The following is a 42,676-nucleotide window of genomic DNA, read 5'->3' on the forward strand; positions in this document are numbered from 1 at the left end:
GCCGAAGCGCTCCAGGAGTTCCGTTGCCACCCGGCGCCCCTCGTGCTTGGGCAGGTGGTGCAGGTCGGCCATCAGGAGCATGTTCTCCTCGCCGGTGATCAGACCGTCGACCGCGGAGAACTGGCCGGTGACCCCGATCGCCGCCCGCACCCCGTCCGGCGCCGCGGCGATGTCATGGCCCGCGACCTGGGCCTGGCCGCCGTCGGCCGAGATGAGGGTGGAGAGGATCTGGACGGTGGTGGTCTTGCCCGCACCGTTCGGACCGAGCAGGGCGAAGACCGAACCGGCCGGGATGTGCAGATCGATGCCGTCGAGGACGGTCTTGTCGCCGTACGACTTGTGCAGGCCGAGGGCGGATACGGCGGCCGGGGACGGCCGGCCGTCCCGCCGGTTGGATGTGGGCATGACAGATGAAGGCATGAGTCCTCCTGTATAGGGCTGGAGTGGGGGTGAGGCTGCGTGCGCGCGTACGGGGGGGGCGGGGAGGAGGGGATTGAGGCTGAGGGCGGGTGTTGCAGGCCGAGGGGGCGAGACCGGGCGAGATGGGGGAGGCGGAGCCTGGCGAGACGGGGACGCCGATCAGGCTTGGCGCGCGGTCGGTGGCCAGGGAAGTGCCAGTCCGGCCCTTGCCCGGCCGACCGCCAGCCCCTGACGCCCCCGCTCTGCCCGCCGACTCACCGCTGCCTGCTCCCCGCTACCTGCTCGCGGCTCCCCGCTGCCTGCTCCCCGCTACCTGCTCGCGGCTCCCCGCTGCCTGCTCCCCGCTACCTGCTCGCGGCTCCCGGCTCCCGGCTCCCGGCTCCCCCAAAGCAACCTCAGGCCTTGGCCCGCCGAATGTCGATGTTCCCGTACCGCGTACGGGCGAGGATCTTGACGGTCCCGTCCGTCTCCCCCGGAGTGTCCGACACGGTCAGCGTGTTGCGTACCTGCCCCGACCCCGAGTTGACGTCGAGCCACGCGGCCGTGCCCTCGCGGACGCCGATCTCGATCGCTCCGTAGCTGGTCTCCAACTGGGCGGTGCCGCGGGCCACTTCGCCCACCCGGAGGGCACCGTTCGCGGTGGTGGCGGTGACCGAGTCGCCGGCGCGGCGGATCTCGATGTCACCGTTGGCGCCGTTCACCCGCAGCTCGCCGGTCGCGGCGTCGACGGTGGTGGAGCCGTGGGAGTTCTTCAGGACGCCGGTGCCGTCGATGACACCGACACGCAGGCTGCCGGAGCTGGTGGTGATCTCGGCGTTGCCCTCGACCCGGTCCACCGTGATCGTGCCGTGCGACGCGGTCAGCCGCAGCGGCCCGGTCGTGTCGAAGCGGACGTCACCGGACGAGGTCTTCACCCGCACCTCGCCGAGCCGGCCCTCGCCGAGCACCTGGGTCCAGGCACCGGTCGCGTCGATGCGCGAGCCCGTGGGCAGTTCGACCGTCACATCGACGACGCCGGTCCGGCCGAGACCGAACAGATTCGGCTTGGGCGTCCTGACGTTCAGCACACCACCGGCGTACCCGACCTCGGTCTGCTCCGCCGCCCGCACGTCCAGGTCCTTCTTCGGATCGCGGGGCCGCACCTCGACGACCGTGTCGGCACGGTCCCCCGCGGTGAACTGGAGGGAACCGGCGTCCACATGCGCGGTCACGGAGATCGCTTCGGGAGTGTCGAAAGAAGGCATGGCTGTCCCGTCCTCTTGAGTCATTGGGGCGTCCCCGCTGGTGGGACGTGGTGTGGATGCTGGTGCTGATTCCGGCGCTGTGCTTGATTCCTTGTGCGGTACGGGCGGAGGCGCTGCTAGCGCACCCAGCCCGTGAAGCTCTGTCCGACGGCGCGGGACCTCTCCGTCGGCTGCGGCCGCGTACCGCCGTCGACCGCCGCCGACACGGCACGCGTCAGCCACGCGTTGACCGACAGCCCCTCACGGCTCGCGGCCTCCTCGGCACGGGCCTTGAGATGGGCCGGCAGTCGCAGATTGACCCGCGCGGTGCCCCCCTCGTCGCCGTCGACCGGGGCCGCCGGCGTCCGGAACGGCTCGACGGGCGCGTCCGGCTCCACGGGAGCGTCGCTGTAACTGGGCGGCAGCGTCACCACGAAGTCGGGGTCGAGCCCGCGCAGCCGCACATCGACCGAGCCGGGGGCGAGTTCACGGGTGATCTCGTCCATCGCGGCGGAGAGCACGTTGAGCATGGCCAGCCGGGTCGCCGACTCCAGAGGAGCGGTCAGCCGCTCGGCCAGCTCGCGGGCTTCGTCGCCACCGGCTTCGGCAGCCACCGCGAGTTCGCGGCGGAGGGTGTCGACATACGGGGTGAGGTCCATGACGTCATGATGGCACCACTATGGCGCCATACGCAAGCCCGAATGACACCTACCGACGAGCGACAGAAGCCAAAGTGGCCTTGAGCTGCAAATATACGGCGAGGAAGACCTGGCACATCATGGCGCCACGGGACTTCACCCACCCCCCCGGAGCCACCCCCTGGCACCCACTGGCACCACATGGCGCCACATGGCGCCACAGTGCGCCACGCGACACCATCCGGCGCCACCAGCTACCACCAGGCGTCGCCACGCCCCCTCACAGCCCCGGACACCCTTCATCGGTCCCCGCCACCGGCCGCCCCCCGGCCGCCGACACGGTCACCGCCGCCGAGTCGAGGTCGGGGCGGGTGAACAGGTACGCCCGGGCAGCGGTGCAGATCAGCTGGCTCTCGGCAATGGGCGTCAAGTCGGCCGCGTAGAAGGGCAGTTCAAGATGCACCGCGTCCTGCTGCGTCGTCACCCGCACAGTCTCCGTCGAGTCCTCCGGTATGGCCTCCGGAGTGGCCTCCAGCAGCGTGTCGGACGAGGTCGCAGTGGGCACGGGGGTCGGCCGAACCGCCTGCCGCGGCAGGTCGGCCAGCCGCGTACTGAACCCCTTGGCCCGCTCCTGCGCGGTCGGCCCCTGGAGCAGCGCCTCGACGGCCGTCGCCACATCACCGGCCACGGAGACCCTGCGGGCCGACGCGACCAGGGCACCGTCCTTGACCAGATAGACCGCGACGGTCGCGGGGACACCGCTCGCGGGCGCGCCCGCCTCCACCACACCGGTCGCCGGAATGTCGCAGGAGGTGAGCGCGAGCACCGCCACGCCGGTCAGCGGCACGGCACGACGCACGGCCCTCGCGAACCGTACGGACCGCATGAACCGTACAGACCTCATGACGCCACCCCCGACACAGAACCGTCCTTCGTCTCCGCCCCCGACTCACCCCGCCGCAACGGAAGTTCCACGGTGAAGACGGCACCCCCCTCAGGACGGTTCGCCGCACGGACCGTACCGCCGTGCACCCGTACGTTCTCCTCGGTGATCGCCAGACCCAGCCCACTCCCCTCGGTCCGGGTCCGCGCACTGTCGGACTTGTAGAAGCGCTCGAAGACGTACGGCAGGACGTCCTCCGCGATACCGGGCCCACTGTCCGCCACCTCGATGACCACCGAGCCGACCGACCCCGCCGAGCCCCCAGAGCCCTCCGAGCCCGCAGAGCCCCCAGCGCTTCCAGAACCCACAGAACCCACAGAACTCACAGAACCACCCAGCCCCCCGGACAACGTCACCCGCACCGGCCGCCCCCCGTGCCGCAGCGCGTTGCCCACCAGATTCGCCACCACCACATCCAGCCGCCGCGGATCCACCCGCCCCCGCAGCTCGTCCACCCCCGGCAGCACCGCCTCGACCTCCTCCGTCCACCCCCGCGAGGCGAGCGTGCGCCGGATCGACTCGGCGAGGTCGATCTCATCCAGGTGCAGTTCCGCCGCGCCCGCGTCGAAGCGGGAGATCTCCATCAAGTCCTCGACGAGACGGGCCAGTTTCACGGTCTCCTCGCTGATCAGCCGTACCGCCGTGGCCGTGTCCGGGTCGAGGCTGGCGGCCTCTTCGTCGAGGACGTCGGTGACCGCCGACATCGCGGCGAGCGGGGTGCGCAGTTCATGGGACACGTCCGCCACGAAGCGCCGGGCCCGGGCCTCCATGACGCGCAGTTCGGCGACGGAGTGCTCCAGGGCCGCGGCGGTCTCGTTGAACGTGTGGGACAGATCGGCGAGTTCGTCGGAGCCGTTGACATCGAGCCGGGTGTCGAGGCGTCCCTCGGCGATGCTGCGGGTGGCGCGACGGAGCGCACGGACCGGCCGCAGCACTCCGCGCGCGGCGAGCAGCGCGAGCAGCACGGCGACACCGAGCGCCGGTACGGTCGCCCGCTCGACGGCGGTGACCAGCGCGTCGACCGCCGCCTGCTCCCCGGTCTGGGGCACGGTGAGGAAGACCCGGACCCCGGTCAGCACCTCGGCCCGTCCGGCGGAACCGGCGAAGACGACCGACATACCGACGACCAGCGAGGTACGTCCCTCACTGCGCACCCGCTGGAACACGGTGGCCCTGCTGGAGGCGACGGCCTCGCGCACGGCGGGCGTCAACTCGCCGAAGGAGTCGCCCGGGAGTGACGTCTGCCCCGGGATCGAGGCCCCGTCGAGCCCGTCGTACGTGACCATGACCCGCCAGGACCCGGCGGCGTCGGCCCGTGCCACGTCCACCGCGAACTGCCGCAGCGCGGGCCGGCTCGGGGGATAGGCCAGCGTGGGCGCCAACCGGCTGACCTGGGCGCGCAGTTGGGCGATCACGGTGTCCTGGCTCTGCTTGAGCACACCGTTGCGGGCCTCCCGGAAGGTCAGCGCGCCGGTCGTCGTGGTGGCCAGGACGGCGACCAGCCCGAAGGCCACGACGAGCCGCATCCGCAGCCCGCGCAGCGGTATCCGCACCGGAAACCTCACCAGCGCCCCCACCCTCGCAGAACTCCCCGGTCGCTCCCCGTACGACTTCCCGAACGGCTCTCCGTACGACCCTCCGTACGGCTCTCCGAGCGACTCCCCCTACGCCTTCTCACCGCGCCGAGAACCGATACCCGAAGCCACGGACCGTCTGGATATAGCGAGGTTCCCGAGGCGGCTCGCCCATCTTCGCCCGCAGGCGCTTCACACAGGCGTCCACCAGACGGGCGTCGCCGTGATAGCTGTGCTCCCAGACCGCCTCGAGGAGTTGCTGCCGACTGAACACCTGCCCGGGCGAGGCGGAGAGCGTGAGCAGGAGGCGCAGTTCGGAGGGGGCGAGGCCGACCGGGCTGCCCGCGACGGTGACGGTCAGTCCGGCGCGGTCGATGGTCAGATCGCCGTAGGTGTCGATCCTCGGCAGCCCGGCGTCGCCCGCGGCCCCGCCCGTGCCGCCGGACGCCGCCGCCCCGCCCGCCCGGCGCAGCACCGCGCGGATCCGGGCGTTGAGCACGCTCGCCTGCACCGGCTTGACGACGTAGTCGTCGGCGCCCGCCTCCAGGCCGACAACGATGTCCACGTCATCTCCCCGCGCGGTCGCCATGATGATCGGCAGGGTCTGGTCGACGGACCGGATGCCACGGCACACGTCGAGGCCTGTCATGCCGGGCAGCATCAGATCGAGGACGACGACATCGGGGCGGAAGGACGTCAGATGCGTCATGCCGTCCTCGCCGGTCGGGGCGGCGGCGACATCATGCCCCTGACGGCGCAGCGCGAGGGCGACGCCCTCCCGGACGGCGCGGTCGTCTTCGATCAGCAGAACTCGTGGCATGGGGTCAGTATCCGGATCCCTCACCCCACCCCAGGGGTCTGTTACGGGATGATCACACATCATCTGACAGACTTGCGCCCTGCGGACCGTTATCTTTTCGTTACCTTCCGGGCCAGATTCGATCACATTGCGGTCACAACCTGGCCCACCATGACCGTGCAACAGACGACACCTTCCCGCACCAGCCACCGCCGTCGAGGCCGGCGCCGGCTCAAGCTCGCGCACACCCCTCGGCGGCGGCGTGGGACAGGACGCCTGTGGGCCGGTCTGGCGGCGCTGACCGTCCTCGGTGCCGCCGGGTTCGCGGCCGTCGGCTGGTCGCAGCAGGGCGGGAAGACGTCACCGCCCGAGGCGAGTTCGACCCAGCGGGCCAAGCCCGCCCCGGCGCCTTCCAGGACCACGCAGCGCCCCGAACCCAGCACGAGCACGTCCCCCGGCCCGACCCGGACCACCTCCACCCCGACCATCCCCGCGACCGGCCCGGGCACCTTCACCACCGCATCCGGCGGAACCGGCAAGGTGGGCAAGGGAAACACGCTCCGCTACCGCGTCGAGGTCGAGACGGGCCTCGACCTGTCCACCGCGGACGTGGCCGCACAGGTGGACGCGGTCCTGGCCGACCCCCGGGGCTGGACGGCGGACGGGACATCCGCCTTCCAGCGGGTCTCCTCCGGCACCGCCGACTTCGTCGTCAAGGTCGCCACTCCCGGCACCGTCGACAAGATCTGCGCGACACAAGGCCTGGACACCGGCGGCGAGTACAACTGCAGTGTGGGCCGGAACGTCATGGTCAACCTCAAGCGCTGGGAGCTGGCCACCCAGTACTACGCCGACGACGTCCGCGGCTACCGCGCCCTGATCGTCAACCACGAGGTGGGGCACTTCCTCCACCACGGCCATGTCACCTGCCCGGGCCCCGGCAAGCCCGCGCCGGCGATGATGCAGCAGATCAAGGGCCTGAAGGGCTGCGCCCCCAACGTCTGGCCCTACGACGCCCAGGGCCGCCTGATCACCGGCCCGGCCGTGCCGTGAACCGTCAGCCAAGCTTCTCCAGCTGTGCCTCGACGATCTCCTCCGGTACGACGGCGGGGGTCGAATCCCCGTCCGGGCCAGGCCTGTTGAACTCATAGAACGTGGCGACGGTCGCCCCCTGCCGGACGGCCACCACCGCGAAGGGCACCCGGATCTCGTCCCCGGCATCAGCCACGACCTGAGTGAGCCGCAGGGACACGGACTCGTCGCCGTATCCGGGGTCGTCCCGCAACTCGACGTCCTCGTAGGGGAATCCGGCCATGACGTCGTCGAAGGACTCGCACTCCTCGACGGCGCCGCGAAGCTCCGCGATCACCTTCGCGGCGTCCTGACCGCGGTGCGAGGACAGGATGACGGTCGCCCCGGACGCGCTGTCCTCCTTCGACACCACCATCCGCCCGACCCGCGCGACGGCTTCGAAGCCACTGCTTCCCCCCAACGCCCGGGCGACGGGGTCGCATTCGGCGGGATCGGCCGTCCGCCGCGACGCCTCCGTGGCGGTCACCACTTTGTTGATCTCATAGCCGCCGAGGTCCGCCGTGGTGACCACCGACTGCTCAAGTTCCGTCGCACTCAAGGGTTTCGCCTGTACGACGGCCACGTCCGCCGAGGATTCCTCCGCACCGGACTCGCACCCGGCGAGCGCCACGAACACCGTCGCCACCGCAAGAGTTACGCCCACCCGAGACTGCCGAACCATCGTCGCCCCCACCTGTTCCAGCCCCTGTACCGGGTAGCAGCGTAGATCGCCGACCCCGCTACGGAACCGCTGTCGCCGGATTACCGGGCCTTTGACAAAGGCGCCGGCACTGCGGAGGCTCCCGCCATGACCACCGACAGCGGCAGTTCGAGGACGAGTACGAGACCGCACTGCACCGGTACAACACGGCCCTGGACGAACTGTTCGCGGGCGAGGACGTGTTCGTGGTGACCTCGGACTGGTGGGCCGAGTCGACGCAGGACGACCTGGACCCCGGACTCCACACCCCCGCGGAACGCGACCGCCTGCGCGCCCGGCACGCCGACTGGCTCTCCGAGCACCCCGGCGGGTTCTGACACACGCGGTCGGCCGGCCCCCTCAACTCCCGCTGCCGTACGGCCTGGTCAGGATCTCCAGGTTGTGGCCGTCCGGGTCGTCGAAGTACGCTCCCCGGCCTCCGTCGTTGTGGTTGATCTCGCCCTCCTGGCGGTGCCAGGGGTCCGCCCAGTACGTCAGCCCCCGCTCCTGAACCCGGGCGAAGATCGTGTCGAAGTCGGCCTCCGACACCAGAAACGCGTAGTGCTGCGGCGTGATGGCCCCGGCGGTGTCCATGAAGTCCAGGGTCACGCCGTTGGGAATCTCCACCGGGATGAACGGGCCGTACGGGGGGCTCACCTCCAGCCCCAGGATGTCGGCGAGGAACTGCGCCGACGCCTGTTTGTCGTGTGCGGAGACGATCGTGTGGTTCAGCTCGACGGTCATCGTGGGCCTCCTCACGATCCAAGCTACTCTGACACCGGGTTAAGGTAAGGCTTGCCTTAGCAAAGGCCTCCCCTGAGTACCCCCACTGAACACCCCCACCGGAGCAGTCATGCGCGCACTGAGAATGAAGGCCGCCTTGGCCACCGTCCTGGTCGGAGGGCTGCTGGTCGGCTGCTCCTCCACGGATTCCGGGAACGGCGGGAGCGGCGGAACCACCGGCGCCGAGAAGCAGCGCAGCAACGTCCTCGGCGGTGCCTCCGAGGGCCCCTCCGCCGCCCCCAGTGCCCTCGCCGACGGCATGGGTTCCGACCAGGACACCGACGGCGCCTTCCCCCGCACGGTCACCCACTTCGAGGGCGAGACCACCCTGACGACCGAGCCGAAGAAGATCGCCGTACTCAGCACCGGCCAGCTCGACGACCTCCTCACCCTCGGCGTCGTCCCCACCGCGACCACCCGCGCGGACAACGCCGGCCTCGTCCCCGACTACCTCGCCGACGCCTTCCCCGAGGACAAGGCGAAGCTCGCCGAGATGACCGACGCGGGCACCCGTCAGGCTCCCAACCTCGAGTCGCTCGCCGCCGCCGAACCGGACCTGATCCTCGCCAACGACTCCCTCGGCGACCTCTACCCCAAGCTCTCGAAGATCGCCCCCACCGTGATCACCGCGGGCAACGGCATCAACTGGAAGCGCGACCTCCTTCTCGTCGGCGACGCGGTCGGCAAGGGCCAGGCGGCCCGGTCTCTGCTGGATGACATCGTTGCCGACGCCCGCACGAAGGGCGCCGCCCTCGACGCGGACCCCACCGTCTCCATGGTCCGCTTCACCCCCGACCGCACCCGCATGTTCGGCGTCTCCTCCTTCACCGGCTCCATAGCCGTGGACATGGGCCTGTCCCGCCCGGAGTCCCAGCGGTTCAACGCCATTTCGGAGGACATCGGCCCGGAGAGCGTCGACACCGCCGACGGCGACTGGATCTTCTACTCCGTCCAGGGCGACGCGTCGAAGACGGACGCGGCGAGCGTCCTCGCCGGCCCCCTGTGGAAGTCCATGAAGGCCGTGAAGGCCGGTCACACGGTGAAGGTCGACGACGACCCCTGGTACCTCAACGCCGGTCCCACGGCCGCGCGTCTGGTCGTACGACAACTCGCCGAGCACATCGGCAAGTGACCACCCGAACCGCCCGACTCGCCTGGCCGGCGGCCGTCCTCGCGGTGGCCGCCGCGGCGCTCCTCAGCCTCGCCGTGGGCACCCGCGCGATACCGCCCTCCACCGTCCTCGACGCCCTCCTCCACGGCGGCGGCTCCCCGGACGCCCTGGTCGTACGCTCCCTGCGCCTCCCCCGCACCGAGATCGGTCTCACGGCGGGCGCGGCGCTGGGCCTCGCGGGCGCCACCCTCCAGGGCGTCACCCGCAACCCCCTCGCCGACCCCGGCATCCTCGGGCTCAGCCAGGGCGCGGCGGCCGGCGTGGTCCTGGCCATCACCCTCGGCCTCGCGAACGGCTTCACCGGCTACGTCCCGTACGCCTTCGCCGGCGCCGTCGCGGCCGCGTGCCTGGTGTACGCCATCGCCGCCCGCGGCCGAGGCGGCGCATCCCCGGTGAAGCTCGCCCTCGCGGGCACGGCGTTCTCGGCGATGACGGCGGGCGGCACGACCGTCGTCCTCACCTCCAGCTCGGCCACCCTCGACCAGTTCCGCTTCTGGCAGGTGGGCGCCCTCAGCGGCCGCGACGCCGACACGGTCGTCCGCATGCTGCCCTTCCTGTGCGCGGGCGCGGTGCTGGTCCTGGTCTGCGCCCGCGGCCTGGACGCCCTGGCCCTGGGCGACGAGACGGCCCGCGCCCTGGGACATCGGGTGCATCTCGTACGAGGTTCCGCGGCACTCGGCGCCACCCTGCTGACCGCCGCCGCGGTGGCCGCCGCCGGGCCCATCGCCTTCGTCGGACTCGCGGTCCCCCATCTGGCCCGGCGCCTGGTCCGCGGCGGACACCGGGCGGTACTGCCGCTCTCGGCACTCCTCGGAGCGGCGCTGCTGGTGGCCGCGGACGTGGCGGGCCGTGTGGTGCGCGCACCCGCGGAGGTACCGGCGGGCGTGATGACGGCGCTGGTCGGCGTGCCGGTGCTGGTCGTCCTCGTACGGCGGAGGGGCGCGGTCTCATGACAGGCACCGCGCGGATCGTCGTACGCCCCACCCCCGCCACCTCCGTCGTCCTGCACCGCCGTTCGCTCACCGTGGGGTTCGTCCTGCTCGCCCTCCTCCTCACGGTCATGCTCGTCTCCGCCTGCCTCGGCCAGACGTACGTCTCCCCCGCCGAGGTCTGGCACACCCTGCGCACCGGGACCGGCCCTCACGAGCTGGTCGTGGGGGAGCTGCGCGTCCCCCGGATCGTCCTCGGCGCGCTGGTCGGTGCCGCGCTGGGACTGTCCGGCGCCCTCGTGCAGACCGTCACCCGGAATCCGCTCGCCAGCCCGGATGTCATCGGCGTGGGCCACGGGGCCGCGGCGGCCACCGTGCTCGCGCTGGCCACCGGGGTGATCACCTCCCCCGGTTCGCTGCCTCTCGTCTCCGTCGCCGGGGGACTCGCGGCCGCCGCTCTCGTCTACGCACTCGCGTGGCGGCACGGCATGCAGCCCAGCCGTTTCGTCCTCACCGGTGTGGGCGTCGGGGTGGCCCTGTCCGCCGTCGTACAGCTGTATCTGACGGACAGCGAGCTGGAGGCGGCCGAGCAGATCAAGCTGTGGCTGACCGGGAGCCTGAACGGGCGCGGCTATGAGCAGGCAGGCCCCCTGGCCGTCGTACTGCTCCTCACCCTGCCCGCCCTCGGGTGGGCGAGCCGTGCGATGCGGCCGCTCGGGCTGGACCCGGACACCGCCGCCGCACTCGGCGTCCGCGTCGACCGTGTCCGGCTCGGGCTCACCGTGCTCGGCGTCGTGCTCGCCGCCACGGCGACCGGCGCCGCGGGCCCCATCGGCTTCGTCGCGCTCACCGCGCCCCAGCTGGCCCGCCGTCTCACCCGTACGCCCCAACTACCGCTGCTCAACGCCGCGTTGACGGGAGCGGTCGTCCTCGTCACCGCCGATCTCGCGGCCCGCACCCTCGTCCCCCCGCTGGAGATCCCCGTCGGCGCGCTCACCGCGCTGGTCGGTGGGCCGTATCTGCTGTGGCTGCTGGGCCGGCGTACCGGGGCGGCACGCTGAGGGCCCCGGAGCAGTGCGGCTCCGGGGCCCTCGGTCTCATGGCCTGTCCCACGGGGACGATGGCGTCAGATCGTCGCCGTGTCGATCACGAAGCGGTAGCGGACGTCGCTCGCCAGGACCCGCTCGTAGGCGTCGTTGATCTCGTCGGCGCGGATGAGCTCGATCTCGGCGCCGAAGCCGTGCTCGGCGCAGAAGTCCAGCATCTCCTGGGTCTCCCGTATGCCGCCGATGCCGGAGCCCGCGAGGGTCTTGCGGCCGCCCATGACGGAGAAGAGGCTCAGGGCGACCGGCTCCTCGGGGGCGCCGACGTTGACGAAGGCGCCGTCCGTCTTGAGCAGGGACAGGTAGGCGTCGAGGTTCAGCGGGGCGGAGACCGTCGAGAGGATCAGGTCGAAGGTGCCCGCGAGCTCCTTGAAGGTGACCTCGTCGCTGGTGGCGTAGTAGTGGTCGGCGCCCAGTTTCAGGCCGTCGTCCCTCTTGCGCAGCGACTGGGAAAGGACCGTGACCTCGGCGCCCAGCGCGTGTGCGATCTTGACGCCCATGTGGCCGAGGCCGCCCATGCCGAGGATGGCGACCTTCTTGCCGGGACCGGCGTTCCAGTGCTTGAGCGGGGAGTACGTGGTGATGCCCGCGCAGAGCAGCGGCGCGGCCTCGTCGAGCGGGAGGCCGTCGGGGATGCGGAGGACGTACTTCTCGTCCACGACGATCTTCTCGGAGTAGCCGCCGTAGGTCGGCTCGCCGTCCTTGCCGACGGCGTTGTACGTGCCGATCATGCCGCCGCCGGTGCAGTACTGCTCCAGGCCGGCCTTGCAGTTGTCGCACTCGCGGCAGGAGTCGACCATGCAGCCGACGCCCACGCGGTCGCCGACGGCGTACTTGGTGACGCCGGGGCCGACCTCGGAGACCACTCCGGCGATCTCATGGCCGGGGACCATCGGGAAGATGGCGGTGCCCCAGCCCTCGTTGGCCTGGTGGATGTCGGAGTGGCAGATGCCGGCGAACTTGATGTCGATCAGGACGTCGAACTCGCCGACCGGGCGACGCTCGATGGTGGTGCGCTCCAGCGGGGCCTTGGCGGCGGGGGCGGCGTACGCAGCAACGGTGGTCATTCCGGTGTTCTCCTAGCAGTGGTGTCGCACCCGGACGCCTTCTGACCGGGTACGACGTTCAGCTTGCTGGAGCGCGAGGTGTTCACCCAGGTCACGCTTTTGCGTACGTCCGGTGTTCCTACCACTGGCGGGGTCAGGATGTTGGTCGTACGACCGTGAATACTTGAGGCATGGACGAACGCCCCGAACCCTCCCCGGACGCCGCACAGGGATCCGCGCCCGGCGGCCCGCTGGACCGCCGGGCCGAGCTGAGCGAGTTCCTGCGCACCCGGCGGGCCCGGCTGAAGCCGGAGGACGTCGGCCTGCCGGACTTCGGGCGGCACCGCCGGGTGCCGGGGCTGCGGCGCGAGGAGCTGGCGCAGCTGGCGGGCGTCTCGGTGGCGTACTACACGCGTCTGGAGCAGGGCAACGGCCGCAACGTCTCGGCGGAGGTCCTGGACGCGATCGCCCGCGCGCTGCGCCTCTCGGACGCCGAGCACGCCCATCTCACCCACCTCGCGAAGCCGAAGCAGCACAAGAAGAAGCAGACGGGACGCACCCAGCAGGTCCGCGGCTCGCTGCTTCAGCTGCTCGACACGATGGACTCCTGCCCGGCGTACATCACGGGACGCCGCTCGGACATCCTCGCCTGGAACCGGATGGCCTCTGCGGTCTTCGGCGACTGGGCCGAACTGCCGCCGCAGGAGCGCAACTGGGCCCGCATGGTGTTCCTGCGCCCCGAGTCCCGGGAGCTGTTCGTGGACTGGGACCAGAAGGCGACGGACATGGTGAGCTTCCTCCGCATGGACGCCGGCTGCCACCCCGACGACCCGAAGCTGTCGGCGCTCGTGGGTGAACTCTCGGTCAAGAGCGAGGAGTTCAGGCGCCTGTGGGCCACCCATGACGTCAAGGAGAAGGGGTACGGCGTCAAGCGTCTCCACCACCCCCTGGTGGGCGACCTCACCCTGAGCTTCGAGTCCTTCCACCTCCCCGACGACGGCGAGCAGATGCTGATCGCCTACCACGCCGAACCGGGCTCCGCGTCGGCCGAGGCCCTGCGCCTCCTGGCGAGCTGGGGCACGGACGCGACGAAGGCGGGCAAGGCGCCGACGACCCCGCGGACCTGACCGTCACCCCTGGTACGGCGGCGCCGCCCCCCACCCCCACCTGGGCACCGGCTGTTCCGCGGGCGGCTTGGCGTCCGGGCCGGAGAAGTACACGGCGAGCCGCGTACCCCACTCCACGTACGCCAGGAACGCCGAGCGGAACTCGGCGTCGGTCGGCAGGCCCGCCTCGTCGGCGGCGTCCTGGATCAGATTCACCCACCGGCGGCGCTGCGGCTCGGTGATCCCCCGTCCCATGTGCTTGGCGACCATGTGACCGTGGCCGCCCTGGGTCTCGGAGTACGCCGCCGGCCCTCCGAAGACCTCGGCGAGCCAGAGGGCGACATGCGTGGCATGCTCCGGCGCCAGCCCCTCGAACACCGGGGCCAGCAGCTCGTCCCCGAGCACCTTCTCGTAGAAGACGGCCGTCAGCCGTGCGAAGGCCTCTGCCCCGCCCGCCCACGCGTACAGGGTGGGCACGGCCGCGCCCTCCCCCCGTACCGTCGTCGGCTTGTAGTGCCGCATCTCCTGGATGTCGGCGATGTACGGCCGGATCTCGGCGAGGAAGTCGGGAAACAGCTCCGACTTCCGGAAGCCCTCGACGTGATCCTCCGTCGAGGTCCAGATGATGCGGAGCACGAAGTGCTCGAAGTCCTCCTCGCAGCGCGCCAGTTCGTACTCCACGCACTGCGGCGCCGCCGCCAGTTGGACCGCGGCCCGGGTGTAGGCGGCCAGGAACTCCGCCGAACGGTCTGCAGGAATGTGGTACCGGACGTATTCCACCGTGTGAGCCGTCATGCGCCCCACCCAAACACGAAAGGCCCGCCGGAAGTAGTTCTTCCGGCGGGCCCCCGTTCAACGGGACTCGGCGAGCAGCAAGCTCACTTGCAGCAGGTCACTTGCCGTAGTACGCGTTGTAGATCGAGACCGTCGACTTGTTGCCCTTCTTGTCGGTGATCTTCGCGTGGAAGGAGATGGCCTTCCCCTTCTCCGGGTTCTTGACCGTGATCTTGCCGCCGGAGACCGTGACCTTCTTCCAGGTCTTGCCGTAGTCGTAGGACACGTACACCGACAGCGACTTCAGGTTGGAGCCCTTGGCCGCACCCTCGACGGTGACCGGGATCTTCACCGTCTCGCCCGCCTTGACGCGGCTGTCGAGGCCCGTCTTGGCGTTGAAGCGGACCGTGGAGGCCGGCAGCGTGACCGCGTCCTCGGTGGAGCCCTTCTTCGAGCGGAACGTGAAGCTCACATCGATCCGCGTCGAGGCCGCCGCCAGCTTGACGCTCCGCTTCACGGAGGACGTCAGCTTGTACTGGGCGTCACCGGCCGGAACCGTGAACGCCTCGCCGAAGAGCGGGTCCTGGTTGGAGCCGATCTTCGTGCCGTTGCGGTACAGCTCGGTCTTCACCGAGCTGAAGTCCGACGAGCCCGAGTGCTGCGCCCCGTCGGCGAACAGCGGCAGCGCCCCGTAGAGGTAGTTGCCCTCGCGGAAGAGGCCGTAGTTCTTGTTGATGTGCGGGCCGAAGACCGCGGTGTTGAAGGTCTTCTTGTACGTGGTGCCCGCCTTGAAGGCCTGCGGGTTACCCAGCGTGTAGCCGGCCTCCGGGATCGAGTTGCCCTGCTCGTCCTTGGCTCCCCCGTACTGCAGGAAGTCCACGCCCCACTTGACCTGGTCGCCCGTCGACAGATGCATGGTGCGGGTACCGGGCAGCTTCTGCTCGACGGGCATACCGAAGACACCGTCCTCGGGCAGCTCGCCCCACGGGCTGATCGCACCGGTCTTGTCGCTCGCCGGGGCCCCCATGTTGGCCTTGACCGTGGCGAACTCGCTCGCCTTGTAGTGCCGGACCTTGTCACCCACCAGGTGCTTGACCTTGGCCTGGGTCGCCACGTCGTACTCGGCGTTCGCGCCCTTGGCCCACTGCCCGTACCAGGTCTGGGTCAGGCCGCTGGAGACATCGGAACCGAGCGCCGCGATGCGGATGTTCTCGAAGGAGTCCAGGCCGACCGCGATGGGCAGCAGCGCGGGCTCATAGAAGTAGCTGATCATCGCGGACAGCGGCTTGGCCGAAGCGTCCGGCACCGTGATGTCGGCCGCCTTGGTCTTGCGGGCGTCGATCGTCACCGAGCGGTTCTTGGTCATGCTCAGCTTCGGCTGCATCACCCAGTCGAGGCCACCCTCGAAGGTGACCCAGTCCTTGGCGATCCAGGCGTCCAGGACGTAGGTGCCCTTGGGCAGCCGCATCTTGGTGGTGCCGGACTCGTCGATCGTCACCTGGTAGCCGCGGTCCTTGGCCAGGCCCGTGTAACCGAACGCCACGGTGTTGTAGTCGGCGGTCGGCTTGCCGTCCTTGTCGATGTGCTTGACGGTGAGGTCGTACGACTCGACCTCACGCTGCACCGCCGCGGCCGTACGCACCGTCTGGCCGCCGCCCGTCGCCGTCACGTACGCGGAGTACGCGCCGTCGACCGTGCCGCCCAGCTTGGTGTTGACGGTGAAGTCCACGGAGGCCGTGCCGCCCGCCGGGACCTTCACGGAGCCGGCGCCGAGCTTGAAGAAGCCCGCCGGAGCCGCCGCGCCCTTGGGGTTGGTGGCCGTCGAGGACAGCTTCAGCGTGACGTCCGCCGTACCGAGGTTGCGGTACGTCAGCTTCTTGGTGACCGGCTTGTCGTCGGTGTGCGGCCACTGCTGCGTGCCGAAGCTCACCGACACCGGGTCGGCGATCACGGTCTGCTTGATGGCCTTGTCGACCTGGATCCGGCCCGAACCCTGCTGGAACGGCGTGTACTTGCCGCCCTTGGTGGAACCGGTCAGGGCACCCTTGAGCTCGGTGTACGTCCACTCCGGGTGCTGCTGCTTCAGGATCGCCGCGGCGCCCGCGACATGCGGGGTCGCCATCGACGTACCGGAGATCGTCAGATAGCCGGCCGGCTTCTCACCGACCTCCTGCTCGATGATGCTGCCCTTGGCCGAGGCGGCCGTGATGTCCACGCCCGGCGCGGTCACGTCCGGCTTGATGGCACCGTCACCGGTGCGCGGACCGGTGGATGAGAAGAAGGCCAGCTCGTCCTTGTCGTCGACGGCGCCGACGGTGAGCGCGGCGTCCGCGCTGCCCGGCGAACCGACCGACTCCGGACCGGAGTTGCCCGCCGCGATCGCGAAGAGCGTGCCCTTCTCGGCGGAGAGCTTGTTGACCGCCGCTTCCAGCGGGTCGACCTCCGGGGTGTCCATGCCGCCGAGGCTGAGGTTGACGACGTCGGCGCCCTGCGCGACCGCCCACTCCATGCCGGCGAGGATGCCGGAGTCGTCACCGGAGCCGTTGTCGTCGAGGACCTTGCCGTTGAGGATCTTGGCGCCGGGCGCCACACCCTTGTACTTGCCGCCCGCCTTGGCGCCGGTGCCCGCCGCGATGGACGCGACGTGCGTGCCGTGGCCGAAGTGGTCGGTGGCGTCGGCGGCCGGGGTGAAGTTCTTGGCGTCGATCACCTGGTCCTTGAGGTCCGGGTGAGTGGCGTCGACACCGGTGTCCAGGACGGCGATCTTGACACCCTTGCCGTCGTAACCCGCGGCCCACGCCTTCGGAGCACCGATCTGCGGCACGGACTTGTCGAGGCTGGCCTTGCGGACACCGTCGAGCCAGACATGCGCGATGCCGGCGGCCGTCTTGTCACCGTTGGTCACCGCGTCCCACAACTCGGGAGCCTCCGCCGTCGGCGTCTGCACCGCGTCCGCGTTCAGCGTCTTCAGGCTCTGCCGCAGGGTGCCCGCGTCCCGGACGTCGTCCTTCGCCGCGCTCGCCGCGCCCCTGTAACCGACGATCACCTTCAGGCCCTTGGCCTGCGACCTGCGGGTCTCCGACTTGTTGAGCTCGGTGACGTCGAAGAGCCGCTGGTCCACCTTGCCGGAGGCGATCAGCCGGGCCGCGTCACCGGGTATGACGAGCGTGTGCCCGTCGACCTTGCGGACCTGGAAGGGTATGCGCTCGCGCCCCTCCGCCCGCTCGATACCGACGACGTTGCCCTTGCTGTCGACGGCGACCCGGTCACCCGTGATCAGGGTGATGCGGTGATGTGCCTTGAGCGAGGAGGCCGAAGACTTGGCCGCCTGCTGCTCCGGCTTCGCCGCCGCCGGGCTGGTCATGCCCGCCGCGAGGGCGACTGCTGCTCCCGTGGCCACGGTGGCAGCACAAACTCTTTTCACTTGTCTGCGCAAGTTTCCCCCTTGCTGAAGATCCGGGTGAATTTCCCCGTTCACCCGGCCGGGGGCGGTCCTGACGCCTACGCGTTCACCCCCCGGAATACGCAGTATGCCGGGGGGTGATCAGGCACCTCAATAGACAGGTGGCGCACAGGAAGGGACTGTTACGAGCTGGTCATATCTAGGAGGCCGCATTCTCCTTGACCGTGATCTTCCCCTTGCGGATGGTCGCGAGCCGTGGGGCCTTCTTCGCGATCGCCGAGTCGTGCGTGACCATGATGAAGGTGAGCCCGAGCTCCTTCCACATGCGTTCGAGTACGTCCATGATCTCGTCGCGCATCGACTCGTCGAGGTTGCCGGTGGGTTCGTCGGCGAGCAGCACCTTGGGGTTCTTGACGAGGGCACGGGCGATCGCGACGCGCTGCTGCTGTCCTCCGGACATCTCGGAGGGCAGGTGCCCGAGGCGCTCGCCGAGACCGACGGACCTCAGTGCCTCGGCCGCCCGTTCGCGGCGCTCCTTCACCTTGACGCCGAGGGGGACGAGGGCGGTCTCGACGTTCTCCTGTGCGGTGAGCGTCGGGATGAGGTTGAAGGACTGGAAGACGAAGCCGATGTTCTCGCTGCGGACCTTGGTGAGCTTGGCCTCGGACAGCTTCGCCAAGTCGGTCCCGTCCAGGACGACTTCGCCCGCCGTGGGCCGGTCCAGACCGCCGAGCATCTGAAGGAGGGTCGACTTGCCGCCGCCGGTGGGGCCCTGGATGACCAGACGGTCCCCGTCGGCGATGGTGAGGTCGACACCGGCGAGGGCGTCCACGGCTTCCTTGCCTCGGGTGTAGCGCTTGGTGACGCTTTTGAGTTCGTACATGAGGGTGACAACTCCTGGGAGAGGTAAGGGGGTTGGCGGAACCGATCGGCACAGCCTGCGGGCAGTCGTGCCGCTGGGGCGGCACGGGTGGGCGCTGGGGGTCCCCCTCTGGGGGAGGCACCCCGCTAGCGCGGCGAGCGAGACCCACCCCCGCCCGGCCCCGGCCGACGTCAGCTACTCGACGCGCCTCAGCGCATCCGCCGGACGCAGCCGCGACGCCCGCCAGCCTCCGAACGCCCCCGCGATCAGACCGCCGGCCACCGCCAGCGCCACCGCGATCGCCACCGTCGTCACGCTCACCGGGGCCGTCAGGGCGACGTCCAGCGTCCTGGCCGCCGTCTGCCGGCCGGAACCGCCGAAGGCGCCGCCACCGCCCGTACCACCGGCGCCCCCACCCGTACCGCCGCCCAACTGGGCTTCCAGCGTGGGGCTGATGGCCGTCACGACATACGCGCCCGCCAGACCCAGCGCGATCCCCAGCGCACCCCCGAGCAGCCCGTTGACCATCGCCTCGCCGACGACCTGCCGGGTCACCCGGCCCGACCGCCAGCCGAGCGCCTTCAGCGTGCCGAACTCCCGTACCCGGCGCGACACCGCCGAGGAGGTCAGCAGACCGGCGACGAGGAACGCGGCGACGAGCACCGCGATCGACAGCCACTTGCCGACATTGGCGGCGAGGGAGGAGGCGGTGGAGAGGGAACCGGAGACCGTGTCCGCGAGATCGGCGGAGGTCGTCACCGTCGTACCGGAGATGTTCTTCTGGATGGCCGACTTGACGGAGTCGATCTTCTGGGAGTCGGTCGCCTGGACGTAGATCGTGGTGACCTTGTTCTTCTGGTCGCTGATCGTCTGCGCCTGCTTGAGCGGGATGTACAGGTTGGCGGCCGCGTCACCGCTGTCCGCGGTCGCGATGCCGATCACCTTGAACTTGACCTTCTTGACGGTGACCGTGGAGCCGACCTTGAGCTCCTTCTCCTTGGCATACGCCGAGTCGACGACGACGACCTTGGCGTCGGTCTCCGTCGACTTGAACGTACGGCCGCTGGTGATCTTGGAGGAGGTCAGCGGACCGGCGGTCAACCGGGTGACATCGGTGCCGTAGACGGAGTAGTTGTTGACGTCGAAGTTCGCGCCACCACCTTGTACTTCACCCTGCGGCTGGCCGGTACCGCCCCCGCCGGGACCGCCCTGCCCGCCGCCCCCGTCGCCGTTCTGCTGGAACTGGCCGCGGGTGAACTGGCCGTTGACCTTGATGACCTGGAGGCTCAGACCTCCGACGGCGTCCGAGACCCCGTTCTGCTCGCCGACCTCGGTGACGGTGGAGGCGGCCAGCGTCTGGAAGCCCTGCGGCATCACGATGTCGCTGCTCTGTTCCGCGTCGGAGTCGCTGTCCTGCGCGTCGAAGTTGAAGCGCGGGCGCTGCTGCGCGTTGTCGCCCGACTGTGCGGGGGCGGCCTTGGTGACCGTCATGTCCGTGCCGAGACCGTAGAGGGACTCCAGAACCTTGTCCTGGGCCTTGCCCATACCGGACGACACGGAACTGACCACGATGACCAGCGCGATACCGAGCGCGAGCCCGGAGGCGACGACGAGGGCCGCCTTTCTGCGGCGGCGCAGTTCGCGCCTCAGGTAGGTGAAGAACATGGCGGCAAGCTAGGCAGGCCGGGTGATGACTCCATAAGCCCCCTATAAGAGCTGCATGAGAAGCCTCCGCGGGCCTGGGACGAGACAGGCCCGCCGGAAGCGGTGTGCTTCCGGCGGGCCCTGCGACTACCGCTGCCTACAGGTCACTTCCCGTAGTACGCGTTGTAGATCGAGATCGTCGACTTGTTGCCCTTCTTGTCGGTGATCTTCGCGTGGAAGGAGATGGCCTTCCCCTTCTCCGGGTTCTTGACCGTGATCTTGCCGCCGGAGACCGTGACCTTCTTCCAGGTCTTGCCGTAGTCGTAGGACACGTACACCGACAGCGACTTCAGGTTGGAGCCCTTGGCCGCACCCTCGACGGTGACCGGGATCTTCACCGTCTCGCCCGCCTTGACCCGGCTGTCCAGACCCGTCTTCGCGTTGAAGCGGACCGTGGAGGCCGGCAGCTTGGTGAGGTCGGCCGTCTTCTTGGACGCGAACGTCCAGCTGGCGTCGATCCGGGTGGAGGCCGCGGCGACCTTGACACTGCGCTTGACCGAGGTCGTCAGCTTGTAGTTGGCCTGGCCGGCCGGGACCTTGAAGGTCTTCTCACCGAACAGCGGGTCGTCGTTCGAGCCGACCTTGACGCCGTTCTTGTACAGCGTGGTGTTGACCGAGGTGAACACCGAGGAGCCGGCGTGGCCCTGGCCGTCCGCGAACAGCGGGAGGGAGCCGAAGATCTCGTTGCCGTCGCGGTACAGACCGAAGTCGGCGTTGAGACGCGGACCGAAGACCGCGGTGTTGAAGGTCTTCGCGTACGACTTGCCGCCCTGGAAGGACTGCGCGGCACCGAGCGTGTAGAACGCCTCGGAGAGCGGGAAGCCGTCCGGGTCGACTCCGCCGGCCTGCTGGAACTCCACATCCCACTTCACCCCGCTGAGGGTGGACAGGTGCAGGGTGCGGGTACCGGGCAGGGTCTGCTGCACGCCGATCGCGGAGCCGACGAAGGAGCCGGGGAGCCAGCCGGTGGCACTGACCGACCCCTTCTTGCCGCTCGCCGCCGCGCCCAGGCCGACCTTCACCTTGGCCAGCTCGCTCGCCTTGTAGTGCTTGGTGTAACCGGTGGGGAACTGCTTGACCTTGCCGCCGGCCACGGTGTCGTACTGCTCGGTGGTGCCCTTGGACCAGTGGCCGTCGAACTGCTGACTGAGCGAACCGTCGGTCACCTGCGGGCCGAGGTGCGCCGTACGGAAGCCCGCGTACGAGTCCAGGAACCAGCCGTAGAAGTAACCGCCGTCGGCCGTGTCGATCTGGAAGCCGGGCGAGGCGAACTGGGACTTGGCGGCCGGGTCAGGCACGGTGATGTCGACCGGCTTGGCCTTGCGGGCGTCCAGCGTGATCGTCGTGTTCCCGGTGACGTTCAGCTTCGGCTGGACCAGCCAGTCGGCACCCTTGGCGAAGTCCTCCGGGTCCACGTAGTACGCGGAGTTGAGGATGTAACCGCCCTTGGGCACCCGGACGGTGACCGAGCCGTCCTCCTCGTACGGGCTGTACCGTTCGCCGTTCGCGAGGCCGGAGATGCCGGTCAGGTCGGCGCTGTAGTTCTTGGTCGGCTTGCCGTCACGGTCGAGGACGTTCAGCGTGACGTCGTACGACTCGACCTCGCGCTGCACCGCTGCGGCCGTGCGCACCGTCTGGCCGCCGCCCGTCGCCGTCACGTACGCGGAGTACGCGCCGTCGACCGTGCCGCCCAGCTTGGTGTTGACGGTGAAGCCGACCGAGGCCTTGCCACCCGCCGGGACCGTCACCGAGGTGGCCGCCAGCTTGAAGAAGCCCGCCGGAGCCGCCGCGCCCTTGGGGTTGGTGGCCGTCGAGGACAGCTTCAGCGTGACGTCCGCCGTACCGAGGTTGCGGTACGTCAGCTCCTTGGTGACCGGCTTGTCATCGGTGTGCGGCCACTGCTGCACACCGAAACTCACCGACACCGGGTCCGCGATCACGGTCTGCTTGATGGCCTTGTCGACCTGGATCCGGCCCGAACCCTGCTGGAACGGCGTGTACTTGCCGCCCTTGGTGGAACCCGTCAGGGCACCCTTGAGCTCGGTGTACGTCCACTCCGGGTGCTGCTGCTTCAGGATCGCCGCGGCGCCCGCGACATGCGGAGTCGCCATCGACGTACCGGAGATCGTCAGATAGCCGGCCGGCTTCTCACCGACCTCCTGCTCGATGATGCTGCCCTTGGCCGAGGCGGCCGTGATGTCCACACCCGGCGCGGTCACATCCGGCTTGATCTGCCCGTCGAGGCCAGGGCCGGTGCTGGAGAAGGACGCCAGCTCGTCCTTGTCGTCGACCGCGCCGACGGTCAGGGCCGAAGCCGCGCTGCCCGGGGAGCCGATGGTCTGGTCGCCGAAGTCGCCCTCGTTGCCGGCGGCGATGGCGAACAGGATGCCCTTGGTCTCCGAGAGCTTGTTGACCTCGGCTTCCAGCGGGTCGATCTCCGGGGTGTCGCTGCCGCCCAGGCTGAGGTTGACGACGTCGGCACCCTGCTCGGCCGCCCACTCCATGCCCGCGAGGATCTGCGAGTCCTCGCCGTAGCCGTCGTCGCTGAGCACCTTGCCGTTGAGGAGCTTCGCGCCCGGCGCCGCACCCTTGTACTTGCCGCCCGACTTGGCGCCGGTGCCCGCCGCGATGGACGCGACGTGCGTGCCGTGGCCGTACTTGTCGGTGGCGTCGGGGGAGGTCGAGAAGTTCTTCGAGGCGATCACCTGGTCCTTGAGGTCCGGGTGAGTGGCGTCGACACCGGTGTCCAGGACGGCGATCTTGACGCCCTTGCCGTCGTAACCCGCGGCCCACGCCTTCGGAGCACCGATCTGCGGCACGGACTTGTCGAGGCTGGCCTTGCGGACACCGTCGAGCCAGACGTGCGCGATGCCGGCGGCCGTCTTGTCACCGTTGGTGACCGCGTCCCACAACTCGGGAGCCTCCGCCGTCGGCGTCTGCACCGCGTCCGCGTTCAGCGTCTTCAGGCTCTGCCGCAGGGTGCCCGCGTCCCGGACGTCGTCCTTCGCCGCGCTCGCCGCGCCCTTGTAACCGACGATCACCTTCAGTCCCTTGCTCTGGGACTTGCGGGTGGCGGACTTGTTGAGCTCGGTGATGTCGAACAGCCGCTCGTCGAGCTTGCCGCTCGACACCAGGCGAACGACGTCGGACGGCAGCACATAGGTGTGGCCGTCGGCCTTGCGGAGCTGCACCGGTATGTGCGCCCGGCCCTTCGCGGGCTCCAGGCCGACGACCCGGCCCTTGGCGTCCACGACGACGCGGTCACCGGTGATCAGGGTGATGCGGTGCTTGGGCGTGAGCTGCGCCTTGTTCGACTGCGAGACACTCGCGGTCTGCTGCGCGTCCGCCGACGCCGGGCTGGTCATGCCCGCCGCGAGCGCTACGGCCGCCGCTGTGGCGATCGTGGCCGCGCATGCCTTTTTCACTTGTCTGCGCAAGATTCCCCCTTGCAGAAGGACCGGGTGAATTCCCCGTTCACCCGGGCGGGGGGAGACTCGCACGCATATACGTGCACCCCCCGGTTCTCGCAGTATGCCGAGAGATGATCACGGCATTCAATGCACAACTCCCCGACAGCAACGTCTGTTACAAGACTGCCGGGTTCAGGGGGAGTTGCGGCTGCGCTCCACCCGGAACGCAGAAACGCGCTCGCCACCCGTACGGGCAGCGAGCGCGTTCCCCGGAATTCGGTGGAGCGCTCGGCGTCAGACCGCCGAACCCGCCTTCCAGTCCGCCCAGCTCAGGTTCCAGCCGTTCAGACCGTTGTCCGGAGCCACCGTCTTGTCGCCGGTGTTCTGGACGACCACGACGTCACCGATCATCGAGTTGTTGTAGAACCAGTAGCCCGCGGTGCCCTTGTCGTTGGCACCCTTGGTGTCGGACAGGCCCACGCAGCCGTGGCTGGTGTTCACGCTGCCGAAGATGGACTTGGCGCCCCAGTAGTTGCCGTGGACGAAGGTGCCGGAGTTCGTCAGCCGGATGGCGTGCGGGACGTCCTTGATGTCGTACTCGGCCTTGCCGTCGTCGTCGGTGAAGCCGACGGTCGTGCCGTTCATCCGCGTCTCTTTGAACATCTCGGACATCACCATGATGCCCTCGTACGTCTTGTTCTCCGGCGAGCCGGCCGAGATCGGGATGGTCTTGACGGTCTGGCCGTTGTGCGTGACCTTCATCGTCTTGGTCTTCGCGTCGACGATGGAGACCTGGTTGCGGCCGATCTTGAAGGTGACCGTCTTCTGCTGGACGCCGTAGACGCCCTCCGCGCCCTCGACGCCGTCGAGCGCGAGCTTCAGCGTGACGGTGGAGTTCTCGGTCCAGTAGTCCTCGGGGCGGAAGTCGAGGCGGTTGGCGTTGAACCAGTGCCCGACGACCTCCTGGCCGCTGGAGGAGGAGACGGTGATGCCCTTCTGGACGGCCGCCTTGTTGGTGATGGCCTTGTCGAAGTTGATCGACACCGGCATGCCCACGCCGACGGTCGAGCCGTCCTCCGGCGTGAAGTTGCCTATGAAGCTGTTGGTCGGCGAGACCGTGGTGAACGAGGCGTTCTCGACGGCGACGAGGCCCTTGGCGTCCTTGGCCTCGGCGTTGACCTTGTAGGTGGTCGAGCGCTCCAGCTGGGCGGTCGGCTTCCAGCTGGTCTTGTCGGCGGACAGCGCGCCGGCCACCTCGGTGCCGTCGGCGGTCGCCATCGTGACCTCCGTGAGCGTGCCCTTGCTCACGGTGACGGCCGCGGAGTTGTTGATGGAGGCGTTGTCCGAGCCGTCCTTGGGCGTGATCTTGATGTCGGCCTCGGACGTCTTCTTCGCGGCCGCCTCGTCGACCTTGGCCTGCGAGGTGTCGCTGTTGTCCCCGCCAGAGGCATCGTTGTCGCCGCTGGAACAGGCCGACAGCACCAGGACACCGCCGAGCAGTGCGGACGCGACCGTCAGGCCCCTGCGCCGCTTACTGACCGTCATCACACGCTTCTCCATCGTTGCCGATTTCCCCAGAACCCCGAGAGTCCCCGTCAATGAAACCTAAACGCTACGACCGGTTCGTCCCGTTCCACATTCTTCGAAGGTGTGGGGCACACCACGTCCGCCGTGGCGGGTGGTGCGATGCTCGGTCACTGCGCCCCCTGAGACGACGAAACCCCGGACGGCGGTTGCCGTCCGGGGTCACGAATTTCCCAAGACTGCTCAGCCGGCCGCGACTTCTTCCTCGTCCTCGACCACATCATCCTCGTCGAGATCCCACTCCGGCGAATCCGGGTCGTAGTCGATCCGCTCGCTGGACCAGGAGGCCTGCACGAGTTCGACCCCGGGCACCTCGCTGACCAGGTCGAACGGGTCGACGAGATACGCCAGGGCCTCCGCGGTGTCTTCCGTCACAGCGCTCTCGGCATGCGCCTGTTCCTCGGCCGGCATCTCGGGATCGTCCGCGATCCGCTCCAGCGCGGCGCTGGTCACGGCCCCCTCGTCGTCGATCTCGACGACCAATTCCACCCGAAGGCGAACAAAGCGTGATGTCTCTTCAGTGCTCATGCCCCGGAGAGTACGGCCCTTGGCCCCCGTGACTTTCCCGTGACCCGCGCCTTTCACTAACATCGCCCCACACGGCCAATTCGCCAGCGCCACAAGGGGATCGATATTCCGTGTCATCCGCTCGCCGTCCGTTGCTGACCGCCACCGCCGCGGGCACCCTCCTGGGCGCCCTGTGGTTCGTCCCGTCCGCCAACGCGACCCAGGACGAACCGGCGAGAACCGAGGTCACCCAGCAGGCCAGGGCAGCCACCACCGAGTCCTCGCAAGCCGCCGAGGGCACCCGGCTCGCCGACACCGGCAGCTTCGACACCACGCCGTACGTCGTCGGCGGCACCGCCTTCCTCGGGCTCGGCGCCGGCTTCGTGATCTATTCGGTTCGCCGGGAACGTCTCGATTTTTGAATCAACTTGACGGGCGTTTGACCAAAACCTCATAGTCCGCTCATGAAGAGATCATCGGGGGCCCGCATAGGCGCCACGCTTGCCGTGAGCGCCCTGTCGCTCGCCCTCATCACCGGCTGTTCCACCGAGGGTTCGGACGACGCCAAGGACACGAAGGAGTCCGCCGCCGAGTCGTCGGCCCCGGCGGCGAAGGCGCTGACCTCCGCCGAGCTGGAGAAGCTGCTGCTCGCCACCGGCGACATCAAGGGGTACAAGGTCGACTCGGGGGACGACACCCTTCCGAAGTCCAAGGACGAGGTGAAGACCGACAAGGCCGAGTGCGCACCGCTCGCCTGGTCCATGGCCGCTCTGGCGCCGGGTGAGACCGACGCGAGCGCCGGCAACACCGTGACCGCCGAGCCCGACGCCTCGGCCGCCTCCAAGGACCCCTCGGAGCTCAGCGAGTCCGACTTCGAGAACGCCTTCGACGTGAGCGTGACGTTCGTCGGCCTGTCCTCCTACGACGGCGACGGCGCCGAGAAGGCCCTCAAGGCCGTGTCCGACGGCCTCACCGCCTGCTCCGGCGGCTACGCCATGACCGGCGAGGACGAGACCACCAAGGTCACCAAGGTCACCAAGGAGACGGGCAACGGCGGCGGCGACGAGTCGGTGGCCTACGCCACCGACGTCGACATGAACGGCGAGGGCAAGGCGACCTTCCACACCGAGGTGGTGCGCAAGGGCAACTCCGTCGCCACCTTCTACACCCTCAACCTCGCCGCGCTGGGTACCGGCGGCAAGGCCGCCTCGATCCCCGCCGAGCTCGTCACGGCACAGGTCGGAAAGCTGAAGTAAGCGAAAAACTGAAGCAAGCGGCGGCCGGCAGGTCGCGGGCAGCACGGGAAGGGCCCCGGTCCAGCACGGACCGGGGCCCTTCCGCGCGGCGGGCCCGCTACTGCAGCGGCCCGGTGACGCTCTCCGCCGCCGCCACCAGCTGCCCACCGCGCACGAAGGCGTCCGCGGCCGCGAGATCCGGCGCCAGGAACCGGTCCGGCCCCGGCCCCCGCACCCCCGCCTTCCGTACGGCCTCGATGACCGCCCGCGAGGCCGGCGCCGGCGCCAGTCCCTCGCGCAGCTCGACGGCGCGTGTGGCGGCGTAGAGCTCGACGGCGATCACGCGCGTCAGGTTGTCGACGGCGGTCCGCAGCTTCCGCGCGGCCGACCACCCCATGGAGACGTGGTCCTCCTGCATGGCGGAGGAGGGAATGGAGTCGGCGGAGGCAGGCACCGCGAGCCGCTTCATCTCGCTCACCAGCGCGGCCTGCGTGTACTGGGCGATCATGAGCCCGGAGTCGACGCCGGCGTCATCGGCGAGGAAGGGCGGCAGCCCGTGCGACCGGTTCTTGTCGAGCAGCCGGTCGGTGCGCCGCTCCGCGATGGACGCGAGGTCGGCGGCGGCGATGGCGAGGAAGTCGAGGACGTACGCGACGGGCGCGCCGTGGAAGTTGCCGTTGGACTCGACGCGCCCGTCGGGCAGGACCACGGGGTTGTCGACGGCGGAGGCCAGCTCCCGCTCCGCGACCAGCCGCGCATGCGCCAGGGTGTCCCGCCCGGCACCGGCGACCTGCGGGGCGCAGCGCACCGAGTAGGCGTCCTGCACGCGCGGCGCGTCGTCCTGGTGGTGCCCGGTGAGCTGCGACCCCTGGAGCACGGCCAGCATGTTGGCGGCGCTGGCGCCCTGCCCCGGGTGCGGCCGGATGGCGTGCAGCTCGGGGGCGAGGACCTTGTCGGTGCCGAGAAGCCCTTCCAGGGACAGGGCGGCGGTGATGTCGGCCGACTTGTAGAGCAGGTCGAGGTCGGCGAGGGCCATGACCAGCATGCCGAGCATGCCGTCGGTGCCGTTGAGGAGGGCGAGCCCTTCCTTCTCGCGCAGTTCGACGGGCGTGATCCCGTGCTCGGCGAGCAGTTCGCCGGCGGGGCGTACGACCCCGTCGGGCCCCTCGGCGTCGCCCTCGCCCATGAGGGTCAGCGCGCAGTGCGACAGCGGCGCGAGGTCGCCGGAGCAGCCGAGGGAGCCGTACTCGTGCACGACCGGGGTGATACCGGCGTTGAGGACGTCGGCCATGGTCTGGGCGACCTCGGGCCGGACACCGGTGTGTCCCGAGCAGACGGTCTTCAACCGCAGGAACATCAGCGCCCGTACGACCTCCCGCTCCACGCGCGGCCCCATGCCGGCGGCGTGCGAGCGGACGATGTTGCGCTGCAGCTGGGCGCGGAGCTCCGGGCTGATGTGCCGGGTCGCCAGGGCACCGAAGCCGGTGCTCACGCCGTAGACGGGTTCGGGCTTCGCGGCCAGCGCGTCCACGATCTCGCGGGCGGCGGCCAGCGCGGCGACCGCCTCCGCGGAGAGCTCGATCCGGGCGCCGTCGCGCGCCACGGCGAGAACGTCGGACGCGGTCACCCCGGACGTCCCCACCACCACAGTGTGCATATCCATATTCAGGAGCGTACGCACTGAAGACGAGGATGTCACGAGTGGGGTAGGGGTTCGCCCCTTACCGGCGCGTACATCACAGACGGCGCCCACGGAACCGCCGCCGCTCCGCGTGCCCCTCCCGCGAGGGCGCGTCCGCGAGCTGCACGACGGGGTCGTCCGGGCCCTCCCGTCCGGCGACGACGGGTTTGTCAGCGCGCTCGGCCTTGGCGCGGTACTGGGCGGCGTCGGCGAGCCGGAAGAGCCGGCGGGCGGACCGTACGGGACCGATCGGGTCCTCGGTCGACGCCACCCCGCAGGCGACCCCGTCCCCGAGCTCCAGCTCGGCCGCCCTGCGGCAGAGTTCGTCGGCCGCCTTCACGACCTCGCCGGAGGACGGCCCGACGGCGAGCAGACAGAACTCGTCCCCGCCGAGCCGCGCGGCCAGCGCGCCCGGCAGCATGGCACCGCAGAGCGACAGAACGGACCCGAACCTCTCCAGCAGCCGGTCCCCGACGGCATGCCCCCGCGTGTCGTTGACCCTCTTGAGCCCATTGAGATCACAGACGACAAGGCTGACGACCACCCCTTCCCGCTTGTGCCGCTCCACGGCCTCGTCGAGGCGTACGTCGACGGCACGGCGGTTGGCGAGTCCGGTGAGGGCGTCCGTGAACGCCAGCCGCCTCGCCTCCTCCAGGCGCTCGGCCTGGGCGATCCCGGCGGCGACGACGGAGGCGAGGACGGTGGCGAAGTCGGCGTCGGCACGGTCGAAGACGGGGTCTCCGGCCGGGCGGGCGACATAGAGCTCACCCCAGGCACGCCCGTTGAGCACGATGGGGGCGACGACACAGCATCCCCGCCCTCGCCTGCGGAGGGCGGCGACACGCTGATGGACGTACCCGGGCCGGCGCCCGGCGGCCGGACCCTCCGCGGTCTCCACCCAGGCGTCGGGCTCGCCGCCCCCGGCCCAGCGCTCGTGCAGGAACTCGGTGATCTCGGGGAACTGATGGACGGGGTAGGCCTCGCCGTCGGGGAACTCCTCCTCGCCGGGGGCCCGCTCCCCCACATTGACGAGCACCCTCAGCCGCCCGAGCTCCCGCTCCCAGACGGACAGCGCGGCAAAACTCCCCCCGAGGGCACGGCAGGCCCCGCCCGCCGCCGCCCGCCACGCCTCACGCGACCCATGGGCCGCCGCCATGCCCTGAGCCAGCGCGACGACGGCCGCGAGCCGCTTCTCCTCACCCATTACCCCAGGCTAGGGAGGTTTCAGGAAAAAAGGGACACTGAACGGGTGCTAGGAGTGACACACCTAGGGTGGCTTGCATGACGCCGCGAGATGCCTCAGACGACAACCGTTGGTCGAACCTCGACCGTCCGCCGCTCAACGGCGCCGCGCTGCGCCGCGGGCTGGTGCGGGACGGCGGGCTGTGGTGCGACGTGGACGTGGTGCAGCGCACCGGCTCCACCAACCAGGACCTGGTGGATCTCGCCGTCAAGGGGGACGCCGAGGAGGGCGCGGTGATCGTCGCCGAGGAACAGACGGCCGGACGGGGCCGCCTCGACCGGCAGTGGACGGCACCCGCCCGCTCGGGCCTGTTCTTCTCCGTCCTGCTCAAGCCGGCCCAGGTCCCGGTGGCCCGCTGGGGCTGGCTGCCGCTGCTGACGGGGGTGGCCGTCGCGACCGGCCTGTCCCGGTCGGCCGGAATCGACACGGCACTCAAGTGGCCCAACGACCTCCTGGTCACCGTCGGCGGCGAGGAGCGCAAGGCCGGCGGGATCCTCGCGGAGCGGGCCGGCGCGGACGGGGTCGTGATCGGCGTCGGCATCAACGTCACCCTGCGCGAGGACGAGCTGCCGGTACCCCAGGCGGGTTCGCTGGCGCTGGCCGGTGCGGTGACGACGGACCGCGACCCCCTGCTGCGGGCGGTCCTGCGATCCCTGGAGGAGTGGTACGGCCGCTGGCGCGAGGCGGGCGGCGACCCGGCGGCGAGCGGCCTGCAGGAGACGTACGCGGCGGGCTGCGCGACGCTGGGAAGGACGGTGAGGGCCGAGCTACCGGGCGACCGCTCGATCACGGGCGAGGCGGTCGCGGTGGACGGTGACGGCCGCCTGGTGATCGCGACAGCGGAGGGCGTACAGGAGCCGGTGGGGGCGGGAGACATCGTCCACCTGCGCCCGGCGTGAGCTGCCCATACCTCAAGGGGCGCGGAGCTGTGACATCAGCGGCTCCGCCGCGGGGCGCGACAAGCCACGAAGCACCCGCAGCCGAGGACGATGATCAGGCACCCTTTCTCTCGGCTCCACGGAGTGAGCTACGGCACAGCTGCCGTAAAGTGAAGGCCGGTCGATACCTGACCGTGGCAGATCGGAAGGGCAGCAGGCGTGACCGTCGACGACACGGGTTCCGGCGAGGACTCGACCGCCGCCGACCCCGGAGGGGCCCCGCACCCGCTCGCCGTGCGTCTCGAAGCGCTGATTCTCGGTGCCGAGCGGCGCTACACCCCCTTCCAGGCGGCCCGTACCGCCGGTGTCTCGATGGAGCTGGCGACCCGTTTCTGGCGGGCGATGGGCTTCGCGGACGTCGGTCAGGCCAAGGCGTTCACGGAAGCGGACGTGCTCGCGCTGCGGCGGCTCGCCGGTCTCGTCGAGGCGGGGCTGCTGAGCGAGGCGATGGCCGTGCAGGTGGCGAGGTCCACCGGGCAGACCACCGCGCGGCTCGCGGAGTGGCAGATCGACTCCTTCCTGGAGGGGCTGACCGAGCCGCCCGAGCCGGGGATGACCCGTACCGAGGTGACGTACCCGATCATCGAGCTGCTCCTGCCCGAGCTGGAGGAGTTCCTCGTCTACGTCTGGCGCCGCCAGCTCGCCGCCTCCGCCGGGCGGGTCGTACAGGCCGCCGACGACGAGGAGATGGTCGACCGGCGGCTCGCCGTCGGCTTCGCCGACCTCGTCGGGTTCACGCGGCTGACCCGCCGTATGGAGGAGGAGGAGCTCGGCGAGCTCGTCGAGGCCTTCGAGACCACCGCCGCGGATCTCGTCGCCGCGCACGGCGGGCGGCTCATCAAGACCCTCGGCGACGAGGTGCTCTACGCCGCCGACGACGCGGGTGTCGCCGCCGAGATCGCGCTGCGGCTCATCGAGACCATGGCGAACGACGAGACCATGCCGGAGCTGCGCGTCGGCATCGCCTTCGGCACGGTGACCACTCGTATGGGCGATGTCTTCGGCACCACCGTGAACCTCGCCTCCCGGCTCACCTCGATAGCTCCCCGGGACGCCGTACTCGTCGACACCGCCTTCGCGGAGGAGCTGATCCGCACCGCGGAGGCGCCCGCATCCGAGGCGGAGGCGGCCGAGGCCGCGGCCACCGCGGAGAAGGAGGGCGAGGAGCCCCCGACGTACCGCTTCGCGCTGCAGCCGATGTGGCAGCGGCCGGTGCGTGGCCTCGGTGTCGTCGAGCCGTGGCTGCTGACCCGGCGGTCCGGCGGGACGACGACGCCGTGACGCCCTGAAGGACAGCCCCTCAAGCCCCTCGAGCCCCTCAGCCCCTCAAAACTCCTCGCCGCCACCGCCGACGGAGCACTCAGCGGCTCAGCGGATCCACGCACAGACCGATCACGGGCACGCACACACCACCGGGCTGGGCCGGTTCCGGGTCCGGGGCCGGGGCATTCGTGCTCTGACCCGGCGCCGGGGCCGGCTGCGGCGCGGCGGGGCTGCTCGTGGCCGGGGCCGGGGGTGTGGTCGCGGGGGCCGGGGTGTTCGGGGCGTCGGGGATCGTCGTGGCGAGGGCCGGCGGGGTCGCGTGGCCGGGTGGTACGACGGTCGTCGCGGACGGCAGCGGTACGACGGTGCCGCCCGCCGCCGGTGTCGCGCTCACCCCTCCCATCGCCGAGGTCGCCGAAGGGCTCGCCTTCGGCACCGAGCCGATCGTGGCGGCGGCGTTGGTCGCCCGGCCGGTGCCGTTGTCCGGGCCGTCGAGGCGGGGTTCGGCCTCCGTGGTGCCGGTGCCGAGACCGCCGCCGAGACCCGGCTCGGACGCCAGCCGTACGAGGCTCAGCGCCCCGGCGGCCAGGGCGAGGCCGCCGGCGGCGAGCAGGACCTTGCGGGGTCGGGGGCGACGGTGCCGGCCGCGGGGGGCGGAGAAGAGGCGGGGCGGGGGTGCGGTGTCGGGGGCCGCCTGTGCGTGGGGTGCCGCCGGCGCCTTGGGGGGCACCGGCGTCCGCGGTGTCCCGGAGACGTCGGCCGTGGTTGTGTCCGGCCTCGTCCCGGCGTCCGTCATCGTCGTCATCGCGATCCCCTCCCCATGCCTCGCGCCCCCGGTGCGCCATGGCGGAGCGCACGCTATGCGCTCCCCTGGGCGGTCGGGCATGAGTTGGGCGGGATGTCACTCGAACGGGGAGTCGGGCCAGGCTGCGGGAACCAGGGGTCCGGTCAGCCCTTTCACCTTTCGGGCGGGGCTGCGATGATCGGGACGGATGGTGTTAACCCGCGTTAACCGGAGGGTGTCATGAGCGAGGAACGGTACGGGGAGTTCGTGCTGGTACGGCGGCACGGGCATGTTGCGGAGCTCGCCCTCGACCGGCCGAAGGCCATGAACGCCGTGTCGACGGAGATGGCCAGGTCGCTGGGGGCGGCGTGCGCGGCGCTGGGGTCCGACAGCGGGGTACGGGTGGTCGTGTTGACGTCCACGCATGAGCGGGCGTTCTGCGTCGGGGCGGACCTGAAGGAGCGGAACTCCTTCAGTGACGCGGAGCTGGTGCGCCAGCGCCCGGTCGCGCGGGGCGCGTACACAGGGGTTCTGGAGCTGCCGGTGCCGACGATCGCCGCGGTGCACGGGTTCGCGCTGGGCGGCGGCTTCGAGCTGGCCCTGTCGTGTGACGTGATCGTGGCCGACCGTACGGCGGTGGTGGGGCTGCCGGAGGTTTCGGTCGGGGTGATTCCGGGGGGCGGCGGTACCCAGCTGCTGCCGCGGCGGGTGGGGGCGGCCCGGGCGGCGGAGCTGATCTTCACCGCACGGCGGGTGGAGGCGGCGGAGGCCCGGGAGCTGGGCCTGGTGGACGTACTGGTGGCGGAAGGACAGGACCGCGAGGAGGCACTCGGGCTGGCGGAGCGGATGGCCGCCAACTCGCCGGTGGGCCTGCGGGCCGCGAAGAAGGCGCTGCGCCTCGGGCACGGCCTGGATCTGCGGGCGGGGCTGGAAGTCGAGGACGCGGCCTGGCGGTCGGTGGCCTTCTCGGGGGACCGGGCCGAAGGGGTACGGGCGTTCAACGAGAAGCGGCAGCCGCAGTGGCCCGGAGAATGAGCAGGTCAGCACCGCCCGGCCGGCGTCAGGGTGGTCTTCATCTCAGACGTCCGGTGGCGTTGGTCTCAGAACACATCGCCCGGCCTGCTGTTTCGCAGGCGCAGCACTACTCTACGGATGAGTAACCGTCCCCCCTTTTGAGCAGGCAGGGAGCCGAATCCCGATGTCCGAGCCGGAAGAGATCGACATCCACACCACCGCGGGCAAGCTCGCGGATCTCCAGCGTCGTATCGACGAGGCGACGCACGCCGGCTCCGCTCGTGCCGTCGAGAAACAGCACGCGAAGGGCAAGCTGACGGCCCGTGAGCGCATTGAGCTGCTGCTCGACGAGGGTTCCTTCGTGGAGTTGGACGAGTTCGCGCGGCACCGCTCCACCAACTTCGGCCTGGAGAAGAACCGGCCGTACGGGGACGGGGTCGTCACCGGGTACGGGACGGTGGACGGGCGGCCCGTCGCCGTGTTCTCGCAGGACTTCACCGTCTTCGGCGGAGCGCTTGGCGAGGTCTACGGGCAGAAGATCGTCAAGGTGATGGACTTCGCGCTGAAGACCGGGTGCCCGGTCATCGGGATCAACGACTCCGGTGGGGCCCGGATCCAGGAAGGCGTCGCCTCCCTCGGCGCGTACGGCGAGATCTTCCGCCGCAACACCCACGCCTCCGGTGTCATCCCGCAGATCTCGCTGGTCGTGGGGCCGTGTGCCGGTGGTGCCGTGTACTCGCCCGCCATCACCGACTTCACCGTCATGGTCGACCAGACCTCGCACATGTTCATCACCGGTCCGGACGTCATCAAGACGGTCACCGGTGAGGACGTCGGCTTCGAGGAGCTGGGCGGCGCGCGGACCCACAACTCCACCTCCGGCGTGGCGCATCACATGGCCGGGGACGAGAAGGACGCGATCGAGTACGTCAAGCAGCTGCTGTCGTACCTGCCGTCCAACAACCTCTCCGAGGCGCCGGCGTTCCCGGAGGAGGCGGACCTCACCGTCACGGACGAGGACCGCGAGCTGGACACGATCGTGCCGGACAGCGCGAACCAGCCGTACGACATGCACACGGTGATCGAACACGTCCTGGACGACGCCGAGTTCTTCGAGACGCAGGCGCTGTTCGCGCCGAACATCCTCACCGGCTTCGGCCGGGTGGAGGGGGCGCCGGTCGGCATCGTCGCCAACCAGCCGATGCAGTTCGCCGGCTGCCTCGACATCACCGCGTCCGAGAAGGCGGCGCGGTTCGTGCGCACCTGCGACGCCTTCAACATCCCCGTCCTCACCTTCGTCGACGTCCCCGGCTTCCTGCCCGGCGTCGACCAGGAGCACGACGGCATCATCCGCCGCGGCGCCAAGCTGATCTACGCCTACGCCGAGGCCACGGTCCCGCTGATCACCGTCATCACCCGCAAGGCCTTCGGCGGCGCCTACGACGTCATGGGCTCCAAGCACCTCGGCGCGGACATCAACCTCGCCTGGCCGACCGCCCAGATCGCCGTCATGGGTGCCCAGGGCGCGGTGAACATCCTGCACCGCCGCACGCTCGCCGAGGCCGAGGCGAACGGCGAGGATCTGGAGGCGGTGCGCGCCCGGCTGATCCAGGAGTACGAGGACACCCTCCTCAACCCCTACATCGCGGCCGAGCGCGGCTACATCGACTCGGTGATCATGCCGTCGGACACCCGCCGCCACGTCGTCCGCGGTCTGCGCCAGCTGCGCACCAAGCGGGAGTCCCTGCCCCCGAAGAAGCACGGCAACATCCCCCTCTAAGGAGACGCTGTGAACATCAAGGTCGTCCGGGGCAACCCCACTCCCGAGGAGCTCGCCGCCGCCCTGGCAGTGGTCCGAGCCCGCGCCGCGGCGGCAGCGGCAACGCCGCCCGGCGCCCTCCGGCCGCGGGACGGGTGGTCGGACCCGTCCCGCATCGCGGTACGCCGGCTGCCCCAGCCGGGGCCTGCGACTTGGGCCCGCACCTACTGGCCGGGCTCCTAGAGGACCGTCGACACGGCTTCGGCCATCACCGCGTATCCGGCGTCGTTCGGATGCAGGTGATCGCCGAAGTCGTACGACGGATGCAGCCGGTCCGGGTCCTGCGGATCGGCCAGCACCCGGTTCAGGTCCACGACCGTGTCGTGCTCCCCGGAGCAGCGGATCCACTCGTTGAGCTCATGACTCACCTTGGCCGCGTGCTCGCCCCAGTGGTCGGAGCCCCCGAACGGCAGCAGCGTCGAGCCGATCACCCGCAACCCCGCCGCCCTTGACCTCCGTATCACCTCCCGGTGCCCGGCGATGAGTTCGGCCGTCTCCACCACGGGCGCCGGCTTGTACGTCGGCTGTTCGTCGGTCTCGCTGAACCCGATGTCGTTGAGCCCGAGCAGCACGACCAGCGTGTCCACGCCGGGCCGCTCCAGCACATCCCGCCGCAGCCGGTGGACGCCCTTCTCCCCGTACCACGCGGAGTCGTTGAGCAGCAGATTCCCGCCGATCCCGGCGTTCAGCACGGGCCGCCCGGTCAGCGCGGCCAGCGCGTCCGACCACCGCCGGTCCGCCCCGGCCGTGGAGCCGAACCCGTCGGTGATCGAGTCCCCGAAGAGCGCGATCCCGTCCGTGCGCCCGGCGTCCACCTCGACACCGGCCAGGAAGTACCAGGACTCGCTCACCGCGTCGAAGCCGTCCGTCGCCGCCAGCAGGTCCCCCTCGCCCCGCCAGCTGCTCGTGAAGGCCTGCGCGTGGAAGGTCGCGGGCCCGGTCGCCGCGTCGAAGTACAACGTGACCGTCAGCGAGTCGCCCGCGGTGACGGCGAGTCGAGCGGCATCGCTGACGATCTCCGACCGCGCGGGAATCGCGACGCCGGGCCCGCCGCCGAACGAGAGCCGCGCGAACGCCCCCGCACAGCTCACGCTCGCGCCGGCCACCCGGACCGCCGAGGTCCCGTACGCGTTGGAGAGCCGCACCCGGACCCGCTCCCCGCCTCCGCTCAGCCGGACCCGCTGCCGCAGCGACTGCCGCCAGAAGCCCTCCCGGGACCAGTTGGGGGTGAATCCCTCGCTCGGGAGCTGGGGCGAGGCGGTCCAGACCGTGGTGAACATGGCAGTGACACCCTTCCAAACGGGACCAGAGTTCCTTTAGCGAGAGCCAGACTAACGGAACCGCAGACCCTTTTGGTGAAGTTGAGTACGCATACTCAGGCGCCGCCCGAGACCGGCCCCGCACCCTGGACACATGCTGTGGTCCGACCCCGAGAACGAGCCCCCCGAGGAACTGCGCGACATGCAGGACATGCTGCGCAGACTGGGGCTCTTCCTGGCATTGGCCATGGTGCTCGCGATGATCGTGCTCGGCCTCGGATGACGGATCGGCGTCCACGGAGCCACGCCGATACCCTGACCGCATGACTGATCAGCCGCGCCGCCGTCTCGTGCTCGCCTCCCAGTCCCCCGCCCGCCTCAATCTGCTGCGGCAGGCCGGACTCGAACCCGAGGTGATCGTCAGCGGCGTCGACGAGGACGCCGTCACCGCCCCCTCCCCCGCCGACCTGGCGCTCGCGCTCGCCGAGGCGAAGGCCTCCGTGGTGTCGGCGAAGCCGGAGGTGAAGGGCGCGCTGGTGATCGGCTGCGACTCGGTGCTGGACATCGACGGCCAGGCGCTGGGCAAGCCCGCCGACCGGGAAGAGGCCACCGCCCGCTGGAAGTCCATGCGCGGCCGTGCGGGCACCCTGCAGACCGGGCACTGCGTCTACGACACCGTCAGCGGACGGTACGTCTCGGGCGTCGCCTCCACGGTCGTCCGCTTCGGTGAGCCGAGCGACGAGGAGATCGCCGCGTACGTCGCCTCCGGCGAACCCCTCTACGTCGCCGGGGCGTTCACGCTCGACGGCCGCTCGGCCCCGTTCATCGAGGGCATCGACGGCGACCACGGCAACGTGATCGGCATCAGCCTGCCCCTCGTTCGCAAACTGCTCGCCCAACTGGGCGTCGGCATCACAGAGTTGTGGGCGCCGGCGGAGACGTGACGGGGCTGCCGTCGCTCTCGGGATCCTTCGGCCCGTCCGACGGCACGGCGTCGGCGGGCTCCTGGGGACGGTCGTACGTCATGAGCAGCAGGATGATCAGCGCCAGCATGACGACCATGAACAGGAACTCGGTCCGGCCCAGCAGCCCCCAGGCGAGCGCGCCCAGCAGGCCGTGCACCACGGCCACACTGATCAGCAGGATGCGGCCGAGGCCGGCCGGGGGGCGGTCGCGCAGGGCCACGAGGAGTGCGACGAGGCCGCACAGGGCGAAGTAGAGGCCGAAGACCAGGCCGCCGACCTTCGTCGACACGGACATCACATCGGGGTCCAGGCCGGCCAGGGACATGTCCTGCCGGTCCACGACGACACCCATGAACCACTGCACCGCCGCGATGCCGAACGCCTCCACGAAGAGCACGACCGCCACGATCCAAGCCACCGGTCTGCGCACCACCGGCCCCCACCCACTTTCAAGCCGAGCCCTTGTTACCAGAAGTACGTTCGGTACAGCGCGAACGCTACTAACGGGTAAACCCCGGGACAAGGGTTCGACGAGAGGCAAAGAATCGTTGGGCCATTCGTAGGGACTCCACAAAGAATGGGAGTGGTCCGCAGCACGCTCTCACAGAGACCTTGGCCACAGCGGAGGGCTAGGGTTTCGGGGAGGAGTCCTGCGTACCGAGGTGCGACAAGGGATTTCGCGGATGTAGTGAGCTCCGCATCACGCTCCGTGTGGTGCAGCTCACGACACGGGACGGGTCGAAGTGCCGTGTCGGCAGTCCCTAAACTCGGCTTGTTTCAAGGAGGGAGCCTCAATCGTGCGCAAGGTGCTCATCGCCAACCGTGGCGAAATCGCTGTCCGCGTGGCCCGGGCCTGCCGGGATGCCGGCATCGCGAGCGTGGCCGTCTACGCCGACCCGGACCGGGACGCTCTGCATGTCCGCGCCGCGGATGAGGCGTTCGCGCTGGGTGGTGACACCCCGGCGACGAGCTACCTGGACATCGAGAAGGTCCTGAACGCGGCGCGCGAGTCGGGCGCTGACGCCATCCACCCCGGCTACGGCTTCCTGTCCGAGAACGCCGACTTCGCACAGGCGGTCCTGGACGCGGGCCTCATCTGGATCGGCCCGCCGCCGCAGGCCATCCGCGACCTCGGTGACAAGGTCGCCGCCCGGCACATCGCGCAGCGCGCGGGCGCCCCGCTGGTCGCCGGCACCCCGGACCCGGTGAGCGGTGCCGACGAGGTCGTCGCCTTCGCCGAGGAGCACGGTCTGCCGATCGCCATCAAGGCCGCCTTCGGTGGCGGCGGCCGCGGTCTGAAGGTCGCCCGCACCCTCGAAGAGGTCCCCGAGCTCTACGACTCGGCGGTCCGCGAGGCCGTCGCCGCCTTCGGCCGCGGCGAGTGCTTCGTCGAGCGCTACCTGGACAAGCCGCGCCACGTGGAGACCCAGTGCCTCGCCGACTCCCACGGCAACGTGGTCGTCGTCTCCACCCGTGACTGCTCCCTCCAGCGCCGCCACCAGAAGCTGGTCGAGGAGGCCCCCGCGCCGTTCCTCTCCGACGCCCAGATCGAGGAGCTGTACTCCTCCTCCAAGGCGATCCTGAAGGAGGCCGGCTACGTCGGCGCCGGCACCGTGGAGTTCCTCGTCGGCCTCGACGGCACGATCTCCTTCCTGGAGGTCAACACCCGCCTCCAGGTGGAGCACCCGGTCACCGAGGAGGTCGCCGGCATCGACCTCGTGCGCGAGATGTTCCGCATCGCCGACGGCGAGGAACTCGGCTACGGCGACCCCGAACTGCGCGGCCACTCCTTCGAGTTCCGCATCAACGGCGAGGACCCGGGCCGCAACTTCCTCCCCGCTCCCGGCACCGTGACGGCCTTCGCGCCCCCGTCGGGCCCTGGCGTCCGACTGGACGCGGGCGTCGAGTCCGGCTCGGTCATCGGCCCGGCCTGGGACTCCCTCCTCGCCAAGCTGATCGTCACCGGCGCCACCCGCGAGCAGGCCCTCCAGCGTGCCGCCCGCGCCCTGGAGGAGTTCCAGGTCGAGGGCATGGCGACGGCCATCCCGTTCCACCGCGCGGTGGTGAAGGACCCGGCGTTCGCCCCGGAGCTGACCGGCAGCCAGGCCCCCTTCACGGTCCACACCCGCTGGATCGAGACCGAGTTCGTCAACGAGATCAAGCCCTTCGCCGCCCCGGCCGACACCGAGACGGACGAGGACGACAAGGACCGCGAGACGATCGTCGTCGAGGTCGGCGGCAAGCGCCTCGAGGTCTCCCTGCCGTCCTCCCTCGGCATGTCCCTGGCCCGCACCGGCCTCGCGGCGGGCGCCAAGCCCAAGCGCCGCGCGGCCAAGAAGTCCGGCCCCGTCGCCTCCGGCGACACCCTCGCCTCCCCGATGCAGGGCACGATCGTCAAGATCGCCGTGGAGGAGGGCCAGGAGGTCAAGGAGGGCGACCTGGTCGTCGTCCTGGAGGCCATGAAGATGGAGCAGCCCCTCAACGCCCACAAGGCCGGCACGATCAAGGGCCTGGCGGCGGAGGTCGGCGCGTCCATCACCTCGGGTGCCGCGATCTGCGAGATCAAGGACTGACCCACCCACGGCGATCAGGCCGTACGACATCCCGGAGCGCCCGGCGGACTGGAGCAGTCAGTCCGCCGGGCGCTCCGGCCTTCCCCCGAGGTGGGTGGAACAGGACGTCCTGGTCCAGCCGATGCCGTGCCGGACGAGGGCGAGGGCGGCGCACCCGAAGGGCAAGGCGACCGTCACGAAGGGCACGGCACTGCCCCGTGCGGAGCGCCTTGTGCCAGTGAAGCGACGGGGCACGGCCGATGACCATCCGTCAATTGTGAGGGGTCGCGACATATCGCCGTATGTCGTGTCAGCCGTGTGCCGTGTCAGTCGCCGAGCAGCCCCAGATCCCGCCCCCTGCGCAGCAGCGCCGCGGTGTGGCCCGCCTCCAGCTTCCGGTGCAGGGAGGCGATGTACCCCCGCACGGTGGCCGGTGACAGCCCCATCCGCCGGGCCGCCTCGGTCGCCGTCCGCCCGCTGTCCAGGTGCCGCAGCGTCCGGTGCTCCTGCTCGGTCACCCCGAACAGCCGGGCGGCGGCGAGTCCTTGGGCGAGGTCGCGGAGCAGCAGGAGGACGGGCAGCCCCGGGGTGGCGGGCGCAATGTGCCGGACCTCGACGTCACGAGCGGTGAAGTCCCCTGTTCCCAGCCGCGGATCGTCCCGTACGCGTGCCAGGAGAGGGGTGGCGACGGCGTTGAGCGCCTCGGGCCGGCCGCTCTCCCCGATCGCCGCGACCCCGCGCCCCTGACCGCCGACCAGCTCCAGTGCGGCGGCACAGAGGGCGAGCAGCCGCTGCCGCTCCGTCACTCTCCGCTCCACGGCCGCCAGTTGGAGCTGGGCGAAGGCCAGCAGATCGCGGTCCTGCTCGCTGAAGTCGGCCCCGGCCCGCACCAGCGCGTACCCCTCGACCGCCCCCGACCCCGCGCCGGCCGACGCCACCAGGTGCCGCCGCAGCCCGAAGGGCCGGAAGTCCAGGTTGTAGCAGTGGGTACGCCGCCACTGACGGTCCCCGGCGACATCGCTGACCCGCCAGGCCGCGTTCGTCGCCGTCTCCAGCATGATCTCGGTGAGCGGGTGGTCCAGGGGATGGTCGTAGATCACCATCGGGTCCGCGTGGAAGGACTCCTCGGGCAGCGAGAGCGCGGACACCCCGCTCCCGTCGACGGAGAGCCGGTACGCCTGACCGGCGTCGGCCGGCACCAGCTCCATCAGCGCGGACAGCGCCCGCACCCGCAGTTCCTGCGCGGAGGCGGCCTCTTCGAGGTCACCGGCGAGCATCAGCACGCGCCGCGCATCACCAGCACTGATCTCCATGTGCACTCCCGGCGCTGCTCTCGCCTGAGGACCATGAGAAGTCATGAGATGTACGGGGAAAGCCCCGGAAAGGGCGCCCTGAGAAGAAGGTACGGCCTCCGGCCCTCGCGGGTAGCCCGGTCGCGCATCTTGCGATGGCATCCTTGGAGCACATCAGGGGCATGAGAGAGGGCAGGTGGGAGCGATGGGGAAGGGTGAGGCCACGGCGACACCCGCGCCGACCCGCACCATGCGCGCGGACGCCCGCCGCAACCACGAGCGCCTCCTCGCCGAGGCCCGCACCGCCTTCGCCGCCCACGGCGCCGAGGCGTCCCTGGAGGACGTGGCCCGCCGGGCAGGCGTAGGCATCGGCACCCTCTACCGCCACTTCCCCAACCGCAACGCCTTGCTGAGCGCGGTCTTCGAGGACGCGGTGAGCGAGCTCCTGGCCCGCTCCCGACAACTCCTGACGGACCCGAACCCGTGCGGGGCGCTGGTGACCTGGCTGCGCGAGATGATCACGCAGGCGAGTGAATACCGGGGCCTGGCCAAGGCGTTGATGTCCGTCTCCCGCGACGAGACCTCGGCTCTGGCCAGGTGCAGCGACCCCATCCGAGAAGCGGGCGGCGCCCTGCTGGCACGCGCTCAGGAAGCGGGCGCGGTGCGCGAGGACGTGGAGATCGGCGATCTACTACAACTGACACACGCCATCGCACTGGCGGCAGAGGAGACACCGACAGACCCGGACTTGGCGAACAGATTGCTACGACTAACGCTGCGCGGACTTACCTAAGGCCCGTCCCGCAATTGATGATCAGGCGCTAAGGGGGAGTCGGCCCGCTCGGAGCCAGGCCGAGGTTCATCTGCCGCCCGACTTGATC

39 protein-coding genes are annotated in these 42,676 nt (G+C 70.3%); 17 read left to right on the forward strand and 22 right to left on the reverse strand.

The window, feature by feature from the left end:
- The 6 genes from PH203_RS48255 to PH203_RS48280 form a co-directional block, all read right to left on the reverse strand.
- On the reverse strand, positions 1-405 hold a 405-nt coding region (locus PH203_RS48255), incomplete at its 3' end, for an ATP-binding cassette domain-containing protein (RefSeq protein ID WP_289929200.1).
- 410 nt (positions 406-815) lie between these two features.
- Entirely contained in the window at positions 816-1,664 is an 849-nt protein-coding gene (locus tag PH203_RS48260; protein WP_289929201.1) for a DUF4097 family beta strand repeat-containing protein, read from the reverse strand.
- A 116-nt stretch (positions 1,665-1,780) separates the two neighbouring features.
- Entirely contained in the window at positions 1,781-2,302 is a 522-nt protein-coding gene (locus PH203_RS48265) for a toxin-antitoxin system HicB family antitoxin (RefSeq protein WP_289929202.1), read from the reverse strand.
- 259 nt (positions 2,303-2,561) lie between these two features.
- Entirely contained in the window at positions 2,562-3,185 is a 624-nt protein-coding gene (locus tag PH203_RS48270; protein WP_289929203.1) for a hypothetical protein, read from the reverse strand.
- Entirely contained in the window at positions 3,182-4,750 is a 1,569-nt protein-coding gene (locus tag PH203_RS48275; RefSeq protein ID WP_289929253.1) for a HAMP domain-containing sensor histidine kinase, read from the reverse strand. The genes PH203_RS48270 and PH203_RS48275 overlap by 4 nt, the downstream gene beginning before the upstream one ends.
- A gap of 148 nt (positions 4,751-4,898) precedes the next feature.
- Positions 4,899-5,618 (reverse strand): response regulator transcription factor, encoded by a 720-nt coding sequence (locus PH203_RS48280; RefSeq protein WP_289929205.1) that lies wholly within the window; start codon positions 5,616-5,618, stop codon positions 4,899-4,901.
- 276 nt (positions 5,619-5,894) lie between these two features.
- Here PH203_RS48280 and PH203_RS48285 point away from each other — a divergent pair, with 276 nt between their 5' ends.
- Complete coding sequence (locus PH203_RS48285; protein WP_289929255.1) at positions 5,895-6,650, forward strand: DUF3152 domain-containing protein; 756 nt, start codon at positions 5,895-5,897, stop codon at positions 6,648-6,650.
- A 4-nt stretch (positions 6,651-6,654) separates the two neighbouring features.
- Here the strand turns inward: PH203_RS48285 and PH203_RS48290 are convergent, their stop codons facing one another.
- On the reverse strand, positions 6,655-7,350 hold the full coding sequence (locus tag PH203_RS48290; RefSeq protein ID WP_289929206.1) for a hypothetical protein: 696 nt from the start codon (positions 7,348-7,350) through the stop codon (positions 6,655-6,657).
- A gap of 224 nt (positions 7,351-7,574) precedes the next feature.
- On the opposite strand from PH203_RS48290, the gene PH203_RS48295 reads away from it, so the two are divergent.
- The gene (locus PH203_RS48295; RefSeq protein WP_289929207.1) at positions 7,575-7,706 is read left to right on the forward strand and encodes a hypothetical protein; all 132 of its coding nucleotides are present in this window, start codon (positions 7,575-7,577) and stop codon (positions 7,704-7,706) included.
- Between the two features lie 22 nt (positions 7,707-7,728).
- On the opposite strand, the gene PH203_RS48300 is transcribed toward PH203_RS48295, so the two are convergent.
- Entirely contained in the window at positions 7,729-8,112 is a 384-nt protein-coding gene (locus PH203_RS48300) for a VOC family protein (RefSeq protein ID WP_289929208.1), read from the reverse strand.
- A gap of 109 nt (positions 8,113-8,221) precedes the next feature.
- Here PH203_RS48300 and PH203_RS48305 point away from each other — a divergent pair, with 109 nt between their 5' ends.
- Genes PH203_RS48305 through PH203_RS48315 form a run of 3 tightly spaced genes read left to right on the forward strand, consistent with a single transcriptional unit; the run spans position 8,222 to position 11,312 of the window.
- Complete coding sequence (locus PH203_RS48305) at positions 8,222-9,283, forward strand: iron-siderophore ABC transporter substrate-binding protein (RefSeq protein WP_289929210.1); 1,062 nt, start codon at positions 8,222-8,224, stop codon at positions 9,281-9,283.
- Positions 9,280-10,275 carry an iron ABC transporter permease gene (locus PH203_RS48310; RefSeq protein WP_289929212.1) on the forward strand — a complete coding sequence of 332 codons (996 nt, stop codon included), beginning with the start codon at positions 9,280-9,282 and terminating at the stop codon, positions 10,273-10,275. Before PH203_RS48305 ends, PH203_RS48310 begins: the two co-directional genes overlap by 4 nt.
- The gene (locus tag PH203_RS48315; protein ID WP_289929215.1) at positions 10,272-11,312 is read left to right on the forward strand and encodes an iron ABC transporter permease; all 1,041 of its coding nucleotides are present in this window, start codon (positions 10,272-10,274) and stop codon (positions 11,310-11,312) included. Before PH203_RS48310 ends, PH203_RS48315 begins: the two co-directional genes overlap by 4 nt.
- A 65-nt stretch (positions 11,313-11,377) precedes the next feature.
- Here PH203_RS48315 and PH203_RS48320 read toward each other — a convergent pair whose 3' ends face one another.
- Positions 11,378-12,421 (reverse strand): NAD(P)-dependent alcohol dehydrogenase, encoded by a 1,044-nt coding sequence (locus tag PH203_RS48320; protein ID WP_289929216.1) that lies wholly within the window; start codon positions 12,419-12,421, stop codon positions 11,378-11,380.
- Positions 12,422-12,591: 170 nt separating this feature from the next.
- Here PH203_RS48320 and PH203_RS48325 point away from each other — a divergent pair, with 170 nt between their 5' ends.
- Complete coding sequence (locus PH203_RS48325; protein WP_289929217.1) at positions 12,592-13,527, forward strand: helix-turn-helix transcriptional regulator; 936 nt, start codon at positions 12,592-12,594, stop codon at positions 13,525-13,527.
- 3 nt (positions 13,528-13,530) lie between these two features.
- Here the strand turns inward: PH203_RS48325 and PH203_RS48330 are convergent, their stop codons facing one another.
- The 7 genes from PH203_RS48330 to PH203_RS48360 all read right to left on the reverse strand — a co-directional run bounded on the left by PH203_RS48330 (position 13,531) and on the right by PH203_RS48360 (position 25,771).
- Positions 13,531-14,301, reverse strand: a complete 771-nt coding sequence (locus PH203_RS48330) for an antibiotic biosynthesis monooxygenase (protein WP_289929218.1) — start codon at positions 14,299-14,301, stop codon at positions 13,531-13,533.
- Between the two features lie 97 nt (positions 14,302-14,398).
- Positions 14,399-17,644, reverse strand: coding sequence for a S8 family serine peptidase (locus tag PH203_RS48335; protein WP_289929256.1), 3,246 nt, complete (start codon positions 17,642-17,644; stop codon positions 14,399-14,401).
- A gap of 238 nt (positions 17,645-17,882) precedes the next feature.
- A complete protein-coding gene (locus tag PH203_RS48340; protein WP_289929219.1) occupies positions 17,883-18,566 on the reverse strand; it encodes an ABC transporter ATP-binding protein in 684 nt (227 codons plus the stop codon).
- Between the two features lie 174 nt (positions 18,567-18,740).
- Entirely contained in the window at positions 18,741-20,210 is a 1,470-nt protein-coding gene (locus PH203_RS48345) for an ABC transporter permease (protein WP_289929223.1), read from the reverse strand.
- 143 nt (positions 20,211-20,353) lie between these two features.
- Complete coding sequence (locus tag PH203_RS48350) at positions 20,354-23,674, reverse strand: S8 family peptidase (RefSeq protein ID WP_289929258.1); 3,321 nt, start codon at positions 23,672-23,674, stop codon at positions 20,354-20,356.
- A gap of 279 nt (positions 23,675-23,953) precedes the next feature.
- Entirely contained in the window at positions 23,954-25,219 is a 1,266-nt protein-coding gene (locus PH203_RS48355; protein WP_289929226.1) for an Ig-like domain-containing protein, read from the reverse strand.
- Between the two features lie 207 nt (positions 25,220-25,426).
- Positions 25,427-25,771, reverse strand: coding sequence for a hypothetical protein (locus PH203_RS48360; protein ID WP_289929227.1), 345 nt, complete (start codon positions 25,769-25,771; stop codon positions 25,427-25,429).
- Positions 25,772-25,881: 110 nt separating this feature from the next.
- Between PH203_RS48360 and PH203_RS48365 the strand changes: the two genes are divergently transcribed.
- Both PH203_RS48365 and PH203_RS48370 read left to right on the forward strand, forming a co-directional pair.
- Complete coding sequence (locus PH203_RS48365) at positions 25,882-26,172, forward strand: LPXTG cell wall anchor domain-containing protein (RefSeq protein WP_289929230.1); 291 nt, start codon at positions 25,882-25,884, stop codon at positions 26,170-26,172.
- A 42-nt stretch (positions 26,173-26,214) separates the two neighbouring features.
- Positions 26,215-27,006: a hypothetical protein gene (locus tag PH203_RS48370; RefSeq protein WP_289929232.1), complete on the forward strand. Its 792-nt coding sequence runs from the start codon at positions 26,215-26,217 to the stop codon at positions 27,004-27,006.
- A gap of 97 nt (positions 27,007-27,103) precedes the next feature.
- On the opposite strand, the gene hutH is transcribed toward PH203_RS48370, so the two are convergent.
- A complete protein-coding gene (gene hutH, locus PH203_RS48375; protein WP_289929259.1) occupies positions 27,104-28,642 on the reverse strand; it encodes a histidine ammonia-lyase in 1,539 nt (512 codons plus the stop codon).
- A gap of 79 nt (positions 28,643-28,721) precedes the next feature.
- The gene (locus PH203_RS48380) at positions 28,722-29,870 is read right to left on the reverse strand and encodes a sensor domain-containing diguanylate cyclase (RefSeq protein ID WP_289929233.1); all 1,149 of its coding nucleotides are present in this window, start codon (positions 29,868-29,870) and stop codon (positions 28,722-28,724) included.
- A 77-nt stretch (positions 29,871-29,947) separates the two neighbouring features.
- Between PH203_RS48380 and PH203_RS48385 the strand changes: the two genes are divergently transcribed.
- Together PH203_RS48385 and PH203_RS48390 are read left to right on the forward strand one after the other, a co-directional pair.
- Positions 29,948-30,808: a biotin--[acetyl-CoA-carboxylase] ligase gene (locus tag PH203_RS48385; protein ID WP_289929237.1), complete on the forward strand. Its 861-nt coding sequence runs from the start codon at positions 29,948-29,950 to the stop codon at positions 30,806-30,808.
- 198 nt (positions 30,809-31,006) lie between these two features.
- Positions 31,007-32,128 carry an adenylate/guanylate cyclase domain-containing protein gene (locus tag PH203_RS48390; protein WP_289929239.1) on the forward strand — a complete coding sequence of 374 codons (1,122 nt, stop codon included), beginning with the start codon at positions 31,007-31,009 and terminating at the stop codon, positions 32,126-32,128.
- Positions 32,129-32,207: 79 nt separating this feature from the next.
- On the opposite strand, the gene PH203_RS48395 is transcribed toward PH203_RS48390, so the two are convergent.
- Complete coding sequence (locus PH203_RS48395) at positions 32,208-32,915, reverse strand: hypothetical protein (protein ID WP_289929240.1); 708 nt, start codon at positions 32,913-32,915, stop codon at positions 32,208-32,210.
- Between the two features lie 219 nt (positions 32,916-33,134).
- Here PH203_RS48395 and PH203_RS48400 point away from each other — a divergent pair, with 219 nt between their 5' ends.
- The 3 genes from PH203_RS48400 to PH203_RS48410 all read left to right on the forward strand — a co-directional run bounded on the left by PH203_RS48400 (position 33,135) and on the right by PH203_RS48410 (position 35,910).
- Positions 33,135-33,929 carry an enoyl-CoA hydratase-related protein gene (locus PH203_RS48400; protein ID WP_289929241.1) on the forward strand — a complete coding sequence of 265 codons (795 nt, stop codon included), beginning with the start codon at positions 33,135-33,137 and terminating at the stop codon, positions 33,927-33,929.
- 163 nt (positions 33,930-34,092) lie between these two features.
- Positions 34,093-35,688: an acyl-CoA carboxylase subunit beta gene (locus PH203_RS48405; RefSeq protein ID WP_289929242.1), complete on the forward strand. Its 1,596-nt coding sequence runs from the start codon at positions 34,093-34,095 to the stop codon at positions 35,686-35,688.
- A 9-nt stretch (positions 35,689-35,697) separates the two neighbouring features.
- Positions 35,698-35,910, forward strand: a complete 213-nt coding sequence (locus PH203_RS48410; protein ID WP_289929243.1) for an acyl-CoA carboxylase epsilon subunit — start codon at positions 35,698-35,700, stop codon at positions 35,908-35,910.
- Here the strand turns inward: PH203_RS48410 and PH203_RS48415 are convergent.
- Positions 35,907-37,007, reverse strand: coding sequence for an SGNH/GDSL hydrolase family protein (locus tag PH203_RS48415; RefSeq protein WP_289929244.1), 1,101 nt, complete (start codon positions 37,005-37,007; stop codon positions 35,907-35,909). The two genes, PH203_RS48410 and PH203_RS48415, sit on opposite strands and share 4 nt — an antisense overlap.
- A gap of 133 nt (positions 37,008-37,140) precedes the next feature.
- Between PH203_RS48415 and PH203_RS48420 the strand changes: the two genes are divergently transcribed.
- Both PH203_RS48420 and PH203_RS48425 read left to right on the forward strand, forming a co-directional pair.
- Positions 37,141-37,269 (forward strand): hypothetical protein, encoded by a 129-nt coding sequence (locus PH203_RS48420; RefSeq protein WP_289929245.1) that lies wholly within the window; start codon positions 37,141-37,143, stop codon positions 37,267-37,269.
- Positions 37,270-37,309: 40 nt separating this feature from the next.
- Positions 37,310-37,930, forward strand: a complete 621-nt coding sequence (locus tag PH203_RS48425) for a nucleoside triphosphate pyrophosphatase (protein WP_289929247.1) — start codon at positions 37,310-37,312, stop codon at positions 37,928-37,930.
- Here PH203_RS48425 and PH203_RS48430 read toward each other — a convergent pair.
- Positions 37,899-38,384 (reverse strand): hypothetical protein, encoded by a 486-nt coding sequence (locus PH203_RS48430; RefSeq protein ID WP_289929248.1) that lies wholly within the window; start codon positions 38,382-38,384, stop codon positions 37,899-37,901. The genes PH203_RS48425 and PH203_RS48430 overlap by 32 nt on opposite strands.
- A 364-nt stretch (positions 38,385-38,748) precedes the next feature.
- Here PH203_RS48430 and PH203_RS48435 point away from each other — a divergent pair, with 364 nt between their 5' ends.
- Entirely contained in the window at positions 38,749-40,524 is a 1,776-nt protein-coding gene (locus tag PH203_RS48435; protein WP_289929250.1) for a biotin carboxylase N-terminal domain-containing protein, read from the forward strand.
- A 305-nt stretch (positions 40,525-40,829) separates the two neighbouring features.
- Here PH203_RS48435 and PH203_RS48440 read toward each other — a convergent pair whose 3' ends face one another.
- On the reverse strand, positions 40,830-41,816 hold the full coding sequence (locus PH203_RS48440) for a helix-turn-helix transcriptional regulator (RefSeq protein WP_289929252.1): 987 nt from the start codon (positions 41,814-41,816) through the stop codon (positions 40,830-40,832).
- Between the two features lie 229 nt (positions 41,817-42,045).
- Between PH203_RS48440 and PH203_RS48445 the strand changes: the two genes are divergently transcribed.
- The gene (locus PH203_RS48445; protein WP_289929260.1) at positions 42,046-42,588 is read left to right on the forward strand and encodes a helix-turn-helix domain-containing protein; all 543 of its coding nucleotides are present in this window, start codon (positions 42,046-42,048) and stop codon (positions 42,586-42,588) included.
- The last annotated feature ends 88 nt before the right edge of the window (positions 42,589-42,676 follow it).

Source organism: Streptomyces sp. S.PB5 (assembly GCF_030403745.1).
Classification (GTDB): domain Bacteria; phylum Actinomycetota; class Actinomycetes; order Streptomycetales; family Streptomycetaceae; genus Streptomyces.

Bases quoted from the DNA above. Each gene is read 5' to 3' on its own strand.
- PH203_RS48305 (WP_289929210.1), top strand. From the start codon at position 8,222: ATGCGCGCACTGAGAATGAAGGCCGCCTTGGCCACCGTCCTGGTCGGA.
- PH203_RS48315 (WP_289929215.1), top strand. From the start codon at position 10,272: ATGACAGGCACCGCGCGGATCGTCGTACGCCCCACCCCCGCCACCTCC.
- PH203_RS48260 (WP_289929201.1), bottom strand. From the start codon at position 1,664: ATGCCTTCTTTCGACACTCCCGAAGCGATCTCCGTGACCGCGCATGTG.
- PH203_RS48280 (WP_289929205.1), bottom strand. From the start codon at position 5,618: ATGCCACGAGTTCTGCTGATCGAAGACGACCGCGCCGTCCGGGAGGGC.
- PH203_RS48325 (WP_289929217.1), top strand. From the start codon at position 12,592: ATGGACGAACGCCCCGAACCCTCCCCGGACGCCGCACAGGGATCCGCG.
- PH203_RS48440 (WP_289929252.1), bottom strand. From the start codon at position 41,816: ATGGAGATCAGTGCTGGTGATGCGCGGCGCGTGCTGATGCTCGCCGGT.
- PH203_RS48395 (WP_289929240.1), bottom strand. From the start codon at position 32,915: ATGACGACGATGACGGACGCCGGGACGAGGCCGGACACAACCACGGCC.
- PH203_RS48275 (WP_289929253.1), bottom strand. From the start codon at position 4,750: ATGCGGCTCGTCGTGGCCTTCGGGCTGGTCGCCGTCCTGGCCACCACG.
- PH203_RS48425 (WP_289929247.1), top strand. From the start codon at position 37,310: ATGACTGATCAGCCGCGCCGCCGTCTCGTGCTCGCCTCCCAGTCCCCC.
- PH203_RS48340 (WP_289929219.1), bottom strand. From the start codon at position 18,566: ATGTACGAACTCAAAAGCGTCACCAAGCGCTACACCCGAGGCAAGGAA.
- PH203_RS48420 (WP_289929245.1), top strand. From the start codon at position 37,141: ATGCTGTGGTCCGACCCCGAGAACGAGCCCCCCGAGGAACTGCGCGAC.
- PH203_RS48300 (WP_289929208.1), bottom strand. From the start codon at position 8,112: ATGACCGTCGAGCTGAACCACACGATCGTCTCCGCACACGACAAACAG.
- PH203_RS48370 (WP_289929232.1), top strand. From the start codon at position 26,215: ATGAAGAGATCATCGGGGGCCCGCATAGGCGCCACGCTTGCCGTGAGC.
- PH203_RS48290 (WP_289929206.1), bottom strand. From the start codon at position 7,350: ATGGTTCGGCAGTCTCGGGTGGGCGTAACTCTTGCGGTGGCGACGGTG.
- PH203_RS48415 (WP_289929244.1), bottom strand. From the start codon at position 37,007: ATGTTCACCACGGTCTGGACCGCCTCGCCCCAGCTCCCGAGCGAGGGA.
- PH203_RS48360 (WP_289929227.1), bottom strand. From the start codon at position 25,771: ATGAGCACTGAAGAGACATCACGCTTTGTTCGCCTTCGGGTGGAATTG.
- PH203_RS48405 (WP_289929242.1), top strand. From the start codon at position 34,093: ATGTCCGAGCCGGAAGAGATCGACATCCACACCACCGCGGGCAAGCTC.
- PH203_RS48320 (WP_289929216.1), bottom strand. From the start codon at position 12,421: ATGACCACCGTTGCTGCGTACGCCGCCCCCGCCGCCAAGGCCCCGCTG.
- PH203_RS48330 (WP_289929218.1), bottom strand. From the start codon at position 14,301: ATGACGGCTCACACGGTGGAATACGTCCGGTACCACATTCCTGCAGAC.
- PH203_RS48345 (WP_289929223.1), bottom strand. From the start codon at position 20,210: ATGTTCTTCACCTACCTGAGGCGCGAACTGCGCCGCCGCAGAAAGGCG.
- PH203_RS48380 (WP_289929233.1), bottom strand. From the start codon at position 29,870: ATGGGTGAGGAGAAGCGGCTCGCGGCCGTCGTCGCGCTGGCTCAGGGC.
- PH203_RS48265 (WP_289929202.1), bottom strand. From the start codon at position 2,302: ATGGACCTCACCCCGTATGTCGACACCCTCCGCCGCGAACTCGCGGTG.
- hutH (WP_289929259.1), bottom strand. From the start codon at position 28,642: ATGCACACTGTGGTGGTGGGGACGTCCGGGGTGACCGCGTCCGACGTT.
- PH203_RS48270 (WP_289929203.1), bottom strand. From the start codon at position 3,185: ATGAGGTCTGTACGGTTCATGCGGTCCGTACGGTTCGCGAGGGCCGTG.
- PH203_RS48445 (WP_289929260.1), top strand. From the start codon at position 42,046: ATGCGCGCGGACGCCCGCCGCAACCACGAGCGCCTCCTCGCCGAGGCC.
- PH203_RS48355 (WP_289929226.1), bottom strand. From the start codon at position 25,219: ATGGAGAAGCGTGTGATGACGGTCAGTAAGCGGCGCAGGGGCCTGACG.
- PH203_RS48385 (WP_289929237.1), top strand. From the start codon at position 29,948: ATGACGCCGCGAGATGCCTCAGACGACAACCGTTGGTCGAACCTCGAC.
- PH203_RS48400 (WP_289929241.1), top strand. From the start codon at position 33,135: ATGAGCGAGGAACGGTACGGGGAGTTCGTGCTGGTACGGCGGCACGGG.
- PH203_RS48335 (WP_289929256.1), bottom strand. From the start codon at position 17,644: ATGACCAGCCCGGCGGCGGCGAAGCCGGAGCAGCAGGCGGCCAAGTCT.